The 54,075-nt window shown below is 68.4% G+C and carries 60 protein-coding genes (2 of these 60 only partly in view); 35 read left to right on the forward strand and 25 right to left on the reverse strand.

From position 1 onward, the window contains the following. Both gyrB and BM198_RS10660 read left to right on the forward strand, forming a co-directional pair. On the forward strand, positions 1-2,167 hold the 3' portion of the coding sequence (gene gyrB, locus BM198_RS10655) for a DNA topoisomerase (ATP-hydrolyzing) subunit B (protein ID WP_044410057.1). It extends 254 nt beyond the left edge of the window; the window shows 2,167 of its 2,421 coding nt (coding positions 255-2,421); its start codon lies beyond the left edge, outside the window; the stop codon is at positions 2,165-2,167. An 81-nt stretch (positions 2,168-2,248) separates the two neighbouring features. Beyond that, complete coding sequence (locus tag BM198_RS10660) at positions 2,249-2,446, forward strand: hypothetical protein (RefSeq protein WP_074969842.1); 198 nt, start codon at positions 2,249-2,251, stop codon at positions 2,444-2,446. A 131-nt stretch (positions 2,447-2,577) separates the two neighbouring features. Here the strand turns inward: BM198_RS10660 and BM198_RS10665 are convergent, their stop codons facing one another. The 4 genes from BM198_RS10665 to glyQ are packed head-to-tail and all read right to left on the reverse strand — an operon-like array spanning position 2,578 to position 6,948. After that, positions 2,578-3,351, reverse strand: coding sequence for a lysophospholipid acyltransferase family protein (locus tag BM198_RS10665; protein WP_044410063.1), 774 nt, complete (start codon positions 3,349-3,351; stop codon positions 2,578-2,580). A 15-nt stretch (positions 3,352-3,366) separates the two neighbouring features. Then, entirely contained in the window at positions 3,367-3,897 is a 531-nt protein-coding gene (gene gmhB / locus BM198_RS10670; protein WP_074969844.1) for a D-glycero-beta-D-manno-heptose 1,7-bisphosphate 7-phosphatase, read from the reverse strand. A gap of 52 nt (positions 3,898-3,949) precedes the next feature. Further along, entirely contained in the window at positions 3,950-6,004 is a 2,055-nt protein-coding gene (gene glyS, locus BM198_RS10675; protein WP_044410069.1) for a glycine--tRNA ligase subunit beta, read from the reverse strand. Next, the gene (glyQ, locus tag BM198_RS10680) at positions 6,001-6,948 is read right to left on the reverse strand and encodes a glycine--tRNA ligase subunit alpha (RefSeq protein WP_069561838.1); all 948 of its coding nucleotides are present in this window, start codon (positions 6,946-6,948) and stop codon (positions 6,001-6,003) included. Before glyQ ends, glyS begins: the two co-directional genes overlap by 4 nt. An 81-nt stretch (positions 6,949-7,029) precedes the next feature. Here glyQ and BM198_RS10685 point away from each other — a divergent pair, with 81 nt between their 5' ends. The 3 genes from BM198_RS10685 (at position 7,030) to BM198_RS10695 (ending at position 8,897) form a co-directional block, all read left to right on the forward strand. Then, positions 7,030-7,581: a DNA-3-methyladenine glycosylase I gene (locus BM198_RS10685; RefSeq protein WP_074969846.1), complete on the forward strand. Its 552-nt coding sequence runs from the start codon at positions 7,030-7,032 to the stop codon at positions 7,579-7,581. Positions 7,582-7,648: 67 nt separating this feature from the next. After that, positions 7,649-8,536, forward strand: a complete 888-nt coding sequence (locus tag BM198_RS10690; RefSeq protein ID WP_074969848.1) for a lysophospholipid acyltransferase — start codon at positions 7,649-7,651, stop codon at positions 8,534-8,536. A 94-nt stretch (positions 8,537-8,630) separates the two neighbouring features. Then, a complete protein-coding gene (locus BM198_RS10695; protein ID WP_044410086.1) occupies positions 8,631-8,897 on the forward strand; it encodes a PilZ domain-containing protein in 267 nt (88 codons plus the stop codon). A 29-nt stretch (positions 8,898-8,926) separates the two neighbouring features. Here BM198_RS10695 and BM198_RS10700 read toward each other — a convergent pair whose 3' ends face one another. The 7 genes from BM198_RS10700 to def form a co-directional block, all read right to left on the reverse strand. After that, positions 8,927-9,355, reverse strand: coding sequence for a hypothetical protein (locus BM198_RS10700; RefSeq protein WP_044410089.1), 429 nt, complete (start codon positions 9,353-9,355; stop codon positions 8,927-8,929). A 1-nt stretch (position 9,356) separates the two neighbouring features. Beyond that, complete coding sequence (locus BM198_RS10705; protein WP_074969850.1) at positions 9,357-9,677, reverse strand: tetratricopeptide repeat protein; 321 nt, start codon at positions 9,675-9,677, stop codon at positions 9,357-9,359. A gap of 67 nt (positions 9,678-9,744) precedes the next feature. Beyond that, on the reverse strand, positions 9,745-11,268 hold the full coding sequence (locus BM198_RS10710; protein WP_083422366.1) for a TrkH family potassium uptake protein: 1,524 nt from the start codon (positions 11,266-11,268) through the stop codon (positions 9,745-9,747). Positions 11,269-11,388: 120 nt separating this feature from the next. Then, a complete protein-coding gene (gene trkA, locus BM198_RS10715; protein WP_044410095.1) occupies positions 11,389-12,762 on the reverse strand; it encodes a Trk system potassium transporter TrkA in 1,374 nt (457 codons plus the stop codon). 11 nt (positions 12,763-12,773) lie between these two features. Beyond that, positions 12,774-14,087: a 16S rRNA (cytosine(967)-C(5))-methyltransferase RsmB gene (gene rsmB, locus BM198_RS10720; protein WP_074969852.1), complete on the reverse strand. Its 1,314-nt coding sequence runs from the start codon at positions 14,085-14,087 to the stop codon at positions 12,774-12,776. Next, on the reverse strand, positions 14,084-15,028 hold the full coding sequence (gene fmt / locus BM198_RS10725) for a methionyl-tRNA formyltransferase (RefSeq protein WP_074969854.1): 945 nt from the start codon (positions 15,026-15,028) through the stop codon (positions 14,084-14,086). The genes rsmB and fmt overlap by 4 nt, the downstream gene beginning before the upstream one ends. Before the next feature lie 61 nt (positions 15,029-15,089). Then, on the reverse strand, positions 15,090-15,596 hold the full coding sequence (def, locus tag BM198_RS10730; RefSeq protein ID WP_069561846.1) for a peptide deformylase: 507 nt from the start codon (positions 15,594-15,596) through the stop codon (positions 15,090-15,092). 141 nt (positions 15,597-15,737) lie between these two features. On the opposite strand from def, the gene BM198_RS10735 reads away from it, so the two are divergent. The 3 genes from BM198_RS10735 to BM198_RS10745 all read left to right on the forward strand — a co-directional run bounded on the left by BM198_RS10735 (position 15,738) and on the right by BM198_RS10745 (position 18,546). Continuing rightward, on the forward strand, positions 15,738-16,763 hold the full coding sequence (locus BM198_RS10735) for a LysM peptidoglycan-binding domain-containing protein (protein ID WP_044410106.1): 1,026 nt from the start codon (positions 15,738-15,740) through the stop codon (positions 16,761-16,763). An 84-nt stretch (positions 16,764-16,847) separates the two neighbouring features. Beyond that, the gene (dprA, locus tag BM198_RS10740) at positions 16,848-17,948 is read left to right on the forward strand and encodes a DNA-processing protein DprA (protein WP_074969856.1); all 1,101 of its coding nucleotides are present in this window, start codon (positions 16,848-16,850) and stop codon (positions 17,946-17,948) included. Between the two features lie 40 nt (positions 17,949-17,988). After that, positions 17,989-18,546, forward strand: a complete 558-nt coding sequence (locus tag BM198_RS10745) for an L-threonylcarbamoyladenylate synthase type 1 TsaC (protein WP_044410112.1) — start codon at positions 17,989-17,991, stop codon at positions 18,544-18,546. 57 nt (positions 18,547-18,603) lie between these two features. Here BM198_RS10745 and BM198_RS10750 read toward each other — a convergent pair whose 3' ends face one another. Continuing rightward, positions 18,604-19,581, reverse strand: coding sequence for an NADPH:quinone reductase (locus BM198_RS10750; RefSeq protein WP_074969858.1), 978 nt, complete (start codon positions 19,579-19,581; stop codon positions 18,604-18,606). Positions 19,582-19,738: 157 nt separating this feature from the next. Between BM198_RS10750 and hemF the strand changes: the two genes are divergently transcribed. Next, the gene (hemF, locus tag BM198_RS10755; protein ID WP_074969860.1) at positions 19,739-20,656 is read left to right on the forward strand and encodes an oxygen-dependent coproporphyrinogen oxidase; all 918 of its coding nucleotides are present in this window, start codon (positions 19,739-19,741) and stop codon (positions 20,654-20,656) included. Positions 20,657-20,812: 156 nt separating this feature from the next. Continuing rightward, a complete protein-coding gene (gene aroE, locus BM198_RS10760) occupies positions 20,813-21,637 on the forward strand; it encodes a shikimate dehydrogenase (protein ID WP_074969862.1) in 825 nt (274 codons plus the stop codon). Positions 21,638-21,660: 23 nt separating this feature from the next. Here the strand turns inward: aroE and BM198_RS10765 are convergent, their stop codons facing one another. The 3 genes from BM198_RS10765 to betC all read right to left on the reverse strand — a co-directional run bounded on the left by BM198_RS10765 (position 21,661) and on the right by betC (position 25,785). Then, on the reverse strand, positions 21,661-23,220 hold the full coding sequence (locus tag BM198_RS10765; protein ID WP_074969864.1) for a SulP family inorganic anion transporter: 1,560 nt from the start codon (positions 23,218-23,220) through the stop codon (positions 21,661-21,663). Positions 23,221-23,339: 119 nt separating this feature from the next. Beyond that, positions 23,340-24,266 (reverse strand): choline ABC transporter substrate-binding protein, encoded by a 927-nt coding sequence (gene choX, locus BM198_RS10770; protein WP_074969866.1) that lies wholly within the window; start codon positions 24,264-24,266, stop codon positions 23,340-23,342. A 10-nt stretch (positions 24,267-24,276) separates the two neighbouring features. Continuing rightward, positions 24,277-25,785, reverse strand: coding sequence for a choline-sulfatase (betC, locus tag BM198_RS10775; protein ID WP_074969868.1), 1,509 nt, complete (start codon positions 25,783-25,785; stop codon positions 24,277-24,279). 112 nt (positions 25,786-25,897) lie between these two features. On the opposite strand from betC, the gene BM198_RS10780 reads away from it, so the two are divergent. The 5 genes from BM198_RS10780 to BM198_RS10800 all read left to right on the forward strand — a co-directional run bounded on the left by BM198_RS10780 (position 25,898) and on the right by BM198_RS10800 (position 30,251). Further along, the gene (locus BM198_RS10780) at positions 25,898-26,848 is read left to right on the forward strand and encodes a choline sulfate utilization transcriptional regulator (RefSeq protein ID WP_044410131.1); all 951 of its coding nucleotides are present in this window, start codon (positions 25,898-25,900) and stop codon (positions 26,846-26,848) included. Positions 26,849-26,993: 145 nt separating this feature from the next. Continuing rightward, positions 26,994-27,980 carry a phospholipase C/P1 nuclease family protein gene (locus tag BM198_RS10785; RefSeq protein ID WP_074969870.1) on the forward strand — a complete coding sequence of 329 codons (987 nt, stop codon included), beginning with the start codon at positions 26,994-26,996 and terminating at the stop codon, positions 27,978-27,980. Beyond that, entirely contained in the window at positions 27,967-29,235 is a 1,269-nt protein-coding gene (locus BM198_RS10790) for a peptidylprolyl isomerase (RefSeq protein WP_208610358.1), read from the forward strand. The genes BM198_RS10785 and BM198_RS10790 overlap by 14 nt, the downstream gene beginning before the upstream one ends. Then, a complete protein-coding gene (locus BM198_RS10795; RefSeq protein WP_074969872.1) occupies positions 29,232-29,828 on the forward strand; it encodes a hypothetical protein in 597 nt (198 codons plus the stop codon). Before BM198_RS10790 ends, BM198_RS10795 begins: the two co-directional genes overlap by 4 nt. A gap of 54 nt (positions 29,829-29,882) precedes the next feature. Further along, positions 29,883-30,251, forward strand: coding sequence for a DOPA 4,5-dioxygenase family protein (locus tag BM198_RS10800; protein ID WP_074969875.1), 369 nt, complete (start codon positions 29,883-29,885; stop codon positions 30,249-30,251). Here BM198_RS10800 and BM198_RS10805 read toward each other — a convergent pair. Continuing rightward, positions 30,248-31,684 (reverse strand): flavin monoamine oxidase family protein, encoded by a 1,437-nt coding sequence (locus BM198_RS10805; protein WP_083422367.1) that lies wholly within the window; start codon positions 31,682-31,684, stop codon positions 30,248-30,250. The genes BM198_RS10800 and BM198_RS10805 overlap by 4 nt on opposite strands. A 71-nt stretch (positions 31,685-31,755) precedes the next feature. Then, positions 31,756-32,430, reverse strand: a complete 675-nt coding sequence (locus BM198_RS30640) for a FadR/GntR family transcriptional regulator (RefSeq protein WP_074969877.1) — start codon at positions 32,428-32,430, stop codon at positions 31,756-31,758. Positions 32,431-32,531: 101 nt separating this feature from the next. Between BM198_RS30640 and BM198_RS10815 the strand changes: the two genes are divergently transcribed. Further along, positions 32,532-33,398: a carboxylate/amino acid/amine transporter gene (locus BM198_RS10815; RefSeq protein WP_074969879.1), complete on the forward strand. Its 867-nt coding sequence runs from the start codon at positions 32,532-32,534 to the stop codon at positions 33,396-33,398. Between the two features lie 51 nt (positions 33,399-33,449). Here BM198_RS10815 and BM198_RS10820 read toward each other — a convergent pair whose 3' ends face one another. From BM198_RS10820 to trpB, 3 genes are all read right to left on the reverse strand, one after another. Then, positions 33,450-34,337, reverse strand: a complete 888-nt coding sequence (locus tag BM198_RS10820) for a M24 family metallopeptidase (RefSeq protein ID WP_139233604.1) — start codon at positions 34,335-34,337, stop codon at positions 33,450-33,452. A 219-nt stretch (positions 34,338-34,556) separates the two neighbouring features. Beyond that, a complete protein-coding gene (trpA, locus tag BM198_RS10825) occupies positions 34,557-35,366 on the reverse strand; it encodes a tryptophan synthase subunit alpha (protein WP_074969881.1) in 810 nt (269 codons plus the stop codon). Then, positions 35,366-36,589 (reverse strand): tryptophan synthase subunit beta, encoded by a 1,224-nt coding sequence (trpB, locus tag BM198_RS10830; protein WP_044410145.1) that lies wholly within the window; start codon positions 36,587-36,589, stop codon positions 35,366-35,368. The genes trpA and trpB overlap by 1 nt, the downstream gene beginning before the upstream one ends. A gap of 117 nt (positions 36,590-36,706) precedes the next feature. On the opposite strand from trpB, the gene BM198_RS10835 reads away from it, so the two are divergent. From BM198_RS10835 to BM198_RS10845, 3 genes are all read left to right on the forward strand, one after another. Continuing rightward, positions 36,707-37,378: a DUF3592 domain-containing protein gene (locus BM198_RS10835; RefSeq protein ID WP_074969883.1), complete on the forward strand. Its 672-nt coding sequence runs from the start codon at positions 36,707-36,709 to the stop codon at positions 37,376-37,378. Position 37,379: 1 nt separating this feature from the next. Beyond that, a complete protein-coding gene (locus tag BM198_RS10840) occupies positions 37,380-38,267 on the forward strand; it encodes a LysR family transcriptional regulator (RefSeq protein ID WP_074969886.1) in 888 nt (295 codons plus the stop codon). Positions 38,268-38,361: 94 nt separating this feature from the next. Further along, the gene (locus tag BM198_RS10845; RefSeq protein WP_044410154.1) at positions 38,362-38,865 is read left to right on the forward strand and encodes a DUF3060 domain-containing protein; all 504 of its coding nucleotides are present in this window, start codon (positions 38,362-38,364) and stop codon (positions 38,863-38,865) included. A gap of 4 nt (positions 38,866-38,869) precedes the next feature. Here the strand turns inward: BM198_RS10845 and BM198_RS10850 are convergent, their stop codons facing one another. Further along, on the reverse strand, positions 38,870-39,199 hold the full coding sequence (locus BM198_RS10850) for a hypothetical protein (RefSeq protein ID WP_074969888.1): 330 nt from the start codon (positions 39,197-39,199) through the stop codon (positions 38,870-38,872). Between the two features lie 135 nt (positions 39,200-39,334). Between BM198_RS10850 and BM198_RS10855 the strand changes: the two genes are divergently transcribed. The 3 genes from BM198_RS10855 (at position 39,335) to BM198_RS10865 (ending at position 41,148) form a co-directional block, all read left to right on the forward strand. After that, a complete protein-coding gene (locus tag BM198_RS10855) occupies positions 39,335-39,550 on the forward strand; it encodes a dodecin (RefSeq protein WP_044410160.1) in 216 nt (71 codons plus the stop codon). 139 nt (positions 39,551-39,689) lie between these two features. Next, positions 39,690-39,914 (forward strand): DUF1161 domain-containing protein, encoded by a 225-nt coding sequence (locus tag BM198_RS10860; protein WP_044410163.1) that lies wholly within the window; start codon positions 39,690-39,692, stop codon positions 39,912-39,914. A gap of 235 nt (positions 39,915-40,149) precedes the next feature. After that, positions 40,150-41,148, forward strand: coding sequence for an LLM class flavin-dependent oxidoreductase (locus BM198_RS10865; protein ID WP_074969890.1), 999 nt, complete (start codon positions 40,150-40,152; stop codon positions 41,146-41,148). A 3-nt stretch (positions 41,149-41,151) separates the two neighbouring features. Here the strand turns inward: BM198_RS10865 and BM198_RS10870 are convergent, their stop codons facing one another. Both BM198_RS10870 and BM198_RS10875 read right to left on the reverse strand, forming a co-directional pair. Next, positions 41,152-41,571: a PA0061/PA0062 family lipoprotein gene (locus BM198_RS10870; protein WP_044410169.1), complete on the reverse strand. Its 420-nt coding sequence runs from the start codon at positions 41,569-41,571 to the stop codon at positions 41,152-41,154. Between the two features lie 62 nt (positions 41,572-41,633). Beyond that, entirely contained in the window at positions 41,634-42,050 is a 417-nt protein-coding gene (locus BM198_RS10875) for a PA0061/PA0062 family lipoprotein (RefSeq protein ID WP_074969892.1), read from the reverse strand. Between the two features lie 48 nt (positions 42,051-42,098). On the opposite strand from BM198_RS10875, the gene BM198_RS10880 reads away from it, so the two are divergent. Continuing rightward, positions 42,099-43,196: an aminopeptidase gene (locus tag BM198_RS10880; protein WP_074969894.1), complete on the forward strand. Its 1,098-nt coding sequence runs from the start codon at positions 42,099-42,101 to the stop codon at positions 43,194-43,196. 31 nt (positions 43,197-43,227) lie between these two features. Continuing rightward, the gene (locus BM198_RS10885; RefSeq protein WP_074969896.1) at positions 43,228-43,461 is read left to right on the forward strand and encodes a DUF1161 domain-containing protein; all 234 of its coding nucleotides are present in this window, start codon (positions 43,228-43,230) and stop codon (positions 43,459-43,461) included. Positions 43,462-43,463: 2 nt separating this feature from the next. Here BM198_RS10885 and BM198_RS10890 read toward each other — a convergent pair whose 3' ends face one another. Together BM198_RS10890 and BM198_RS10895 are read right to left on the reverse strand one after the other, a co-directional pair. Beyond that, a complete protein-coding gene (locus BM198_RS10890) occupies positions 43,464-44,108 on the reverse strand; it encodes an HAD family hydrolase (protein ID WP_074969899.1) in 645 nt (214 codons plus the stop codon). A 28-nt stretch (positions 44,109-44,136) separates the two neighbouring features. Further along, positions 44,137-44,682 (reverse strand): gamma carbonic anhydrase family protein, encoded by a 546-nt coding sequence (locus tag BM198_RS10895; RefSeq protein ID WP_074969901.1) that lies wholly within the window; start codon positions 44,680-44,682, stop codon positions 44,137-44,139. 165 nt (positions 44,683-44,847) lie between these two features. Here BM198_RS10895 and BM198_RS10900 point away from each other — a divergent pair, with 165 nt between their 5' ends. From BM198_RS10900 to BM198_RS10950, 11 genes are all read left to right on the forward strand, one after another. Continuing rightward, positions 44,848-45,042, forward strand: coding sequence for a hypothetical protein (locus BM198_RS10900; protein WP_044410186.1), 195 nt, complete (start codon positions 44,848-44,850; stop codon positions 45,040-45,042). Positions 45,043-45,120: 78 nt separating this feature from the next. Further along, complete coding sequence (gene prlC / locus BM198_RS10905) at positions 45,121-47,169, forward strand: oligopeptidase A (RefSeq protein WP_074970002.1); 2,049 nt, start codon at positions 45,121-45,123, stop codon at positions 47,167-47,169. Next, positions 47,166-47,432 carry a YheV family putative zinc ribbon protein gene (locus BM198_RS10910; RefSeq protein ID WP_044410189.1) on the forward strand — a complete coding sequence of 89 codons (267 nt, stop codon included), beginning with the start codon at positions 47,166-47,168 and terminating at the stop codon, positions 47,430-47,432. The genes prlC and BM198_RS10910 overlap by 4 nt, the downstream gene beginning before the upstream one ends. Positions 47,433-47,454: 22 nt before the next feature. Next, on the forward strand, positions 47,455-48,237 hold the full coding sequence (locus BM198_RS10915; protein WP_074969903.1) for a DUF1835 domain-containing protein: 783 nt from the start codon (positions 47,455-47,457) through the stop codon (positions 48,235-48,237). 45 nt (positions 48,238-48,282) lie between these two features. After that, positions 48,283-48,924, forward strand: a complete 642-nt coding sequence (locus BM198_RS10920) for a Vat family streptogramin A O-acetyltransferase (RefSeq protein ID WP_074969905.1) — start codon at positions 48,283-48,285, stop codon at positions 48,922-48,924. A gap of 130 nt (positions 48,925-49,054) precedes the next feature. Beyond that, positions 49,055-49,879: a hypothetical protein gene (locus BM198_RS10925; RefSeq protein WP_074969907.1), complete on the forward strand. Its 825-nt coding sequence runs from the start codon at positions 49,055-49,057 to the stop codon at positions 49,877-49,879. Continuing rightward, entirely contained in the window at positions 49,876-50,388 is a 513-nt protein-coding gene (locus BM198_RS10930) for a hypothetical protein (RefSeq protein ID WP_074969909.1), read from the forward strand. Before BM198_RS10925 ends, BM198_RS10930 begins: the two co-directional genes overlap by 4 nt. An 82-nt stretch (positions 50,389-50,470) precedes the next feature. Continuing rightward, complete coding sequence (locus BM198_RS10935) at positions 50,471-51,529, forward strand: PA0069 family radical SAM protein (protein ID WP_044410199.1); 1,059 nt, start codon at positions 50,471-50,473, stop codon at positions 51,527-51,529. A gap of 147 nt (positions 51,530-51,676) precedes the next feature. Further along, on the forward strand, positions 51,677-52,381 hold the full coding sequence (locus BM198_RS10940; RefSeq protein ID WP_044410202.1) for a carbonic anhydrase: 705 nt from the start codon (positions 51,677-51,679) through the stop codon (positions 52,379-52,381). A 290-nt stretch (positions 52,382-52,671) separates the two neighbouring features. After that, positions 52,672-53,403 (forward strand): carbonic anhydrase, encoded by a 732-nt coding sequence (locus tag BM198_RS10945; protein ID WP_083422368.1) that lies wholly within the window; start codon positions 52,672-52,674, stop codon positions 53,401-53,403. 66 nt (positions 53,404-53,469) lie between these two features. Then, positions 53,470-54,075, forward strand: partial view of a SulP family inorganic anion transporter gene (locus BM198_RS10950; RefSeq protein ID WP_074969911.1) — the start only. Its footprint extends 924 nt past the window's final position; 606 of the gene's 1,530 nt are visible here — the first part of the coding sequence; its start codon is at positions 53,470-53,472; its stop codon lies off the right edge, out of view.

Consider the following 54,075-nt stretch of genomic DNA (forward strand, 5'->3'; position numbering starts at 1 on the left):
CAAGGAAGAAGGGGTCTCCGCTGCCGAGGTCATCATGACCGTGCTCCACGCCGGCGGTAAGTTCGACGACAACACCTACAAGGTGTCCGGTGGCCTCCACGGCGTGGGGGTTTCCGTGGTCAACGCCCTGTCCGAGGAGCTGCGCCTGACCATTCGCCGTGCAGGCCAGGTCTGGGAGCAGATCTATCGCCACGGCGTTCCCCAGTTCGCCCTGCGTGCCGTTGGCGAGACCGACGGAACCGGTACCGAGGTGCACTTCAAGGCCTCTGCCGAGACCTTCACCAATATCCATTTCAGCTGGGACATCCTCGCCAAGCGTCTGCGCGAACTGTCCTTCCTCAACTCCGGCGTGGGCATCCTCCTGCGTGACGAGCGCAGCGGGAAGGAAGAAATGTTCAAGTACGAGGGCGGCCTGAAAGCCTTCGTCGAATACCTGAACACCAACAAGACCATCGTCAATGAGGTCTTCCACTTCAACATCCAGCGCGAAGAAGACGGCGTGGGTGTCGAGGTGGCGCTGCAGTGGAACGACAGCTTCAACGAGAACATCCTCTGCTTCACCAACAACATTCCCCAGCGTGACGGCGGTACCCACCTGGCAGGCTTCCGCTCTGCCCTCACCCGTCACCTGAACAACTACATCGAGCAGGAAGGCCTGGCGAAGAAGTACAAGATCGCCACCACCGGTGACGATGCCCGCGAAGGCCTGACCGCCATCATCTCGGTCAAGGTGCCGGACCCCAAGTTCAGCTCGCAGACCAAGGACAAGCTGGTCTCCAGCGAGGTGAAGACCGCCGTTGAGCAGGAAATGGGCAAGTACTTCGCCGACTTCCTGCTGGAGAACCCCAACGAAGCCAAGGCCGTCGTCGGCAAGATGATCGACGCCGCCCGTGCCCGTGAGGCTGCGCGCAAGGCCCGCGAGATGACACGCCGCAAGGGCGCCCTGGACATCGCCGGCCTGCCCGGCAAGCTCGCCGACTGCCAGGAGAAGGACCCTGCCCTTTCCGAACTCTACATCGTGGAGGGTGACTCCGCGGGTGGCTCGGCCAAGCAAGGCCGCAACCGCAGGACCCAGGCCATCCTCCCGCTGAAGGGCAAGATCCTCAACGTGGAAAAGGCCCGTTTCGACAAGATGCTGTCCTCCCAGGAAGTCGGCACCCTGATCACCGCGCTGGGCTGCGGGATCGGGCGCGAGGAGTACAACATCGAGAAACTGCGCTACCACAACATCATCATCATGACCGACGCCGACGTGGACGGTTCGCACATCCGTACCCTGCTGCTGACGTTCTTCTTCCGTCAGATGCCGGAGCTGATCGAGCGCGGCTACGTCTACATCGCCCAGCCGCCCCTGTACAAGGTCAAGCGTGGCAAGCAGGAGCAGTACATCAAGGACGACGAGGCCATGGACGAGTACATGACCCAGTCGGCCCTGGAAGACGCCAGCCTGCACGTCAACGAGAACGCCCCGGGCCTGTCGGGCGAAGCCCTGGAGCGTCTGGTCAACGAATACCGCGCCGTCATGCGCACCCTCAAGCGTCTGTCCCGCCTGTACCCGCAGGAGCTCACCGAGCACATGGTCTACCTGCCCCGCGTCAGCGTGGAGCAGCTGTCCGACCAGGGCGCGATGGAGGGCTGGCTCAAGCAGTTCGAAGAGCGCCTGAAGGGCGCGGAGAAGTCCGGCCTGACCTATTCCATCAGCCTGCGTGAAGACCGCGAGCGCCACCTGTGGCTGCCCGAAGTCCAGCAGACCGCTCATGGCCTGTCGCACTACGTGACCTTCAACCGCGACTTCTTCGCCAGCAATGATTACCGCCAGGTCACTACCCTCGGCGAGCAGCTCAACAGCCTGCTGGAAGAGGGGGCCTACGTGCAGCGTGGCGAGCGTCGCAAGCCCGTCAGCAGCTTCAAGGACGCCCTGGCCTGGTTGATGACCGAAAGCACCAAGCGCCACACCATCCAGCGATACAAAGGCCTTGGCGAGATGAACCCGGAGCAGCTGTGGGAAACCACCATGGACCCGAACGTCCGCCGCATGCTCAAGGTGACCATCGAGGACGCGATCGCCGCGGACCAGATCTTCAACACCCTGATGGGCGATGCGGTGGAACCCCGCCGCGACTTCATCGAGAGCAACGCTCTGGCGGTGTCCAACCTCGACGTATAACCCACCCGAGTGCTTGGCTATGCTTCCAGCCCCGGCCCTGTGCCGGGGCTTTTTATTGGGAACAGGAAAGGAGTGCACCTCATGCAGGAAACCCAAGGCTCGCCGGAGGCGCCCGTCAGCGATGACGTGCTGATGGACTATCTCGAGCGACAGCTGCGCAGCGGCAGGGTAAAGGTCGGCGTGCTGATGGTGCAGTTCGAGAAGGCATTTCCCGGTGTGGAGCGGGATCGCCTGGTGCGCTGTTTCAATGCACTGGAATCGCGCTATCTGAAGCGCTGAATCCCGTCCGGGCAATCAGCTTATGCACCAATCGTCGGTTTTCCAGAGGAAAGCTGTGAGGCCCGACTGACGCGGGCCTCAGGCAGGAAACAATCAATTGCCGGGATTTTTATCCACAGCTTTTCAACAGATCAGGCAGGCGTGGAATCCGCCGCTTCCACAGGCTGGGGGGCGGCGCCTTCGATCCGCTGCTGGGCCTGCTCGACCCAGGCGTAGGCGCGGTCGTTCAGCTCGGCAATGGCACGAGGCCCCTCCCCTTCTGCGTACATCGCCGGGCCTATCTCCACCTGGATGGTGCCGGGGTACTTGGCCCAGCCCACCTTGGGCCAGAACAGCCCGGCGTTGTGCGCTACCGGCAACACCGGCAGCCCTGCGTTGACTGCCAGTGCAGTGCCGCCGCGGGAGAACTTGCCCATCTGCCCCACCGGAACCCGGGTTCCTTCCGGGAACACCAGCACCCAGGCCCCCTGGCGCAGGCGCTCGTCGCCCTGGCTGGCGAGCTGCTTGAGCGCAGCCTTGGGGTTGCTGCGGTCGATGGCGATGGGGCGCAGCAGGGCCATTGCCCAGCCGAAGAACGGCACGTAGAGCAGCTCGCGCTTCACCACCTGGCTGAGGGGTTCGAAGAAGCCGGAGAGGAAGAAGGTTTCCCAGGTGCTCTGGTGCTTGGAGAGGATCACGCAGGGCGTCTGCGGAATGTTCTCCATGCCCCCAACGCGGTAGTCGACACCCGCCACCACCTTGGCCAGCCAGACCGCGAAGCGGCACCAGCGCCAGATCACGAAGCGGTAGCGTGCGCGGAACGGCAGGAAGGGTGCGACCAGGAAGCTGATCGTGCCCCAGACGAAGGCACTGGACGACAGCAGCAGGTAGAAGAGGACGGTTCTGATGGCCTGCACTGTCGTCATGGTTCCTTGCCTTGGCTAACTGAGGAGATGGTTGGCGACGGCCGCCAGGTCGTCGAATACGAGGACGTCCCCGGGCACGCCTTTGGCCAGGGTTCGCTCGCCCTTGCCGGTTCTAACCAGCACAGGCTGACAATCGACGGCTCTGGCCGCCTCCAGGTCACCGCTGCTGTCGCCGACGAACCAGATGCCGCCCAACGGTACGCCGTAGTGCTCGGCAATCTGCAGCAGCATGCCCGGCTTGGGTTTGCGGCAATCGCAGCCGTCGTCGGGCCCGTGGGGGCAATGGACGATCAGGCCGACGTCGCCGCCCTGCTCCGCCACCCGCTCACGCAGCCGCGCATGCATGGCGTCGAGGGTTTCCAGGGGGTAGTAGCCACGCGCGATGCCCGACTGGTTGGTGGCCACGGCCACGGTCCAGCCCGCACGCGAGAGGCGCGCAATGGCCTCGATGGCGCCCGGGATCGGGATCCATTCATCGAGGCTTTTGATGTAGGCGTCGGAGTCATGGTTGATGACGCCGTCGCGGTCGAGGATGAGCAATTTCATGGTGCGTCCTGTCAGCCAACCGCAGGCGTGTCGCCTGCGGTTGGCTCAGCCTTTAGCCGAGAACGGAGATGTCGGCGGCGCCGAGGAACAGGCCGCGCAGCTTCGCCAGCAGGGCGTAGCGGTTCGCACGGACGGCCGCGTCATCGACGTTGACCATCACCGCCTCGAAGAACGCATCCACCGGCTCGCGCAGGCTCGCCAGGCGGCCCAGGGCTTCGCTGTAGCAACGGGCGGCTGCCATGGGGGCGACGGCACGCTCGGCCTCTGCCACGGCTGCGGCAAGGGCCTTCTCGGCGTCTTCCTGCAGCAGGGCGCTGTCGACCACGGCCGGTACTTCGCCTTCGGCCTTGCCCAGCAGGTTGGAGACGCGCTTGTTGGCGGCGGCCAGGGCTGCGGCTTCGGGCAGGGCGCGGAAGGCCTGCACGGCTTGCACGCGCTGGTCGAAGTCCAGGGCCGAGGTCGGCTTGAGGGCACGGACGGAGAGGTACACCGCCACGTCCACGCCTTCGTCTTCGTAGCGGGCGCGCAGGCGGTCGAAGATGAAGTCCAGCACCTGGGTGGCCAGGCCGTCCGCCTTCACCTTGTCGCCGTACTGGGCGATGGCGAAGCCGACGGCGTCGTCCAGGTCCAGGTCCAGCTTCTTCTCGATCAGGATGCGCAGTACGCCGAGGGCCTGGCGGCGCAGGGCGAAGGGGTCCTTGCTGCCGGTGGGCAGCATGCCGATGCCGAAGATACCCACCAGGGTGTCCAGCTTGTCGGCCACCGCCAGCGCAGCACCGGTCAGGGTCTGCGGCAGCTCGGCGCCGGCGCCACGCGGCATGTACTGCTCGTTCAGGGCGTGGGCGACGTCGTCCGCTTCACCGTCGTTCAGGGCGTAGTAGTAGCCGGCGATGCCCTGCATTTCCGGGAACTCGCCGACCATCTCGGTGGCCAGGTCGCACTTGGCGAGGATGCCGGCACGGGCGGCTTTCACCGGGTCGGCGCCGACGCGCTCGGCGATGTGGGCGGCCAGTGCGGAAACGCGCTCGGCCTTCTCGTACACGGTGCCGAGCTGGGCCTGGAACACCACGTTCTTCAGGCGCTCGTTGAAGGTTTCCAGCTTCTGCTTCTTGTCCTGCTTGAAGAAGAACTCGGCGTCGGTCAGGCGCGGACGCACGACCTTCTCGTTGCCCGAGATGATCTGCGCCGGGTCCTTGCTCTCGACGTTGGCCACGGTGATGAAGCGCGGCAGCAGCTTGCCGTTGGCATCCAGCAGGCAGAAGTACTTCTGGTTGTCCTGCATGGTGGTGATCAGGGCTTCCTGGGGCACTTCGAGGAAGCGCTCCTCGAACGAGCACACCAGCGGCACCGGCCACTCGACCAGTGCCGTCACCTCGTCCAGCAGGTCCGCCGGTACCACGGCGCTGCCCTTCTGCTCGGCAGCCAGTTGGTCGACGCGCTTGGCGATCAGCTCGCGGCGCTCGGCGAAGTCGGCCAGCACGTAGGCGGCGCGCAGGTCCTCCAGATAGCTGGAAGGCTTGCTGATGCGGATGTTCGCGGGGTTGTGGAAGCGGTGGCCACGGGACTCGCGGCCCGCCTTCTGGGCGAGGATCTCGCAGTCCACCACGTCATCGCCGAAGAGCATCACCAGCCACTGGGTCGGGCGCACGAACTCTTCGCGGCGAGCAGCCCAGCGCATGCGCTTGGGAATCGGCAGGGCGGCCAGGGAGGCCTCGACGATGCCGGCCAGCAGGCCCTTGGCGGGTTGGCCGGGGATGGTCTGGCTGAACTTCAGCTTCGGCCCGCTGGTGTCGATCTGTGCCAGGTCGACGCCGCACTTCTTGGCGAAGCCGAGGGCGGCCTGGGTCGGGTTGCCGGCGGCGTCGAAGGCGGCCTGCAGCGGCGGGCCGTCGAGGTTGACGCTGCGGTCGGGCTGCTGGGTGGCCAGTTGCTCGACCAGCACCGCCAGGCGGCGCGGCGCGGCGTAGACGCGGGCGGCGCCGTGGCTCAGGCCAGCCGTCTTGAGGCCACCGAGGATGCCGGCGAGGAAGGCGTCACCCAGGGACTTGAGGGCCTTGGGCGGCAGCTCTTCGGTGCCCAGTTCGACGAGGAAATCTTGTGCACTCATTCTGCCGCCTCCAGCTTGGCCAGTACTTCGTCACGCAGTTCGGGGGTCGCCATGGGGAAGCCCAGGCGCGCGCGCGCCTGCAGGTAGCTCTGGGCCACGGCGCGGGCCAGGGTGCGCACGCGCAGGATGTAGCGCTGGCGCTCGGTCACGGAGATGGCGCGGCGGGCATCCAGCAGATTGAAGGTGTGGGAGGCCTTGAGGACCATCTCGTAGGTCGGCAGCGGCAGCTGCAGCTCGATCAGGCGGTTGGCCTCGCTCTCGTAGAAGTCGAAGAGTTCGAACAGCTTCGGCACGTTGGCGTGCTCGAAGTTGAAGGTGGACTGCTCCACTTCGTTCTGGTGGAACACGTCGCCGTAGGTGACCACGCCGAAGGGGCCGTCGGTCCACACCAGGTCATAGACCGAGTCCACGCCCTGCAGGTACATGGCCAGGCGCTCCAGGCCATAGGTGATCTCGCCGGTCACCGGGTAGCACTCGATGCCGCCGACCTGCTGGAAGTAGGTGAACTGGGTGACTTCCATGCCGTTCAGCCAGATTTCCCAACCCAGGCCCCAGGCGCCGAGGGTGGGAGACTCCCAGTTGTCCTCGACGAAGCGGATGTCGTGCACCAGCGGGTCGATGCCGATGGCCTTCAGGGAGCCCAGGTACAGCTCCTGGAAGTTCTCCGGGTTGGGCTTCAGGACCACCTGGAACTGGTAGTAGTGCTGCAGGCGGTTGGGGTTCTCGCCGTAGCGGCCGTCAGTGGGGCGGCGCGAGGGCTGCACGTAGGCGGCGTTCCAGGTCTCCGGGCCGATGGCGCGGAGGAAGGTGGCGGTGTGGAAGGTACCGGCGCCCACTTCCATGTCGTAGGGCTGGAGCACCACGCAGCCCTGCTCGGCCCAGTACTGCTGCAGGGCGAGGATCAGGTCTTGGAAGGTGCGCACGGCGGGCGTAGTCTGGCTCACGAATTTCACCTGTGCTGGGTATTCGACTGAAAGGGCGCGAGTATACCCGATCCGACCCGCCGCAACCGCATGGAAAGCCTTATGCCACGCTGCTTCTGGTGCAACGAAGACCCCCTCTACATCGCCTACCACGACCAGGAATGGGGCGTGCCCCAACGGGATGCCGGGGCGCTGTTCGAGATGCTGTTGCTGGAGGGTTTCCAGGCCGGCCTGTCGTGGATCACGGTGCTGAAGAAGCGTGCCCGCTACCGCGAGGTGCTGTTCGGTTTCGACCCACAGCGCCTGGCGCAGATGACCGACGAGGAAATCGAGGTGCGCATGCAGGACCCGGGCATCATCCGCAACCGCGCCAAGCTGCGCGCGGCCCGGCAGAACGCCCAGGCCTGGCTGCGCCTGGAGGACCCCTCCGCCCTGCTTTGGTCCTTCGTCGGCGGCGCACCACGGATCAACCGCTTCGTCGACCGCAGCGAGGTGCCGGCGGTGACGGCCGAGGCCGAGGCGATGAGCAAGGCGCTGCGCAAGCTGGGCTTCACCTTTGTCGGGCCGACCATCTGCTACGCCTTCATGCAGGCCACCGGCATGGTCATGGACCACACCCTCGACTGCGATCGGCATCCTCACCTGGCGGGCTGACGGTCCGTCCCGCACCTGAGCGCGCGTCACGGTAGAATGCGCGCTTTTCCTTGCCCTGGAGTTGCCTGTGGACAAGCTCAAAGGCGCCCTCGTGGTCGGCTTCCTGCGCCTCTTCGCCCTGCTGCCCTGGCGGGCCGTACAAGCCGTGGGCGCGGCAATCGGCTGGCTGATGTGGAAGCTGCCCAACCGCTCCCGCGAGGTCACGCGGATCAACCTCGCCAAGTGCTTTCCGGAACTGTCCCCGACCGAGCTCGACCAGCGTGTCGGCCAGAGCCTGATGGACATCGGTCGCACCCTCACCGAAAGCGCCTGCGCCTGGATTTGGCCGGCGGAGAAGTCCATCGGCCTGGTGCGCGAAGTGGAAGGCCTGGAGGTGCTGCACGAGGCATTGGCCAGCGGCAAGGGCGTGGTGGGCATCACCAGTCACCTGGGCAACTGGGAGGTGCTGAACCACTTCTACTGTGCCCAGTGCAAACCGATCATCTTCTACCGCCCGCCGAAGCTGAAGGCCGTGGACGAACTGCTGCAGAAGCAGCGCGTGCAGCTCGGCAACCGCGTCGCGCCGTCCACCAAGGAAGGCATCCTCAGCGTCATCAAGGAAGTGCGTCGGGGCGGCGCGGTGGGCATTCCGGCCGACCCGGAACCGAGCCTGTCCGCCGGCGTGTTCGTGCCCTTCCTCGGCACCCTGGCGCTGACCAGCAAGTTCGTCCCCGGCATGCTCGCCGGCGGCAAGGCGCGCGGGGTGTTCCTGCATGCGTTGCGCCTGCCGGATGGCTCCGGCTTCAAGGTCATCCTCGAAGCTGCGCCGGAGGGGATGTACAGCGACAACGTGGAAGAAGGCGTGGCGGCGATGAGCGCCGTGGTGGAGCGCTACGTGCGCACCTACCCGACCCAGTACATGTGGAGCATGAAGCGCTTCAAGAAGCGCCCCGAGGGCGAAGCCCGCTGGTATTGAGAAAAGGCGCCTCGGCGCCTTTTTTGCGTCTTCTGCTGGGCGAGTCGGTGGTTTTAGGCTAAAAACCGCTCAGACCAATCCAAGGTGTGTCGCGATGTCCTCCAACCAGCGCCAGCATCCCCGTACGCCGATGAAGTGCCGGATCAAGATCAGTCACGAGAGCTTCGGGGATCTCTTCGCCCAGACCCGCGACCTGTCGGACGGCGGCGTGTACGTCCGCCACCCGGACCTGGTGGCCCTGCCGGTGGGCACCATCCTCACCGGCCAGGTGCAGGACCTGCCCTTCGAAGCGCCGATCCTGCAGATGGAGATCATGCGGGTGGACGCCGAGGGTGTCGGCCTGCGCTTCGTCGAGTCCTGATCCGCTACCAACCGCTCCCGGAAATCCCCCTAGCCTTCCTCGTCCGCCGTCAGCAGCACCAGTGGTTCGCACGCCTGACGACGGCAGCCCCAGCGATACTCCTCCCGGGTCGGCCCTTCACCGCGCCAGGTCGTTGCCGTGGCGCCGCCGTTGATGCGGAAGTTCCACACCTGGCCGCGGCCGTCATGCAGGCGCCCCTCGATGCTGCAGGGCACCCAGGAGAACGCGTGGTGCAGCACCACGCCGTCCAGCAACTCGGCCAGGGTGAAGAAGCGGCTGGCACCCCGCGCGTCCAGCTTCCAGGCGCGGCAGGCTTCGGTCAGGGCGGGTTCGGCCGAAGGCGGGGCTTCCAGTATCGGTGGCTTGATCGAATCGACCTGGTAGGGCGGCACCGGTTGGGCAGCGACGCCATCCAAGGCGAACGCCGCAATCCCCAGGGCGAGCACGGTGCGCACCATGTCACTGCCCTCCCTGGCGGCGGGCGAGGCGCTTGAGGAACACCCCCATCTCCTTCTCCGCCTGCTTGTCGCCCTTGGCCTGCGCGGCGCTCAGGCCCTGCTCCCAGGCCTGGCGAGCCCCCTCACTGTCACCGTTGCTCTCCAGTGCCTTGCCCAGCAGCTTCCAGGCGGCCGAGTAGGCTGGGTCCTGCTCGACGCAGCGTTGCAGGTGCAGCGCCGCCGCCGTCGCATCACCCTGGTCGAGGTAGCCCTTGCCCAGGCCGAAGCGCAGCAGCGCGTTGTCCACGCCCTTGGCGAGCATTTTCTCCAGTGAATCGATCATGGTCCTGTCCCCGGGCTGTCGAGGCGCTCACCCTACCCTGATCGACGCGAGCACCCAACCCCAAGGCTCAGAACCGCCAGAAGGCCGGGCTGAGCAGGATCAGCAGGGAGAACACCTCCAGCCGCCCCAGCACCATGGCCAGGCTCAATACCAGCTTGGCGCCATCGGGCAGGTTGCCGTAGTGCGCCGCCGCCTCGCCCAGGGCCGGGCCCAGGTTGTTCATGCAGGAGGCCAGGGTGGAGAAGGCGGTGAGCTGGTCCAGCCCCATGGCCATCAGCAGCAGGAGCAGCACCACGAAGGTCATCAGGTAGATGGAGCAAAAGGCCCAGACCGACTCCACCACCCGCTCTGGAATTTGACGGCGCCCCAGCTTGAGGGTGAACACCCCGTTGGGGTGCAGCAGCCGCTGGAACTCCCGCACCCCTTGGCGCAGCACCAGCAGGATGCGCATCACTTTCATGCCGCCGCCGGTGGAGCCGGCGCAGGCGCCGATGAAGGTGGTGTAGAGCAGCAGGTGCGGCAGCAGGGTCGGCCAGGTGCTGAAGTCGGCCAGGCCGAAGCCGGTGGTGGTGGCCACCGAGACCACCATGAACGCGGCATAGCGGATCGATTGCAGCGGCGCCTCGTAGTGCTGGTGGACGATGAGCGTGGTGGCGCAGATCACGAAGGTGCCCAGCAGCAGCAACAGGTACGCGCGGCATTCCGCGTCGCGCAGGTAGTGCCGCAGGCTGCGCTGTCGCCAGGCGAGAAAGTGCAGGCCGAAGTTCACCCCCGAGACCACCAGGAAGAACATGCACACCGCCTCCACCAGCGGACTGTCGAAGTAGCCGATGCTGGCGTCGTGGGTGGAGAAGCCGCCGATGGCGATGGTGGAGAAGCTGTGGCAGATGGCGTCGAACAGGCTCATCCCGGCGGCCCAGTACGCCAGCGCACAGGCCAGGGTCAGGCCGCAGTAGATCAGCCACAGGGTGCGCGCGGTTTCCGCGATGCGTGGCGAGAGCTTCTGCTCCTTCAGCGGGCCGGGCATCTCGGCGCGGTACAGCTGCATTCCGCCGATGCCGAGCATGGGCATGATCGCCACCGCGAGGACGATGATCCCCATCCCGCCGAACCACTGCAGCTGCTGGCGGTAGTAGAGGACCGCCTTGGGCAGCTGGTCGAGCCCGGTGAGTACGGTCGCCCCGGTGGTGCTGATGCCCGAGACGGACTCGAACAGCGCGTCCACCAGGCCCATGCGCGGCGTGTCGATGAGCAGGAAGGGAATGCAGCCGAAGGTGCCGAGCACGGTCCAGAACAGCGCGGTGATCAGGTAGCCGTCGCGGATCTTCAGGTCCCCGTTGGCACCGCGCACCGGTAGCCAGATGAGCAGGCCGATGCTCAGGGTGATCAGCAGCGCCATCAGAAAGCCCTGCCAGGCGCCTTCGCCGTAGTACAGGTCGATCAGCAAGGGCGGCAGTTGGGTGCTGCTGAACAGCATCAGCAGCACGCCGAGGATCCGGCGGATCACCGCATGGCGCTGGGCTCGTCCGGTCACGGCGTTAGGCAGGTAAGTGTTCTGGCGCAGCGGCAGGAGGGGTTCGAAGCGGGACATGGCGGGCCCTCGGAACGGGAGGGTCCGAACCCTACCGCCGGCTCGCAGGGAGGGGATGTAGGAAGTGGCTGAAAACCGGGCGGCCGGTATCTGGATACCGCGCGCGCCCGGTTGGCGGCGTCAGAAGAAGGTCAGGCCGACCTGGAACAGCCGCTCCACGTCGCGGATGTACTTCTTGTCCACGAGGAAGAGGATCACGTGGTCGCCGGACTCGATCACCGTGTCGTCGTGGGCGATCAGCACCTCGTCGTCACGGATCACCGCGCCGATGGTGGTGCCCGGCGGCAGGGCGATGTCCTCGATCATCTTGCCCACCACCTTGCTCGACTTGGCGTCGCCGTGGGCGATGGCCTCGATGGCTTCGGCCGCGCCCCGGCGCAGGGAGTGCACGCTGACGATGTCGCCCCGGCGCACGTGGGTGAGCAGGGTGCCGATGGTGGCGAGCTGGGGGCTGAGGGCAATGTCGATCTCGCCGCCCTGCACCAGGTCCACGTAGGCGGGGTTGTTGATGAGGGTCATCACCTTGCGCGCTCCGAGCCGCTTGGCCAGCAGCGAGGACATGATGTTGGCCTCGTCGTCGTTGGTCAGGGCCAGGAAGATGTCGGCGTCGTTGATGTTCTCTTCCACCAGCAGGTCGCGGTCCGAAGCGCTGCCCTGCAGCACCACGGTGCTGTCGAGGGTGTCCGACAGGTAGCGGCAGCGGGCCGGGTTCATCTCGATGATCTTCACCTGGTAACGGCTCTCGATGGCCTCGGCCAGGCGCTCGCCGATGTTGCCGCCGCCGGCGATGACCACGCGCTTGTAGCTGTCCTCCAGGCGGCGCAGCTCACTCATCACCGCGCGGATGTGGGCCTTGGCAGCGATGAAGAACACCTCGTCGTCCGCCTCGATCACGGTGTCGCCCTTGGGGATGATCGGCCGGTTGCGGCGGAAGATGGCCGCCACGCGCGTGTCGACGCTGGGCATGTGCTCGCGGATCTGGCGCAGCTCCTGGCCCACCAGCGGGCCGCCGTAGTAGGCACGGACGCCCACCAGCTGGGCCTTGCCCTCGGCGAAGTCGATCACCTGCAGGGCGCCGGGGTACTCGATCAGGCGCTTGATGTAGTTGGTGACCACCTGCTCGGGGCTGATCAGCACGTCGACCGGGATGGCCTCGTTGTCGAACAGCGCCTCGCGGGTCAGGTAGGCCGACTCGCGTACGCGGGCGATCTTGGTGGGGGTGTGGAACAGGGTGTAGGCCACCTGGCAGGCGACCATGTTCACCTCGTCGCTGTTGGTCACGGCCACCAGCATGTCGGCGTCGTCGGCACCGGCCTGGCGCAGCACGGTGGGGAACGAGCCCTTGCCCTGCACGGTGCGGATGTCCAGGCGATCGCCGAGGTCGCGCAGGCGGTCGCCGTCGGTGTCGACCACGGTGATGTCGTTGGCTTCGCCGGACAGGTGTTCCGCGAGGGTGCCGCCGACCTGGCCGGCCCCGAGAATGATGATCTTCACTGATTGCTCCGTTAGCCGCGGGGAGACGCGGCGATCTTCATCAGCTTGGCATAGTAGAAGCCGTCATGGCCGTCTTCCTGGGCCAGCAGCTGGCGGCCATGGGGTTGCTTGAGGCCGAACCCGCCGGCGATATCCAGCTCCCGCGCGCCGGGGGTGCGGGCGAGGAAGGCGGCGATGTTCTCGCTGTTTTCCGCCGGCAGCGCCGAGCAGGTGGCGTAGAGCAGGATGCCGCCCACTTCGAGCGTCGGCCAGAGGGCGTCCAGCAGCTCGCCTTGCAGGGTGGCCAGGGGCGCGATGTCCTCGGCCTTGCGGGTCAGCTTGATATCGGGGTGGCGACGGATCACGCCGGTGGCCGAGCACGGGGCATCGAGCAGGATGCGCTGGAAGGGCTTGCCGTCCCACCAGCTCGCGGTGTCGCGGCCGTCGGCGGCGATCAACTGGGCATCCAGGCCCAGGCGCGCCAGGTTTTCGCGCACGCGCACCAGGCGGCTTTCCTCCAGGTCCACGCCCACCACCTGGGCCAGGCCGGGTTCGGCTTCCATCAAATGGCAGGTCTTGCCGCCGGGGGCGCAGCAGGCATCCAGCACCCGCTGGCCGGGTGCCAGTTCCAGCAGGTCGGCGGCCAGTTGCGCGGCTTCGTCCTGGACGCTGACACGCCCTTCGGAAAAGCCCGGCAAGCCGGTGACGTCGCAGGCTTCGGCCAGGCGGATGCCGTCGCGGCTGAAGGGGCAGGGTTCGGCTTCGATCCCGGCCTGGCGCAGTTCGGCGAGGTAGGCATCGCGGTCGCCGTGACGGCGGTTGACCCGCAGGATCAGCGGCGGGTGGGCATTGTTGGCCGCGCAGACGGCTTCCCACTGTTCCGGCCAGGCAGCCTTCAGGGCCTTCTGCAGCCAGCGTGGGTGGGCGGTGCGTACGGCCGGGTCGCGTTCGAACTCGGCGAAGATCGCCTCGCCCTGGCGCTGGGCATTGCGCAGCACGGCGTTGAGCAGGCCCTTGGCCCAGGGCTTCTTCAGCTTGTCGGCACAGCCGACGGTTTCGCCGATGGCCGCGTGGGGCGGGATGCGGGTGTGGAACAGCTGGTAGAGGCCCACCAGCAACAGGGCTTCGACGTCACGGTCGGCCGCCTTGAAGGGCTTCTGCAGCAGGCGCTCGGCCAGGGCCGACAGGCGGGGTTGCCAGCGGGCGGCGCCGAAGGCGAGGTCCTGGGCGAGGCCGCGATCGCGCGGGTCCACCTTGTCCAGCTGGGCAGGCAGGCTGCCGCCGAGGGAGGCCTTGCCGTTGAGCACGGCCGCCAGGGCACGGGCGGCGGCGAGGCGCGGGCTCATGCGCCGAGCACCTGGCCGGGGGCGAACTGTTCGCGGCGGCTGTTGTAGAGGTCGGCGAAGGCCAGGGGCTTGCCGCCGGGCAGTTGCAGGCGGGTCAGGCGCAGGGCGCCTTCGCCACAAGCCACGGTGAGGCCGTCCTTGCTGGCGTCGAGGATCTGGCCGGGTTGGCCGCGGCCTTCGGCGGGCTCGGCAGCGAGCACCTTCAGCGGCTGGCCGTCAAGGGTGCTGTGGCAGATGGGCCAGGGGTTGAAGGCACGCACCAGGCGCTCCAGCTCGTCGGCCGGGCGGCTCCAGTCGATCCGCGCCTCGTCCTTGTTGAGCTTGTGGGCGTAGGTGGCCAGGGCGTCGTCCTGCACCTCGCCCTGCAGCGTGCCGGCAGCAAGACCGGCGATGGCCTGGACGACGGCCTGGGGGCCGAGCTGTGCAAGGCGGTCATGCAGGCTGCCGCCGGTGTCGCCGGCGGTGATCGGGGTGGTGACCTTGAGCAGCATGGGGCCGGTGTCGAGACCCGCCTCCATCTGCATCACGGTGACGCCGCTCTCGGCGTCGCCCGCCTGCACCGCCCGCTGGATCGGTGCGGCGCCGCGCCAGCGCGGCAGCAGCGAGGCATGGCTGTTGATGCAGCCGAGGCGCGGGATGTCCAGCACTACCTGCGGCAGGATCAGGCCGTAGGCGACCACCACCATCAGGTCCGGGGCAAGGGCGCGCAGTTCCTCCTGGGCGGCAGGGTCGCGCAGGGTCGGCGGCTGCAGGACCGGGAGGCCGTGCTGCAGGGCAAGCTGCTTGACCGGGCTGGGCATGAGCTTCTGGCCGCGGCCGGCGGGGCGGTCGGGCTGGGTGTACACGGCAACGATCTGGTGAGGGGTGTCGAGCAGGGCCTTGAGGTGTTCGGCGGCGAACTCCGGGGTGCCGGCGAAGACGAGGCGCAGGGCTTGGGTCATGCGGGGCTCACTCTACTAAAAAGAAAAAGGCTTGCCGGAGCAAGCCTTTGGGGTTCGGGGATCAAGCCTGCTGGCGGTGCTGCTTTTCCAGCTTCTTCTTGATCCGGTCGCGCTTGAGGCTGGAGAGGTAGTCGACGAAGAGCTTGCCGTTGAGGTGGTCGCATTCGTGCTGGATGCACACCGCCAGCAGGCCTTCGGCAATCATCTCGAATGGCTGGCCATCGCGGTCCAGGGCCTTGATCTTGACCTTCTGCGGGCGGTCGACGTTCTCGTAGAAGCCGGGCACCGAGAGGCAGCCTTCCTGGTACTGGTCCATCTGGTCGGTCAGGGACTCGAACTCGGGATTGATGAAGACCATCGGCTCGGACTTGTCCTCCGACAGGTCCATCACCACCACGCGCTTGTGCACATTCACCTGGGTCGCCGCCAGGCCGATGCCGGGGGCTTCGTACATGGTCTCGAACATGTCGTCGATCAACTGGCGCAGCGCGTCGTCCACCACCTCCACCGGTTTGGCGATGGTGCGCAGGCGCGGATCAGGGAATTCGAGGATGTTCAGGATCGCCATATGGGTTTGTGATGCACTTGTGGAATAAAGTCAAAATCCGCTGCTAAGATGATGAGCAGCATTGAAAAACGCCTGAAAAGCCCGGTTGGGGCGGCTTTCAGGCCGTTTCGCGTGAACGCACATAATAAAGGGATTCACCGCATGAGGAAATCACTACTCGCCCTGCTGCTCCTGGCTGCCAACGGGCTGGCACAGGCTGCGGTGGAGCTCAAGGACGGCCATCCGGAACGCTATACGGTGGTCCGTGGCGACACACTCTGGGACATCTCCGGCAAGTTCCTCAGCGAACCCTGGAAATGGCCGGAAATCTGGCATGCCAACCCGCAGATCCAGAACCCGCACCTCATCTACCCCGGTGACACCCTGAGCCTGGTGTATGTCGATGGCCAGCCGCGCCTGGTGCTGGATCGCGGCGCGTCCCGCGGCACCATCAAGCTGTCGCCTCGTGTTCGCAGCACACCGATGGCCGAGGCCATTCCGACCATTCCGCTGGAGGCGATCAACAGCTTCCTGTTGTCGAACCGCATCGTTGATACCCCTGAGCAGTTCGAGGGTATTCCGTACATCGTCGCGGGTAACGCCGAGCGTGTTGTCAGTGGCGCGGGTGACCGCGTCTATGCACGCGGCAAGATCGACCCCGCAGGTGCCTCCTACGGCATTTTCCGCCAGGGCAAGACCTACATCGACCCGGATACCGAGGAATTCCTGGGCATCAATGCCGATGACATCGGTGGCGCCAACGTGGTTGCCCAAGAGGGGGATGTCACCACCATGGCCCTGACACGCTCGACCCAGGAAGTTCGCCTGGGGGATCGTCTTTTCCCCACCGAAGAGCGCTCCATCACCTCGACCTTCATGCCGAGTGCGCCCGACCGCGAGGTCAAAGGGCTAATCCTCGATGTACCTCGAGGTGTGAGCCAGATCGGCCAGTTTGATGTGGTCACCCTGAACAAGGGCAAGCGCGATGGCCTGGCCGAAGGCAACGTACTGGCGGTCTACAAGACCGGCGAAACCGTCCGCGATCGGGTCACCGGTGAGATGGTGAAGATCCCCGACGAGCGTGCCGGCCTGCTGATGGTGTTCCGCACCTACGACAAGCTCAGCTATGGTCTGATTCTCGCGGCGAGTCGCCAGTTGCAGGTGATGGACAAGGTACAAAATCCGTAGTGCCAATCAGCCCCCGCCTAGCGGGGGCTTGTTGTATACAGGGCGGCCAGCCGCGCCATGCGGCACCGGTCAAGGACGAATCCCATGCCGCCCGCCCTCTCCCCCGCCGAGCTGGAAGCCCGGCTCCGCCTGCACAGCCTCCCCGAAGTCGGCCCTCGCCGTTTTCATACCCTGATCGAAGCCTTCGCCAGCGCCTCTGCCGCGCTCAGCGCCCCGGCTGCCGCCTGGCGCTCCCTCGGCCTGCCGGAAGCCTGTGCCGGCCCGCGCCGGGATGCCGCCATCCGCGAGCGGGCCGCCCATGCGCTGGCCTGGCTGGAAGGGCCGGACTGCCACCTGATCACCTGGGATGATCCGCGCTACCCCGCCCTGCTCGCCGAACTGCCGGACGCCCCGCCGCTGCTCTTCCTCCAGGGCGACCCCGGCCTGCTGGAGACCCCGCAACTGGCCATCGTCGGCAGCCGTCGCGCCTCCGCCGCCGGGCTCGACAACGCCCACGCCTTCGCCTGTGCCCTGGCTGGCGGAGGGTTCACCATCACCAGCGGCCTTGCCCTGGGCATCGACGGTGCCGCCCACCAGGGCGCGCTGGATGCCAGCGGCAAGACCATCGCCGTGCTCGGCACCGGCCTGCAGCGGCTCTACCCCCGGCGCCATGCCGGGCTGGCCCGGGACCTGCTGGCCAGGGGCGGCGCCCTGGTGTCCGAACTGCCCCTGGACTGCCCGCCCCAGGCCGCCAACTTCCCCCGTCGCAACCGCATCATCAGCGGGCTGTCCCTGGGCGTGCTGGTGGTGGAAGCCAGCCCCTCCAGCGGCTCGCTGATCACCGCCCGGCTGGCCGCCGAACAGGGCCGCGAGGTCTACGCCCTGCCCGGCTCCATCCACCACCCTGGCGCGCGGGGTTGCCACCAACTGATCCGCGAAGGCGCCGTGCTGGTGGAGACCACCGAGCACATCCTCGAAGCCCTGCGGGGCTGGCAGCAGGTGGCACCGCTCCCAGTTGCCAAGCCGATCGAAGCCCCCCACCAGCACCCGCTGTTGGACCTGCTGCGCGCCGCCCCCTACAGCAGCGAGGCCCTGGCCCATGCCAGCGGCTGGGACCTGCCCCGCGTACTGGCCAGCCTCACCGAACTGGAGCTCGACGGCTGTGTCGCCTGCGAGGCGGGGCGCTGGGTTCATCGCTGCGGGTGAGCCCTGTACACTCGCGCCATCGTTTTTCCGGGAGCAGGCGATGGTCAACAAATGGCAGGTTCAACGCGTGGCGCGGATCGTTCGAGAAGGCGGCGTGATCGCCTACCCCACCGAAGCGGTGTGGGGCCTGGGCTGTGATCCGTGGAATGCGGACGCGGTCTACCGCTTGCTGGCGCTCAAGGACCGGCCGGTGGAAAAGGGCCTGATCCTGGTGGCCGACGACATCCAGCAGTTCGACTTCCTCCTCGACGGCCTGCCCGACGCCTGGATCGACCAGCTCACCGCCAGTTGGCCGGGCCCCAACACCTGGCTGGTGCCCCACCAGGGCCTGCTGCCCGAATGGATCACCGGCCAGCACGACAGCGTCGCCCTGCGCGTCACCGACCACCCCCTGGTGCGCGCCCTGTGCGCTGAAGTCGGGCCGCTGGTCTCCACCTCCGCCAACCCCGGCGGGCGGCCCGCCGCCATGTCGCGCCTGCGGGTCCAGCAGTACTTCCCCGGCCAACTGGACGCCGTGCTCGGCGGCGCCCTGGGGGGCCGCCGCAAGCCCAGCACCATCCGTGACCTGGCCACCGGACGGGTGATCCGCCCCTCCTGAAGACCGCCTCCGGCCTACAGGCCGGAACAGCCCCGGCACTGGCCGGGGCTGATGCGTTCAGGGCAGCAGCACACTGGAGCCCTGGGTGCGTCGCCCCGCCAGGTCGGCATGGGCCCGCGACACCTCCGCCAGGGCATAGCGCTGGCCGATCTCCACCCGGATCGCCCCGCTGGCGATCATCCCGAACAGCTCGTCCGCCATCGCCTGCAGGCGTGCCGGCGTGTCCGCGTAGCCGCCCAGGGTCGGACGGGTGACGAACAGCGAGCCCTTCTGGGCCAGCACCCCCAGGTTGACCCCGGTGACTGGCCCCGACGCATTGCCGAAGCTCACCAGCAGCCCGCGCGGCGCCACGCACTCCAGCGAGGTCGCCCAGGTGTCCTTGCCCACCGAGTCGTACACCACCCGGCACTTCTGCCCATCGGTCAGCTCCAGCACCCGCTGCACCACGTCCTCGCGGCTGCTGTCGATGCACGCCCAGGCGCCCAGCGCCTTGGCCCGCGCGGCCTTATCCGCCGAGCCGGCGACGCCGATCAGCTTCGCCCCCGCGGCCTTCGCCCACTGGCAGGCGATGGAGCCGACCCCGCCGGCTGCCGCGTGGAACAGCACCATCTCGCCGGCCTCCAGCGCATGGGTCTGGCGCAGCAGGTACTGCACCGTCAGCCCCTTCAGCAGCACCGCCGCCGCCTGTTCGAAGCCGATGGCATCCGGCAGCGTCACCAGGTGCCCCTCGGGCAGCACGTGGAACTCCCCGTAGGCGCCCAGCGGGCCCGTGGCGTAGCCCACCCGGTCGCCCACCTTCACCCGTGCCACGCCCTCGCCCACCGCATCGACCACCCCCGCGCCCTCGCTGCCCAGCCCGGACGGAAAGCCCGGTGCCGGGTACAGGCCGCTGCGGTAGTAGGTCTCGATGAAGTTCAGGCCGATGGCGTGGTTGCGTACCCGCACCTCGCCCGGCCCGGGCTGTGGCAGCGCCACCTCCGCCAGTTCCAGCACCTCGGGACCGCCGTATCGGGAAAACTGGATGCGTCTGGGCATGGTTCAGGCTCCTGCATGGGAAAGGCCCTCATCCAAGCCTTCCGCTTGATCGCCGTCAAGCCACCGCCAGCCCCCGGCGGTGGTATGCTTGCGCCCTCTTTTTTCCCCGCAAGCCCCGTCCGGCGGCGCTCGCAAGCCGACTCAAGGTGTATCCGACGTGAGTGAACACATTGCGGCCGTGAAGGCCTACCTGCTCGATCTGCAAGACCGCATCTGCACCGCCCTCGCCGCCGAGGATGGCCAGGCCAGCTTCTTCGAGGACGCCTGGGACCGCCCCGCCGGCGGCGGTGGTCGCACCCGCGTGATCGAGAACGGCGCGCTGATCGAGAAGGGCGGGGTCAACTTCTCCCACGTGTTCGGCACCAGCCTGCCGCCCTCGGCCAGCGCCCATCGCCCGGAGCTTGCCGGCCGGGGCTTCCAGGCCATGGGCGTGTCCCTGGTGATCCACCCGGAAAACCCCCACGTACCCACCTCCCATGCCAACGTGCGCTTCTTCATCGCCGAGAAGGAAGGCGAGGCCCCGGTGTGGTGGTTCGGCGGCGGCTTCGACCTCACCCCCTACTACGGCCACGAGGAAGACTGCGTGCACTGGCACCAGGTGGCCCGCGACGCCTGCGCCCCCTTCGGCGAGGACGTCTACCCGCGCTACAAGGCCTGGTGCGACCGCTACTTCCACCTCAAGCACCGCAACGAGCCGCGCGGCATCGGTGGCCTGTTCTTCGACGACCTCAACGAGTGGGACTTCGACACCAGCTTCGCCTTCATGCGCGCCATCGGCGACGCCTACCTGGAGGCCTACATGCCGATCATCCGCCGTCGCCGCCACACCCCCTTCACCGAACAGCAGCGTGAATTCCAGGCCTACCGCCGCGGCCGCTACGTCGAATTCAACCTGGTGTTCGACCGCGGCACCCTGTTCGGCCTGCAATCCGGCGGGCGTACCGAGTCCATCCTCATGTCCCTGCCGCCCCACGTGCGCTGGGGCTACGACTGGAAGCCCGAGCCGGGCAGCGAAGAAGCGCGCCTGACCGAGTACTTCCTCCAGGACCGCGACTGGCTGGCCACCCAGCCCTGACGCCCCGCGCCCGGCCAGGCGCGCCGGCCCGGACCCGGCAAGCGCATCCACCGATGTAGACTCCGCCGCTGATCCGGGCCCGCCCTGCCGGGCCTTCCAACGTGACGCGCCGAAGCGGACTTCCGAACCGCCCCGGCCCTGCCCCAAGGACTTCCCATGGACCGCTACTGCGTCTTCGGCAACCCCATCGGCCACAGCAAGTCGCCGCTCATCCACCGCCTCTACGCCGAGCAGACCGGCCAGGTGCTGAGCTACGAAGCGGTCCTCGCCCCGCTTGACGACTTCACCGGCTGCGCCCGCGCCTTCTTCGCCACCGGCCTGGGCGGCAACGTCACCGTGCCCTTCAAGGAGCAGGCCTTCGAACTGGCTGACCAGCTCAGCGCCCGCGCCCAGCGCGCCGGTGCGGTGAACACCCTGAAGAAGCTCGACGACGGCCGCCTGCTCGGGGACAACACCGACGGCGCCGGGCTGGTCCGCGACCTCACCCGCAACGCCAGGCTGTCCCTGGCCGGCAAGCGCATCCTCCTGCTGGGCGCCGGAGGGGCCGCGCGCGGGGTGATCGAACCGCTGCTGGCGGAAAAGCCGGCGTCCCTGGTGATCGCCAACCGCACCGTGGAAAAGGCCGAAGCCCTCGCCCGCCTGTTCGCCGACCTCGGCCCGGTGTCCGCCAGCGGCTTCGACTGGCTGGAAGAACCGGTGGACCTGATCATCAACGGCACCTCCGCCAGCCTGGCCGGCGACCTGCCCCCCATCGCCCCCAGCCTCATCCAGCCGCGCCACACCGCCTGCTACGACATGATGTATGGCAAGGAACCGACCGCCTTCAACCGCTGGGCCGCCAGCCACGGTGCCGCGCGCACCCTCGACGGCCTCGGCATGCTGGTGGAGCAGGCCGCCGAAGCCTTCCTGCTGTGGCGTGGCGTGCTGCCCGACAGCGCCCCGGTACTGGCCGAACTGCGTCGCCAGCTCGCCGAGGGCTGAGCGACCCCCGGCCTGACGCCGGGCTACGGCTCGATCAGCAGGCCGCTGCCCTCGCCCTCCAGCTTGCGCAGCTCCCGCTCCACCTGCGGGCGGGCCCGGCGCAGCACCAGGCAGCGGCCCTCCCCGCCCAGGCGACGGGCCTCGTCGTGGAGCAGGCTGACCCCCGCGTAGTCGATGAAATTGACGTGGTGGGCATCCAGCACCAGGCGCCCGGCCTGGCTCTTCTGGATCAGCCGCTGCAGGTACGGGCAGGCCCCGAAGAAGATCGACCCCTCGATGCGCAGCACCTCCTCCTCACCCTGCCGGGCCTGCAGCACCCGCGGCTGCGAGGTGCGCTTGAGGTAGAAGAACAGCGACGCCAGCACCCCGGCATAGATGGCCGTCTGCAATTCCAGCAGCAGGGTCGCCGCCAGGGTCAGCGCCATCACCGCGAACTCCGCCCGGCTCACCCGCCACAGCTGGCGCACCCCGCGCCCGTCCAGCAGGCCCCAGCAGATCATCAGGATGCCGGCGGCCATCGCCGGCAGCGGGATGTGGCCGATCAGGTCCGCGCCGCCCCACGCGAACAGCGCCACCCACAGCGCCGAGAACACCCCCGCCAGGGGCGAGCCGGCGCCCGCCTGCAGGTTGAGCCCCGACCGGGTGAAGGAGCCCGCCGACAGGTAGCCGGAAAACCAGGCGCCGACCAGGTTGGACAGCCCCTGGCCACGGGTTTCCTGGTTCACGTCCAGCACCTGCCCCGAGCGGCTGGCCAGGGCGCGGGCGATGGACAGGCTGGTGACCAGGCCCAACAGCCCGCACGCCACCGCCGACGGCAGCAGGCGCAGCATGTCCTCGGCATCGAAGCGCAGCGTCGCCAGTGGCGGCAGGCTGCCCTGGAAGGCCGCCACCCGCGCCACCGCGCCGAACGGGCCGGGCAGCGCCATCACCAGCAGGCTGCCCGCGAGCAGGCCCAGCAGCAGGGCCGGCAGGCGCGGCGCCAGCACCCTCGCCAGAATCGACACGCCGAGGCTCACCCCCGCCACGGTGAGCGACGGCCCGCGTGCCTCGCCCAGGTGGGCGGCCAGTGCCAGCGCGCTCTGCCAGGCTGTGGCGCGACCCTCCGGCGGCGCCAGGCCGAGCAGGTTGGGCACCTGCCCCAGGGCGATCACCAACGCCGCACCCAGGGTGAAACCGAGCACCACCGACTGCGAGACGAAGTTCGCCAGGGCGCCGAAGCGCAGCAGCCCCATGAGGAACTGGAAGGCCCCCGCGAGAAAGGTCAGCAGCAGCACCAGGCCGATGTAGTCCTGGCTGCCCGGCAAGGCCAGGGGGCTGACGCTGGCCATCAGCACCACCGAGATGGCCGCCGTGGGCCCGCCGATCAGGTGCCGCGACGAGCCCCACAGGCAGGCGACGATCACCGGCACCACGGCGGCATACAGCCCATAGGTCGCCGGCAGCCCGGCGATCAGCGCATAGGCGATGGACTGGGGCAGCGCCAGCACCGCCCCGGTCAGCCCCACCAGGGCGTCCCGGCCGACGGCCCGGGGGCGCAGGCCGGGTAGCCAGTGGAGGAAGGGGAAGAGACGGGATGGGCGCATGGGGCGTCGCTGTGGCTCGGTTGCGGGAGCGCGGTCATTCGGGAAGGGCAACGCTGCCAGCCCGCCCGGTGGGCGCGGTTTCGACCGTGAAAGCGCCCCGGGCCTGTGAGCGGTCGGGCTCAGAGCTTCGCCTTCACCGCCGCCAGCCCATCGCCGCCCTCGCGGGTGGTCACGCCGTTCAACCAGGCCTCCAGGGCTGCCGGGTTGGCCTTGATCCAGGCCTTCACCGCCGCCTCGTTGCTGGCCTTGCCGCTCAGCACCTGGTCCATCACGCTGTTTTCCATCACCTGGGTGAACTGCAGGTTGGCCAGCAGCCGGCCCACGTTCGGGCACTGCTGGGCGTAGCCCTTGCGGGCCAGGGTGTTCACGCTGCCGCTCTCGCCGAAGTAGCGCTCGCCACCCTTCAGGTAGACCAGGTCGTACTGCACGTTCATCGGGTGCGGCGTCCAGCCGAGGAACACCACGAACTCGTTGCGCTTCACCGCCCGGCCCACCTGCACCAGCATCGCCTGCTCGCTGGACTCCACCAGCTTCCAGTCGCCCAGGCCGAACTCGTTTGACCGGATCATCTCCTGGATGGAAACGTTGGCCGGCGAGCCGGCGGCGATGCCGTACAGGGTGTGCTTGAACCGCTCGGCATGGCTGTCCAGGTCGGCGAAGGTCTTCACCCCGGCCTCGTAGGCGTAGCGCGGCACCGCCAGGGTGTACTCGGTGCCCGTGAGGTTCTCGGCCAGCTTGTCCACCTCGCCGCTGGCGACGAACCGGTCGTAGTTGCTCTGCTGGGCCGGCATCCAGTTGCCGAGGAAGGCGTCCACCTGGCCCTTCTGCAACCCGGCGAAGATGATCGGCACCGCCAGGGTCTGGGTCTCGGCGCGGTAGCCCAGCCCGTCCAGCAGCAGGCGTGCCACGCCGTTGGTCACGGCAATGTCGCTCCAGCCCGGGTCGGCCAGTTTCACCGTGGCGCAGCGGGCGTCCTCGGCCTGCGCCGCCAGGGCCAGGGTGGTGCTCAGCAGGCCGGCGGCCACGGCAGGGATCAGCGTCTTCATGGGGCGGTCCTCAGGGTTGGGGGAAGCGCGCGCGGCGCTCCAGGTCGTCCAGGTCGATGTGGTTGCGCATGTACTGCTGGCTGGCGTCGACGAAGGGCTGGTGGTCCCAGCTGGTCAGCGTGCCCTGGGCCAGGGCCTCGGCGACGAAGCGGCGGCGGCGCTGGCTGGCGAGGGTCGCCTCGGCGATGGCCGCGACGTTCCAGCGCGCCCGCGCCTCGTCGAGGAAGGTCGCCAGCAGCGCCTGGTGTTCGGCGGAGCCGGCCAGGTTCTCCAGCTCCAGCGGGTCGTTGGCCAGGTCGAACAGCAGGCACGGGTCCTGCTCCGAGTAGATGAACTTCCACTGCCGGCGACGGATCATCATCAGCGGGCTGGTGGTGCCTTCGGCCATGTATTCGCCCAGCACCTCGTCGTGGCCTTCGCGGCCTTCCAGGTGCGGCAGCAGGGAGCGACCGTCCAGCGGCAGGTTCGCCTCCAGGTGGCCGCCGGCCAGTTCCACCAGGGTCGGCAGCAGGTCCACGGTGGACACCGAGGCCGCCACCCGGCGGGCCGCGAAGCGCGCCGGGGCGTGCACCAGCAGCGGCACCCGGGCGGCCATCTCGAACCAGTGCATCTTGTACCAGAGGCCCCGCTCCCCAAGCATGTCGCCGTGGTCGCCGGAGAACACCACGAGGGTGTCCTCGGCCAGGCCGCACTCGGCCAGGGTCTTCAGCAGCGCGCCGACCTGGTCGTCGACGTAGCTGCAGGCGCCGAAGTAGGCCCGGCGGGCATCGCGGATCTTCGCCTCCGGCAGCGGCTTGCCCCACAGGTCGATGACCTTCAGCAGGCGCTGGCTGTGGGGGTCCTGCTCGTGGTCGGCGAAGCGCACCCGGGGCATGGGGATCGCCGCTTCGTCGTGGCGGGCCCAGTAGTCGGCCGGGATGGTGTAGGGGTCGTGGGGGTGGGTCATCGACACCGTCAGGCAGAAGGGCTGGTCCGCCCGCTGGCGCACGTGGTCGTAGAGGTACTGGCGGGCCTTGAACACCACCTCCTCGTCGAAATCCAGCTGGTTGGTGCGCACGCTCGGCCCGGCCTGCAGCACCGAGGACATGTTGTGGTACCAGCTCGGGCGCACGTCCGGTTCGTCCCAGTTCACCGCCCAGCCGTAGTCGGCGGGGTAGATGTCGCTGGTCAGGCGCTCCTCGTAGCCGTGCAACTGGTCCGGGCCGCAGAAGTGCATCTTGCCCGACAGCGCCGTGCGGTAGCCGAGGCGGCGCAGGTAGTGGGCGTAGGTGGGGATGTCGGCGGGGAACTCGGCGGCGTTGTCATAGGCGCCGATCTTCGACGGCAGCTGCCCGCTCACCAGGGTGAAGCGCGAGGGGGCGCACAGCGGGCTGTTGCAATAGGCCGAGTCGAACACCACGCCCTCGGCGGCCAGGCGTGCCAGGTGCGGCACCTTCAGCGGGGAGGACGGGGTGTAGAAGGGCAGCAGCGGCGCGGCCATCTGGTCGGCCATGATGAAGAGGATGTTGGGGCGTTTCATCGTGCGCTTATCCATACCGATGAATTATGCGAGAGTGCTGGCGCTGATGATTGCGTCAGCCCTTCGTCCCGGTAAACCGCACGGGGAGACATGACTCGGATAAGCAAGACTTATGGCAGATTTCCCTGACATCGCCCTCGACCTGCTGCGCGTGTTCGAGGCCGCCGCCCGCCACCTCAGCTTCACCGCCGCTGCCGTGGAGCTGGGCACCACCCAGCCGGCGGTGAGCCAGCAGATCCAGCGGCTTGAGAAACAGCTGGCGACCCGGCTGTTCGACCGCGTCTACCGCGGCATCGAGCTCACCGATGCCGGGCGCGTGCTGTTCCTCCACGTGCAGGAAGGCCTGCAGGCGATCCAGGCCGGCCTGGAGGCCGTGGGCGCCCGCAGCCAGCACGAGGTGCTGCAGGTGGCCACGGATTTCGCCTTCGCCGCCTACTGGTTGATGCCGCGCCTGCACCGCTTCCATGAAGCCAACCCGGACATCGATGTCAGCCTCGTCACCAGCGACCGCACCATGAACATGCTGCGCTCGGAGGTGGACATCGCCATCGCCTTCGGCGACGGCCGCTTCAAGCACGGCGATGCCCTGCTGCTGTTCCGCGAGGAGGTCTTCCCCATCGCCAGCCCGCGCCTGCTGGCCGGGCGCGCCACGCCGCTGCCGGCCGCCGCGCTGGCCGAGCTGCCGCTGCTGCACCTGAAGCCGGAGGTGCGCACCCGCTGGTTCGACTGGAGCAGCCTGTTCCGCGAGCTGGGCATCAGCCAGAGCCCGCCCTCCGGCGCACTGCGCTTCGACAACTACACCCTGCTGATCCAGGCCGCCATCGCCGGCCAGGGCGTCGCCATCGGCTGGCGCTACCTGGTGGACGACCTGCTGGAGCAGGGCCTGCTCGCCCCGCTGCTGGAAGGCCGGGTGTGCTCGGACCTCGGCTACTACCTGGTCCAGCCCGAGCGCAAACGCCGCGCCCGGCTGATGAAATGCTTCGTCGACTGGCTGCAGCAGGAGCTGGGCGATGCTGCTCGACAGGCACATCTGATCCGCAATCGCGAGGGCATCGCAATCTGAGCGCGAAACGTCTGCAGACCCGAACCATCGTTTGGGCGCCGCTATTATGTGATGCCCGTCACGGGGCGCCGGCCTGAGCGTCATGCAAAGGCCACAACCTTCGCCCATTACTGACACACCACCACTCCAAAGAGCGCTGCCCCCAATGAGACCGACCTCCCGCCTGGTCGCCAGCCTTGTGCTGTGCGCCCTCGCCGGCCAGGCCCACGCCTGGTCGCAGCCCACCCACAAGAACATCGTCAAGGATGCCCTGGCGTACATGAACTCCGCCTACGCCACCGAGGAGATGCGCCAGGCCTATGCCTTCTACGTCGGCGCTGCCGGCAGCGAGGCCAAGGCCGGCGAGATCCTCGGCCAGGCCGCCTATGACGTGGACGACTTCCGCGACACGCGCCTGGGTGGCTGGTGGGTCGGCTACGAATACGCCCCGGTGTGGAATGCCGCCGCCAAGCTGGTGAACTACACCTCCTACTGGCACTTCCTCAACATGGGCCGCCAGGGCGATGCCCACGGCAACCCCCACGGCGGCTACGACTACCGCTACCACAAGGTGGACGGCACCATCGCCGACGTGGACTGGTACGCCAAGGTCTACCTGTACAACCGCGAGCTGAAACGCGAGGACTTCGACACCACCGAGGCCCACTACCGGCGCGGCAGCCGGTCCAACTGGCAGGAGCACTACGGCGACTTCCAGACCGCCGCCTTCCAGCCCATCGATAACCTCGCCGGCTACTGGTTCGACCAGTTCCGCGCCGCCCCCTCGCTGCAGACCATCGGCTATGCCCTGCACGCCACCGGCGACGTGGCCCAGCCCCACCACGTGTGGATCACCTCGGCCAACGGCCACGTCAGCTGGGAAGGCTGGGTCGACGACCACTACGCCAGCGAGAAACTCAACGACCCCACCGCCGTGGCCAACCTCATCAGCCGCTACGACCCGGCCCGCAGCATCCGCGAGCTGCTGACCCAGACCGGCCAGGTCGCCTACGCCCATCCCGAGCCGCTCTACGACACCAGCTACGCCACCCGGCTGCGGGTCGCCCGCGAGCTGATCCCCGAGTCCATCGCCCTGACCGTCACCGTGCTGACCAAGGGCGCACGCAGCTTCAATGCCCGTGAAAGCCTCTGATCGCCCCTGGCGCCGGCGGGGCCTGGCGCTGCTGCTCGGCGCCTGGCTCGGCGGCGCGCAGGCCATGCCCAGCGCCCCGGACCTGCGCATCGACGGCCAGTGCCTGCCCGGGCGCAGCATCGCCCTGCTGGAACAGGTGCTCACCCGGGTCAAGTTCAACACCGACCCGCGGCAGCTGCGTCGCGGCCTGGTGGAGAACCACCTGCTGGCGCGGGAACTGGAGCCGCAGCTGAACGAGCAGAACCGCCGCGACCTCGACGCCAGTGTCGAGATCGAGGCCGGCAACCTGCTGGAGCAGTACTTCGGCCGCCGCGCCGAGGAAGACCTCAGCCCCTACCTGCGCCAGCCCCGGCCGCTCAGCGCGGAGCGCCTGCGCCAGGTGCTGGCCCCCGCCTCCCGGGTGCTGGTGGTGGACAGCCTGCAGTTGGACCCGACCCAGACCCGCGAAGCAGCAGCCACCGAGCTGATCCGCTGGCAGTTCCCCGGCGAAGCCGAACAGCGCCTCGACCTGCTCGACCTCTACCAGGGCGACAACGTCCAGGGCCGCGTGGAGCTGCAGCAGGGCAACCTCGGCTACCTGGCGCGCCAGGTCCAGGCCCGGATTCAGCGGGACCGCCTCTGGTACCGCCTCGGCCAGGAGGGCTTCAGCGCCGAAGAGCGCCAGGGCCTGCGCACCCTGGTGCGGGATCGCCTGGTGCGCCAGCGCTACCTGCACCAGGTCGGCCTCTACAGCGACTTCCACCATGAGTCCGACAACCTGCGGGCACGGGCCGCCCGGGTCAGCGACGCCGACGCCGAGGCCTACTACCAGCGCAACCTGGCGAACTACCGCAACGTCGCCCAGGTCCAGGCCGCGCACCTGCGCGTGGGGGACCAGGCCAGCGCCGACCGCCTCTACGCCGAACTGCAGCAGGGCCTGGATTTCGACGAGGCCGTGCGCCGCCATTCCCTGGCGGACGACAAGGCCCGCACCCCGCCGGGGGACCTCGGGCTGATCCGCGCCGACGACCCGAAGCTGGACCTGCTGCACAAGACCGCGCTGATCCAGAAGGCCAACACCCTGTCGCAGCCGATGCTGATCGACGGTGCCTTCGAGATCCTCCGCGTGCGCAGCCGCGAGGACCGCCAACTGCCCCTGGCGGACCCGAGCGTGCGCTACGAGGTGAACCAGGCCGTGGCCCGTGAGCAGCTGGCCGCCGAGTTCGAGGCGCGCATCCGCCAGTTGCTGGCCGATGCCCGCGTGGAGGGCTTGTGAAGGGCTGGCTGGGGCTGGCCCTGGCCAGCGTGCTGGTCAGCGCCGGCGTGGGTGCGGCCTGGAGCTGGCGCGAAGCCCCGGTGGCCGTGGCGTCGCCTGCCCGGGCGCCGTCCGTGCCGGCCAGCCTTCCGCCCGTGCCCGTTTCGGCGGCCTCGCAGCCGCCGGCCTCCCCCGCACCGGCGGCCCCCGTGGCCGCCAAGGCCGTGGACGAGGCCCCGCCATCCCCGGCGCCCCTGGATCTCCAGCAGGCCCAGCAGCTCATGCAGTGGACGGCGGAACACGGCGACCCGCGCAGCCCGGCCCTGGGCGGGCTCAAGCCACGCCAGGCCGCCAGCGAGGCCGAACGGGCCGATCCACAGGCCTACACCGCCCTGGAGGAGCGCCAGACCCGCGAGCTGGTGCAGGCCTATGCCGCCGGCGTGCAGCAGATCCCCGAGATCCGCGCACGCATAGAGGCCGCCGCCCAGAGCGGCGAACGCAGCCCCGCCGAGCTGGACGAGGCCCGCGCCGCGCTGGAACAACTGGAGGCCATGCAGGCGCACCTGGAGCGTGAAGCGCCGGAGCTGCTGCCCGGCAGCACCCGCGCCGACTGAGCAGCCCCGGGCGCAAGCGGCTACCATGGCAGCCTCCGTTTTTGGGAGACCGCCATGTCGGCCTTTGCCACCCCCCACATCAAGGGCTTCCACGCCCACGTCTACTTCGACGCCGAGACCCTGCCCCAGGCCCGTGCGCTGTGCGAGGAGGCGGCCCGCCGCTTCCCGCTGAAGATGGGCCGCGTCCACGAAAAGCGGGTCGGCCCGCACCCGGACTGGAGCTGCCAGCTGGCCTTCAAGCCCGAACTGTTCGGCGACGTGGTGCCCTGGCTGGCGCTCAACCGCGGCGGCCTCAACGTGCTGGTGCACCCCATCACCGGCAGCGACCTGAAGGACCACCGCGACTTTCCGCTGTGGATGGGCGAGGTCCGTCCGCTGGACCTGGCTGATCTGCAGGATGGGGCCATCGAGTACGACCTTTAGGCCCGCCCCAGCGCCACCAGCACCTCCTGCGCGACCCGTTCGCCGGCGCGCACCGCCCCTTCCAGGTAACCGCACCAGATCGGCGAGGCTTCGCTCCCGGCCCAGTGCAGCCGGCCCAGGGGCGCCCGCAGCCAGTGGCCGTTGCGTGCCAGCACACCGGGCGGCAGGGGCGACACGCAGCCGGCGCTCCAGCGCTCCTGGGACCAGTCCTGCTCCACATAGGCCAGCGGCCGCGCGGCTTCATCACCCAGCAGACGGCTCAGCTCGCGCAGCACCCGCTTGCGCCGCCGGGCCGGGTCGCCACCCGCGCGGGCCGGATCGAGGAAGGCCAGCAGCACGCCGTCCCCCTGGCCTTCCGGTGTGCTGTCGACCGTCATCTGCACCAGCCCGTCGGTGACCAGTCCGGCCCCCGAGAGACCGGCCGCGCGCCAGAACGGTGTCGGGTAGCGCAGGTGCACCTTGATCCCGCCGCTGGCGGCCCAGTTGCGCTGCAGGGCCTCGCGACCCGGCGGCAGGGCGGGGCTGAAGCCGATGCGGCTGACATCGGCCGGCATCATCGCCACCACCACCTGTTCGGCGCTGATCACCGCCCGTTCGCTGTGGACCCGCAGCGGGCCCTCCAGCCAGCCGTCGATCCGGCTCACCGGGCTGCCGGTGAGCAGGCTGTCGCCCAGCGGCTCGGCCAGCAACAGGGACAGGCGCTGCGCCCCGCCCCGCAAACGGTATTGCTGGGCCTGATCGTCCAGGGCGGTGAAGCCGCCCGCTGAACGCAGGTAGAACAGGAACCACAGCAGCGAGACCCGACCCGGCTCGCTGGCCAGGGTGGTGGAAAGGGTGGTCGCCACCGCTTCGACGGCTTCCTCGTCCGCGCGCTGGGCCTTCAGCCAGGCCGCCACGCTCATGGCGTCCCAGGCTTCTGCGCGAGGTGCCTTCCAGGGCGCCTCCGGCGGCACCCGCGCCGCCATGGCTTCGAGCCGGTCCATCAACGCCCGCGCCTTGGGGCCGGGGCCTTCGGGCGGGAAGGTGTAGCGCTGGCCCTGGATCAGGGCCGCCATCTCGCCCTGGGTGTACTGCGGCACCAGCGGCACGCCCAGTTCACCGGCCAGGCGCATCACCGCCTGCTGGCTGCCGCCGACCCACTGGCCACCGCCGTCCACCTCGATGCCTTCGCCCAGGGGCTGGTTGAGGGTGCGCCCGCCGACCCGCTCGCGGGCCTCCAGCACCTGCACGCGGCACCCTGCGGCCACCAGGCGTCTAGCCGCCACCAGGCCGGAGAGGCCCGCACCCACCACCACCACGTCCACCTGCCGGTCCGGCGGCCCGCCGGGCGAGGCCTGTCCACCCCGGGCCAGCCCGGTCAGCAGCGCCGCGCCGCTCAGGCGCAGCAGGGAGCGGCGGGAAACACCCAGGGCATCGAGCAATCGCGTGTACATCCTGTACCTCCACTTGGTTACCAAGTTGATCGGGTCGAAAAAAAGCCACCCAATCCGGGGTGGCGACGGGTTCAGGCGGCCGGTGTACGCACCGAGGCCAGGTAGAACGGGATCGGGTCCTGCCGGGCGTGCAACTGGCGCGCCAGGGTCAGGTAGAACCAGCGCAGCTCTGCCGGGTCACCCGCCGAAGGCGGCTCCTCGCCCAGCCAGCGCTGCCACAGGGCCATTTCCATCTGCAGCACACGGTTGCGGCCGAAGGCGGTGAGCCGCTGCCACACGCGTCGCTCCAGGGCCTGCAACTGCTCCGGGGTCGGTGTGGCGGGGCAGCCTTCCACCTCCGCCAGCAGTTCGGCCCGCTCATCGTCCGTGGCGTGGCGCGCCGCCGCCTCCAGCAGGCCGATGGCATAGAGCTGCTGGTACTCGTCCAGGTCGTGCAGCAGACGGCGGGCAGCGTCCGAGCGCAGGCGGGCGCCGTAGCGCAGCAGCAGCTCGAACACCCGCGCATCGGCGCGGGCCGGGTCCAGCACCCGGCTCGCGCCGCCCTGGCGCACTTCCACCAGGCCGGCGTCCTTCAGCTTGTGCACCGCCTGGCGCACGGTGATGCGCGAGACGCCGTAGCGTTCGGCCAGCAGCCGTTCCGCAGGCAATGCCTCGCCGGGGGCCAGGTGGCCGTCGAAAATTTCGACGAACAGCCCTTCCAGGGCGTCGTCAGCGGCATGCCGCGTGGGGGGATTCGCTGTGCTCATGGGGCGCCACTGTACTTGGTTACCAAGTACAGTCAAGCACCCGCGATGACGAACGACGAGGCAGCGCCTATTATCGCGGCCCGCGTTTCCGGAGGCCGTCCATGCCCTTCCTGCTCATCGTCACCCTGCTCTGGGCCTTCTCCTTCAGTTTGATCGGCGAGTACCTGGCCGGTCGGGTGGACAGTGACTTCGCGGTGCTGGCGCGGGTGCTGATCGCGGCGCTGGTGTTCCTGCCCTTCACCCGCTGGCGTGGCCTGCCGACCCGCCTGCTGGCCGGCTTCTGGCTGGCCGGTGCGCTGCAGTTCGGCATCACCTACCTGTGCCTGTACCGCAGCTTCGCGGTGCTCACGGTGCCGGAGGTGCTGCTGTTCACCGTGCTCACGCCGATCTACGTGACCCTGCTGGACGATGCGCTGGCGCGGCGCTTCAGCCCCTGGGCGCTGCTGGCCGCACTGGTGGCGGTGGGCGGCGGGGTGATCATCCGTTTCGACCGGCTGGAGGGGGAATACCTGCTGGGCTTCATCCTCTTGCAGGTGGCCAACGCCACCTTCGCCGCCGGCCAGGTGCTGTGCCGCCGGCTGCTGGTGCGCTACCCGGTGGAGCAGCCGCTGCACCGCTTCTTCGGCCACTTCTTCCTCGGCGCGCTGGTGCTGGCGCTGCCTTCCTTCCTGCTCTTCGGCAACCCCGAGCGCCTGCCGCAGACGACTGTGCAATGGGGCGTGCTGCTGTGGATGGGGCTGTTCGCCACGGCACTGGGGATGTTCTGGTGGGTCAAGGGCAGCACCCGTGTCAGCGCCGGCACCCTGGCGGTGATGAACGAACTCCACGTACCCGCCGGGCTGCTGGTCAACCTGCTGATCTGGAACCGCGACGCCGACCTCCCCCGCCTCGCCCTGGGCGGCGCGGTGATCCTCGCGTCCCTGTGGATAAGTCGCCTGGGCCGGAAGCCGGCCATGCAGCAGCCCTAGGACTGGGCGCTGCCCTCACCTATCGCGCTCGGCCTATCGGGAGGCGCTGGGTCAATCGACGAACTCGGTCAACAATCTGTGCCCGGTTTCAGTGACCTCAACCATGACGGACAACACAACAGCATCCCCTCTGTCTCCGGTGTAGTACTGGAAACCCTCTTCTCCCCTGACGCGTGTACGAACTTGCGCTCTTTGAGCCAGCACCTGGATGTTCAATACCTGGCCAGCCTCCATACAGGTCCCACGGGAAGGTATACCGCGGAGGCCATAGCCCAGGATCTGCGGCTCTTCGACACGTTGCGCACCCATCGTGTACCCGCATAGCTCGCGGATCGGGAAAAGGTCGTTTTCATCGAGCACCTTGGAGATCGCATCGCCGATGGTGTCGATCCTGGCCCCATGGCGTACCGGCTCGATGCCCTTGCGCAGTGCCAGCCGCGCTTTGTCGAGCATGAACAGTTGCAGCGGTGTGGCGTTCCGGCCAGCAAAGGTCCAGGTCTGCGCCAAGTGCGAAACGGGAGTGCCTGCGATCAGCTCGACCTTGACCAGTGCCGACTCCGGGATCGGCTTGTCGGTCGGGATAACACCTCCGACGCCATAGTTGACCGAGACGGGGACCGCCGCCGGATAGCCGTGGTAACCCACCAGCATCGGGCGCCAACCCCGTTCCAGATAAGCGTTCAGCAGGTGCTCCTGGATCTCTAGTCCATTGGCCCCTTGGATGATCAATGGCGCCAGCGAACGCAACAGGCGGCTCGCCTCGGGGGCTTGTTCCCGCTGGTCCTTGAGGCGCTCGGCAGCTGATCGTCGGGCGATGCTTTTCGCCAATCGCTGATTACCGGCGGCGTATCGATCCCATAGCGGGCCTTTTGAGGGGAGTCGGGGGCGTCCTGTCAGGGCGTGAAGTGCGTTGAACAGGCGCTTCATGGTGGGGAGCATGAATTACATCCGTGGGACTGGAGCGGAGAACGGAGATTATCGGAGAGTACGCCGCCTGAGACGGGATCTTGATCGCAGGGCTACGTCATTCGATGGCGGAATGATCGGGTGCGATGATGCTGGCTGCTCTCGATGTGGGGCCTCGCTCGCACGTGCTTCAACATGAAAAGCCGCTGCTCCCAACTGGGGGCAGCGGCTTCTATTGCGGCTGTATCGTGATCAGGCGCGAGCGCTGCGCACGCCGTCGGCCAGGGCCTTGCAGAGGGTGAGGACGCCGTCGACGGCCTGTTCGGCGGTTTCGGCCTTGGCGATCTGGTCCACCAGGGCGGAGCCCACCACCACGCCGTCGGCGAGGCGGGCGATGCTGGCGGCGTGTTCGGCGGTGCGGATGCCGAAGCCGATGGCCACCGGCAGGTCGGTGTGGCGGCGCAGGCGGGTCACGGCGGCCTGCACGTGCTCCAGGGTGGCGGAGCCGGCGCCGGTGACGCCGGCCACCGAGACGTAGTAGACGAAGCCGGAGCTGCCGGCGAGCACCGTCGGCAGGCGGGCGTCGTCGGTGGTCGGGGTGGTCAGGCGAACGAAGTCGATGCCGGCGTTCTGGGCCGGCAGGCACAGGTCGTCGTTATGTTCGGCCGGCAGGTCGACGACGATCAGGCCGTCCACGCCCGCAGCCTTGGCGTCGTTGACGAAGCGCTCGACGCCGTAGTGGTGGATGGGGTTGAAGTAGCCCATCAGCACCAGCGGGGTGCTCTGGTTGCCCTCGCGGAATTCCCGGACCATCTGCAGGGTCTTGGCCAGGTTCTGCTTGCCGGCCAGGGCGCGGATGTTGGCCAGCTGGATCGAGGGGCCGTCGGCCATCGGGTCGGTGAAGGGCATGCCCAGTTCGATCACGTCGGCACCGGCCTCCGGCAGGCCCTTGAGGATCGCCAGGGAGGCGTCGTAGTTCGGGTCGCCGGCGGTGACGAAGGTCACCAGGGCTGCGCGGTTCTGCTGCTTCAGCTCGGCGAAGCGGGTCTGCAGGCGGCTCATCAGTGCTTCTCCTGGTTCTGTTGCATGTGGTGCATCACGGTCTGCATGTCCTTGTCGCCGCGGCCGGAGAGGTTGACCACCATGATGTGGTCCTTGGGCAGCGTGGGCGCGCGCTTGAACACTTCGGCCAGGGCGTGGGAGCTCTCCAGGGCCGGGATGATGCCTTCGAGGCGGCAGCACTGGTGGAAGGCTTCCAGGGCTTCGTGGTCGGTGATCGAGGTGTACTCGACGCGGCCGATGTCGTGCAGCCAGGCGTGTTCCGGGCCGATGCCGGGGTAGTCCAGGCCGGCGGAGATGGAGTGGGCGTCGATGATCTGGCCGTCGTCGTCCTGCAGCAGGAAGGTGCGGTTGCCGTGCAGCACGCCCGGTACGCCGCCGTTGAGGCTGGCGGCATGCTTGCCGGTCTCGATGCCGTGGCCGGCGGCCTCCACGCCGACGATCTGCACCGAGGCGTCGTCGAGGAAGGGGTGGAACAGGCCCATGGCGTTGGAGCCGCCGCCGATGCAGGCGACCAGGGAGTCGGGCAGGCGGCCTTCCTTCTCGGCCAGCTGCTCGCGGGTTTCCTTGCCGATCACGGCCTGGAAGTCACGGACCATGGCCGGGTACGGGTGCGGGCCGGCGACGGTGCCGATCAGGTAGAAGGTGGTGTCGACGTTGGTCACCCAGTCGCGCAGGGCTTCGTTCATGGCGTCCTTGAGGGTGCCGGTGCCGGCGGTGACCGGGATCACGGTGGCGCCCAGGAGCTTCATGCGGAACACGTTGGCCTGCTGGCGGTCGATGTCGGTGGTGCCCATGTACACCACGCATTCCATGCCGAAGCGGGCGGCCACGGTGGCGGTGGCCACGCCGTGCATGCCGGCGCCGGTCTCGGCGATGATGCGTTTCTTGCCCATGCGGCGGGCCAGGAGGATCTGGCCGATGCAGTTGTTGATCTTGTGCGCGCCGGTGTGATTCAGCTCTTCGCGCTTGAGGTAGATCTTGGCGCCGCCGCAGTGCTCGGTCAGGCGCTCGGCGAAGTACAGCGGGCTTGGGCGGCCGACGTAGTCACGCTGGAAGTAGGCCAGCTCTTCGATGAAGGCCGGGTCTTCCTTGGCCTTCTCGTATTCGCGGGCCAGGTCGTGGATCAGCGGCATCAGGGTCTCGGCGACGTACTGGCCGCCGAAGGCGCCGAACAGGCCCTTGGCGTCCGGGCCGTTGCGATAGGAATTCTGTGAACCAGGCATGGCGGTCATCCGTTGGGTGGCTGGGACAATGGTGGCCAGTCTACGACTGGACGGGGCGGTAGAAAAACCGATAATTCCGCCTCGACGTGTGATTTTTACTCACAGGAAGATCGACACATGAAACTGGGATGGTTGTGGGTGTTTCCCGCCCTGGGCGGTCTGATGATCGCGGGTGCGGTGGCGGTGCAGGTGGCGCGGCTGAGCGACCAGGCACGCATGACGCTGGCCTCGGCGGAGGTGATCGATATCAGCGGCGGCTGCCCGACGGTGGCCTTCCGCACGGCGGCGGGTGAGGCGGTGGAGCACACCAGCAGCGGCTGCAGCAGCCCGCCGGCCTTCGAGCTGGGCGAGTCGGCGAGGGTCTACTACGACCCGGCGAACCCCCGCGATGCGCACCTGGACAGCTTCGTCGACAACTGGGTCGGCTCCCTGGTGCTCGGCGGCATCGGTGCGGTGTTCGCCCTGATCGGCTCGTGCTTCGTGGTGCCGCCGCTGCTGGCCCGGCGCCGCGCCGCGCAACTGGCGGTGAGCGGCCAGGCGGTGATGGCCGAGGTGGTCGACGTACGGCTCAACGGCTCGCTGAGCGTCAACGGCCAGCACCCCTGGCGCATCGTCGCCCAGTGGAAGAACCCGGCCACCGGCAAGCTTCATGTGTTCAACAGCGAGAACCTCTGGTTCGACCCGTCCCGCTTCCTGCCCGACGATGGCTGGGTGCGGGTGCTGATCGACCCGGCCAACCCGCGCCGCTATGCCATGGACACGGCCTTCCTGCCGGAACTGGCGGACTGAGATGAGCCAGGACCTACCCTCCCTCAACGCCCTGCGCGCCTTCGAGGCCGCGGCGCGGCTGCAGAGCATGAGCCGCGCCGCCGATGAACTGCACGTCACCCACGGGGCGGTGAGCCGCCAGGTGCGGCAGCTGGAGGAGTCCCTCGGCGTGGCGCTGTTCAGCAAGGACGGGCGCGGCGTAAAACTCACGGATGCCGGCCAGCGCCTGCGGGACGCCACGGCGGAGGCCTTCGAACGCTTGCGCGGGGTCTGTGCCGACCTCGCACGGCGCAGCGACGAGGCGCCTTTCGTCCTCGCCTGCCCCGGCAGCCTGCTGGCGCGCTGGTTCATTCCGCGCCTGGACCGCCTCAACCGAGAGCTGCCGGACCTGCGCCTGCAGCTGTCCGCCAGCGAGGGCGAGCTGGATCCACGGCGACCGGGGGTGGACGCCACCCTGTGCTTCGCCGCGCCGCCCTGGCCGGCGGACCTGCGGGTGGTGGAACTGGCGGCGGAATCCATCGGCCCGGTGCTGAGCCCGCGCTACGCGCGGCATGACCGGCTGGCCGGTGCGCCCCCCGTGGCCCTGCTGGACGAGGCGCTGCTGCACACCACTTCGCGGCCCCAGGCCTGGCCGCAATGGGCCGGAGCCCAGGGCCTGGCGGTGGAACGGCTGCGCCTCGGCCAGGGCTTCGAACACCTCTACTACCTGCTGGAGGCGGCGGTGGCCGGCCTGGGCGTGGCCATCGCCCCGCAGCAGCTGGTGGCGGACGAGCTGGCCTCGGGCCGCCTGGTGGCGCCCTGGGGCTTCGTCGAGACGCCCGCGCGCCTGGCGCTGTGGATCAACGGCCGGCAGGCCGATCGCCGCGCCGATGCCCTGGCGGACTGGTTGCGCCAGGAGCTGGGGCGCTGACGTCTACGGCGTCACGCTTCTGCCCAGGGCGTGCAACTTTCCCGGGCCACGGCCGGTCACAGCGGGGCATGCCCAATGGAAGAAGGACGCGTCCATGCCCAAGTTTCCCCTCGCCGGCGCCCTGCTGGCCCTGACCCTTGCCCCCCTCGCCCAGGCCGAACCCGTGAGCATCGACGGCGTCGGCTTGACCCGTGACGTGCCCTGCCAGGGGCAGGACGTGGAGATCACCGGCTCCGCCAATCACATCCGCCTCACCGGCACCTGCGGTGCCGTCACCGTGTACGGCTCGGACCACCAGGTGAGCCTGGAACAGGGTGGGGCGCTGAGCGTTTCGGGTATTCAGAACCAGGTCACCGCCGGGCGCGTCGAGCGCCTGGAGGTGGACACCGCGAAGAACCGCGTCCAGGCGGCCCTCGAAGGCCGCGCCCCGAATCACGCGCTGTTGGAGGTCAGCGGCGCCGACCACAACCTGGAGCTGGTCTTCAGGGGGCCGGTCGTGGCGACCCTGTCGGGGGCTGACAACCTGCTGCGCTGGAGCGGTTCGGAGCCGCGGATCAGGGTTCAGGGCGTGGACAACCGTATCGAGCACCAGCCCTGATCACTCAGCGCCGCTGGGCGCGCGCCTGCAGCAGGCAGGCCAGGGCCACGGCGCCTGCCGCACCCACGGCCAGGCCCGTCGCGGCCAGCGGGTGCCGGCGACCATAGGCGAGCGCGCCGCGCCCGGCCGTCCAGGCGCTGCGGGTCACCCATTCGCGCCCGTGGTCCAGGGCGCGGGCCATCTGTCCCGTTTCCGCCTTCAGCGTGGCCACTGCCTGCCCGGTGGCGGCCTCGGTGCGCCCGCGGATGTGGTCGATGCGGCCGCGCAGGTGGTCGATCTCCCGCTGGATGTCGTCGAGGGCGCGCTGTTTGCGCCGGTTCATGAAGAACGCCATGGGGTGTCTCCTCTGTCGTGGGGTGTACGTTTTGCGACCACGGCAGCGCGAGTGAGTGCAGCTAATCTGAACTTATCGCCCGAGGCACGTGCCAGAACTGGCAGGCGAATCATCGTTAAGGCAAGGAGAACGGCTATGTCGGATCACCACACCTACAAGAAGATCGAGATCGTGGGCTCGTCCCGCACCAGCATCGAGGACGCCATCGGCAACGCGCTGGAGCAGGCGGCCAAGACCATCAAGCTGCTGGAGTGGTTCGAGGTGGTGGAAACCCGCGGCCACATCGAGAACGGCAAGGTGGGCCATTACCAGGTGACGCTGAAAGTAGGCTTCCGACTCAGCGATAGCTAACTGTCTGACAGAAATCCCCGGCACCTTGAGCTAGGCTGTTCGCGTTCGGCCGGGCCTGGGTGCCCGGCCAACCCCGGAGACGGGTCGTCTCCATGGCTCGCACGAGCCGTTTCTTTTCTGCAACGAGGGAGCGTTACCGATGAAAAAACTGCTGTTGGCTGCTGGTTTGTTCGCGCTCGCCGGTTCGGCCATGGCCGCTGGCAAGCCCTGTGAAGAGCTGAAGTCCGAGATCGACGCGAAGATCAAGGCCAAGGGTGCGACGTCCTACACCCTGGAGATCGTCGACAAGGGCAGCGTCACCGACAAGAAGGTGGTGGGCAGCTGCGAGGCGGGCACCAAGGAAATCGTCTACCAGCGCAAGTGATTCACCGTATCTGGGAAGAAGCCGGCTCGATGCCGGCTTTTTTCTGCGCGTTACCTTCAACTTGCAGGCATTCCTTCTTTGCCGGAACGACCCGTCCGCAGCGGTGAGGGGCTTACCAGAAGGTGCCTGAGGCACGGAAAAGTGCCTTCTGGTCCGATCGAAAGGGGCAACTTAGAGTAGGCGCATCCTGTCCTACGGAAGGTCTTCCGCCTTCCCCTCGCAAGGCCCGATCACCATGACTGCGCTTTCCTCGCTTCCCCTTTCCGTCCTCGACCTGGCGCCGATCCGCGACCACGGCGGCCCCGCTCAGGCCCTGCACAACTCCCTGGCCCTGGCGCAGCACGTCGAGCGGCTGGGCTTCTCGCGCTTCTGGGTGGCCGAGCACCACAACATGGACGGCATCGCCAGCTCGGCGACCGCCGTGCTGCTGGGCTACCTCGCCGCCAACACCTCGACCCTGCGCCTTGGCTCCGGTGGGGTGATGCTGCCCAACCACGCGCCGCTGGTGGTGGCCGAGCAGTTTGGCACCCTGGCCACCCTCTACCCGGGCCGCATCGAGCTGGGCCTGGGGCGCGCGCCAGGGGCGGACCACTTCACCGCCCAGGCGCTGCGGCGCGACCGTCTGGGCAGCGCCGACGACTTCCCCCGTGACGTCGAGGAGCTGGAACAGCTGCTGGGCCCGCGCCAGGAGGGTCAGAAGGTGATCGCCATGCCCGGCATGGACACCCGCGTGCCGATCTGGCTGCTCGGCTCCAGCCTGTTCAGCGCCCAGCTGGCGGGCATGAAGGGCCTGCCCTACGCCTTCGCCTCGCACTTCGCCCCGCGCTACCTGCACGAGGCGATCCGCGTGTACCGCAACCATTTCCGCCCGTCCGAGGTGCTCGATGCACCCTATGTGATGCTCGGCGTGCCGCTGGTGGCGGCGCCCACCGACGAGGAGGCGGAGTTCCTCGCCACCACCGTCTACCAGCGGGTGCTGGCGCTGATGCGCGGCGAGAGCCTGGTGCTGCGCCCGCCGGTGGAAAGCATGGCCGGGCGCTGGCTGCCTCACGAGAAGGAGGCGGTGGGCAGCTTCCTGGGCCTGGCGATGGTCGGCGGGCCGGAGAAGATCCGCAGCAAGCTGGAGGTGCTGCTGGAGCAGACCGGGGCGGACGAGCTGATCTTCACCTGCGACGTCTACCAGCACGAGCACCGCCTGCGAGCCTTCGACATCCTCGCCGGGTTGCGCGGCTGAGCCTCAGAGCGGGCCGCAGCCGAGCACGTCGCCCCGCGCCACCACCTGGCCCTGGGCGTCGCGCAGCAGCGCCTGGGCGCTCATCACCACCGGTCGGGCTTCCAGGCGATAGCGCTGGCCGGCGGCAAAGCCGTCGTAGCGGAAGCGGATGTGGCAGGTGAGCTGGGTCGGGCCGCTGCTGGTGTTGAAGCCGCCCCCGCCGGGGATGTCGAACTGGAAGCGGGTTTCCAGTTCATGGGCGCCGGGGCTGAGCTGGTAGAAGCGCCCGTCCCGGGTGCGCTCGCCATCCTGCCGGTTGGCCATCAGCGTGGTGCCCGGATCACTGCGCAGCTCCACCCAGGCCTGGTTCGGGTCGGGCGTCGGCAACGGGCTGGCGCAGGCGCCGAGGCTGGCGAGCAGGAGCAGCAGGGCGGGCTTGTGCATGGCGATCACCTCGTGGGGCGGGCTCTCAGGATAAACCCGCCGGTGCGTGACGGCAGCCCCGTTCAGACATCACCGCAGCGGCCTTCACGGGCGCGGGCCACTTCTCGCTGGCGCTCGTCGTAGAGCCGCACCCAGGGGCGGAAACCGATCTCCCCGGCGCGCATCTCATAGCGCTGGCCGGCGGCGAAGTCGGCATAGTCCAGCGTCAGCAGGCAGGTGCGGGCAAGGCTCGGCTGGGCGGTGCCGATGGTGCTGCCGTCCACGTCGAAGCGGTAGCGCACCTCCAGGGCGTGGCGCCCGGGCTGGACCTGGAAGTAGCGGTCGTCCTCCAGCGGGCGTTCGTCCACCCGTGCGGCCTCCAGTACGGCCCGCTGCTGCGGGGCGAAGGCGATCCAGGCCTGGTCCGGGTCGGGGCTGGGCATGATCAGGCCGCATCCGGCCAGGTTCAGGGGCAGGGCAAGGACGAGCAGGCGACGCATGGGCAACTCCTTCTGGCGTGGTCGGGGGCGTTGCGCTAGCTTCGGCGCATGCCGCCCTCCTCTTTTCTCGCCTTTCTCGACCGCTGCCGCACCCTCGCGGTTCCCTGTCTGCTCGCCCTGGTGCTGGGCGGTTGCTCGACGCTGGACTACTACGGGCAACTGGCCGCCGGGCAGTGGCAGTTGCTGCGCGCCCGCGAGCCGGTGGCGCGCATCGTCGCCGACCCGGCCCGTGACCCGGCGTTGCGCCAGCGCCTGGCCCTGGCGCAGGAAGCGCGGGACTACGCCAGCCAGCAGCTGGCCCTGCCGGACAACGGCAGCTACCGGGTCTATGCGGATATCCACAGGCCCTTCGTGGTGTGGAACCTGTTCGCCACGCCGGAGTTCTCCCTGGCGCCGGTCACCCACTGCTTCCCCATCGCCGGCTGCGTGGCCTACCGCGGCTACTACCAGCAGGGCCGGGCCCGGGGCGCGGCGGCGCTGATGCGCGAGGACGGCTTCGACGCCTGGGTCGGCGGCGTGGAGGCCTATTCCACCCTCGGCTGGTTCGATGACCCGATCCTCAGCAGCATGCTCGGTTGGGGCGAGGATCGGCTGGTGGCGGTGATCTTCCACGAACTGGCCCACCAGCGGCTGTACGTGACCGACGACAGCGCCTTCAACGAGTCCTACGCCAGCTTCGTGGAGCGCGAGGGGCTGCGCCAATGGCGCGCCGCGCGGGGCCTGGCGACCGGGGAGGACCCGTCCCTGCGCCAGCGCGAGCAGTTCACCGCGCTGGTGCTGGCCAGCCGCGAGCGGCTCCAGGCGCTCTATGCCAGTGGTCGCCCGGACGCCGAGCTGCGCGAGGCCAAGGCCGCCGAGTTCGAGCGCTTGCGGCGCGACTACCGTGCCCTGCGCGATGGCCCCTGGGGCGGCGTGGGGCGCTATGACGGCTGGATGGCGGGGCCGATGAACAACGCCAAGCTGTTGCCTTTCGGCCTCTACGACCGCTGGGTGCCGGCCTTCGCTGCGCTCTATAGCCAGGCGGACGGCTGGGGCGACTTCCACGCCCGGGTGGCGGCACTGGCAGCCCTGCCGGTGGCGGCACGGGAGGCGCGTCTGGCCGAGCTGCAGGCGGCGAACTCCGCCCCGGCGGCTCCGGTCGAATGACAGCGGATTCGAGACAAGGGAGAGACGCACGATGAAGCGGTGGATGCTGGTGATGCTGTGTGGCCTGGCCTCGGGCGCGGCGATGGCCGCGCCCAAGCCGTGCGAGGAGCTGAAGGCCGAGATCGAGGTGAAGATCCAGGCCGCCGGGGTGACGGCCTACACCCTGGAGATCGTGCCCGCCGGCGAGGTGGAGGACCCCAACATGGTGGTCGGCTCCTGCGAGAACGGCACCCGCAAGATCCTCTACCAGCGCAACGGCAACTGACTTCAGCCGAAGGCGCGGTCCAGTTCGCCGAGGGTGGCGAAGTAGTAGGTCGGCGCCTCGGCCATCAGTTCCTCGCGGCTGCCGAAGCCATAGCCGACGCCGGCGGCGTGCAGCCCGTTCTGGCTGGCGCCGATGAGGTCGTGCTTGCGGTCGCCGATCATCAGCGTGTCCGCCGGGTCCAGCCCCTCTTCCGCCAGCAGGTGGGCGATCAGCTCCACCTTGTGGGTGCGGGTGCCGTCCAGCTCGCTGCCGTAGATGTGCCGGAAGTGCCGGTCGAAGCCGAAGTGCCGGGCGATCTCCCGGGCGAACACGGTGGGCTTGCTGGTGGCGATGTACAGGGTGCGGCCCTGCTGGGCGAGGCGCGCGAGCAAGGGGTCGACGCCGTCGAACACGCGGTTCTCGTAGAGGCCGGTGACCTTGAAGCGGTCGCGGTAGTGGTTCACCGCGTCCCAGGCGCGTGCCTCGCTGAGGTCGTAGGTCTGCATGAAGCACTGCAGCAGCGGCGGGCCGATGAAGTGCTCCAGCTGCGCCAGGTCCGGCTCGTGGATGTCGAGCTGGGCCAGGGCGTACTGCACGGAGCGGGTGATGCCCTCGCGCGGGTCGGTGAGGGTGCCGTCGAGGTCGAAGAGGATGTTCTGGTAGCGCATGCGGTCCTGCTGTCTGGAAGGGGGCGGCTCAGGCGCCGGGGTGTTCGGCGAGGTGGTGGTCCTTCAGCTTCACGTAGTTGGCGGCGCTGTAGGTGAAGAAGGCCTTTTCCTTGTCGGTCAGCGGGCGCGCCTGGCGCACCGGGCTGCCGACGTAGAGGTAGCCGGTGACCAGGCGCTTGCCCGGCGGCACCAGGCTGCCGGCGCCGAGCACCACGCCGTCCTCGATCACCGCGCCGTCCATCACGATGCAGCCCATGCCGATCAGCACCCGGCTGCCGATCCGGCACCCGTGGAGCAGGGCCTTGTGGCCGATGGTCACGTCGTCGCCGATCTCCAGCGGGAAGCCGTCGGGGTTGAACGGGCCGGCGTGGGTGATGTGCAGCACGCTGCCGTCCTGCACGCTGGTGCGGGCGCCGATGCGGATGCGGTGCATGTCGCCGCGGATGACCGCCAGCGGCCACACCGAGCTGTCCTCGCCCAGGTGCACGTCGCCGATCACCACGGCGGACGGATCGACGAAGACCCGCTCGCCCAGCTGGGGCGACAGGCCGCGGTAGGCTCTAATCGGGCTCATAGAAAGTCCTGTGGCTGTGGTGGAAGGCGATTGTAATTAAGATGCGGCCCACACGGTTCGGAGAACCCCTCTGGCACGTCGGTTTCCGGCTGTCGGAACACTATTTCTGCAAAGCTGTCAAGAATCTGGCATACTGGCTGGCCGCCTTTGGATAAGGAGAGTGTCATGTCCACCCTGCGTATCAGAGCTTCCGCACGTAAGGCTGAAGCCGAAGTGGCCCTGGAAACCCGTGCAACCCTCGATGATCAGGTCGCAGCATTCCTGCGCCAGGGAGGGGAGATCCAGAAGGTCGCCAAGGGGGTCAGCGGTTTACCACAGAACGGCGCCTGGTCCATGTCGCGGACCAGCAAGAAAAAGTGATTCGTCGAGGGGGCCTTGCGCCCCCTTCTTGTTTTTCCGAGCCTAGAACCCTTTTCCAAGACGCTACAGGTGAATGCCGTGAGTTCCAGCAATCCCCTCCTGCAAGATTTCGACCTGCCCCCCTATTCCGCCATCAAGCCCGAGCACGTCGAGCCCGCCGTCGACCAGATCCTGGCCGACAACCGCGCCGCCCTCGCTGCGCTGCTGGCCGGGCAGGACGGCACCCCCAGCTGGAAGGGCCTGGTGCTGGCGCTGGACGAACTGGGTGAGCGCCTGGGGCGTGCCTGGAGCCCGGTGAGCCACCTCAACGCCGTCTGCAACAGCGCCGAACTGCGCAATGCCTACGAGGCCTGCCTGCCCAAGCTGTCCGAATACTGGACCGAAATGGGCCAGAACCGCGCCCTGTTCCAGGCCTACGAGGCCCTGGCCGCCAGCCCCGAGGCCGCCGGCTTCGACGTGGCGCAGAAGACCATCCTCGAACACGCCCTGCGTGACTTCCGCCTCTCTGGCATCGACCTGCCCGCCGACAAGCAGCAGCGCTACGGCGAGATCCAGATGAAGCTCTCCGAGCTGGGCAGCCGCTTCTCCAACCAGCTATTGGACGCCACCCAGGCCTGGACCAAGCACGTCACCGACGAAGCCGCCCTCGCCGGCCTCACCGACTCGGCCAAGGCGCAGATGAAGCAGGCCGCCGAAGCCAAGGGCCTGGACGGCTGGCTGATCACCCTGGAATTCCCCAGCTACTACGCGGTGATGACCTACGCCGACGACCGTGCCCTGCGCGAAGAGGTCTACACCGCCTACGCCACCCGTGCCTCCGACCAGGGCCCCAATGCCGGCCAGAACGACAACGGCCCGGTGATGGCCGAGATCCTCGACCTGCGCCAGGAGCTGGCCCGCCTGCTGGGCTTCGCCCACTTCGCCGACCTGTCCCTGGCCACCAAGATGGCCGAGACCACCCCCCAGGTGCTCGGCTTCCTGCGGGACCTGGCCCAGCGCAGCAAGCCCTTCGCCGCCCGCGACCTGGACGAGCTCAAGGCTTTCGCCGCCGAGCGTGGCGTTGCCGACCTGAAGAGCTGGGACGTCGGCTACTTCAGCGAGAAGCTGCGCGAGCAGCGCTACAGCATTTCCCAGGAAACGCTGCGCGCCTACTTCCCCATCGACAAGGTGCTCACCGGCCTGTTCGCCATCGTGCAGAAGCTCTACGGCATCGAGATCCGCGAGCTCAGCGGCTTCGACACCTGGCACCCGGACGTGCGCCTGTTCGAGATCCGCGAGAACGGCGAGCACGTCGGCCGCTTCTTCTTCGACCTCTACGCCCGTGCCAACAAGCGCGGCGGCGCCTGGATGGACGGCGCCCGCGACAAGCGCCGCAACGCCCGTGGCGAACTGGTCGCCCCCGTGGCCAACCTGGTGTGCAACTTCACCCCGGCCGTCGGCGACAAGCCCGCGCTGCTGACCCACGACGAAGTCACCACCCTGTTCCACGAGTTCGGCCACGGCCTGCACCACCTGCTCACCCGCGTCGAGCACGCCGGCGCCTCCGGCATCAACGGCGTGGCCTGGGACGCCGTCGAGCTGCCCAGCCAGTTCATGGAGAACTGGTGCTGGGAGCCGGAAGGCCTGGCGCTGATCTCCGGCCACTACCAGAGCGGCGAACCCCTGCCCCAGGACCTGCTGGACAAGATGCTGGCGGCGAAGAACTTCCAGTCCGGCCTGATGATGGTTCGCCAGCTGGAGTTCTCCCTGTTCGACTTCGAACTGCATGCCACCCACGGCGACGGCCGCAGCGTGCTGGATGTGCTGGAAGCGGTGCGTGACGAAGTGGCAGTGATGCACCCACCGGCGTTCAACCGCTTCGCCAACAGCTTCGCGCACATCTTCGCCGGGGGTTACGCCGCCGGTTACTACAGCTACAAGTGGGCTGAAGTGCTCTCCGCCGATGCCTTCTCCAAGTTCGAGGAAGAAGGCGTGCTCAACCCGGCCACCGGCCGCGCCTTCCGCGACGCCATCCTCGCCCGGGGCGGTTCCCAGGCGCCCATGGTGCTGTTCGTCGACTTCCGTGGTCGCGAGCCCTCCATCGACGCCCTGCTGCGTCACAGCGGCCTCACGGAGGACGCGGCATGACCGCCACGCCGAAGCGCTTCATCGCCGGGGCCGTGTGCCCCGCCTGCAGCGAGATGGACAAGATCCAGATGTGGGACGAAGACGGCGTGCCGCACCGCCAGTGCGTCGGCTGCGGCTACGCCGACACCCTCAACGCCCAGGGCCAGTCGGTGCCCAAGGAGCTTGGCACCCGGGTCAACCAGGCCAAGCCCAAGCCGGCCGACCCCAAGGTGCAGAGCGTGCAGTTCTTCCCCAATCCCAAACTGAAGAAATCCAGCGAGTAGCGAAAAGGCCAAGGAGGGCGTCATGTGGCACCTGGTATGCGGTGACAGCGCGGCCGAAGGCGTCGGCATCGTCCTCGGCGATTCCGTGGCCCATGAGTGGCTGCGGGTGCTGCGTGACGACCTCGCCGTCGGCCCGCTGAAGGACATCGAGCAGCCGCCCTGCGCCCGCCGCGCCGCCTTCTGGCGGGCGGTCTGGCCGGAGGGTGTGCACCCGATGCCGGACTTCGAGCGTGACCTGGGAGCGGATGCACAGTGGCTCGCCGGGTTGGCCGATCAGGACCATGGGGTGACCGTCTGGCACGGCGACAGCGCCTCCGAGCAGTTGCTGCTGGCCCGCGTTGCAGCGGTGCTGGAGCACAGCGGCCTGCCGTTCTGGGAAGTGCCCTGCGGCAGCGGCGACAGCAGCGTCACCCACCGCCGCGCGGTGGCCATGCACACGCCGACCGACCTGGCCGAGCGCTACCTGCCGAGGCAGGTGGGGCCCGAGCGTCGCCATTACCTGGCGACCCAATGGCGCAGCGTGCTGGCCGAAGGTGCCGGCATCCGCCGTTGGCGGCAGGAGGTCTTCCATGGCGAGGACTTCAGCTTCATCGATGCCGATCTGCTGCAGCACTGCAGTTCCGACTGGCAGCCGCTGGCGCGGGTGATGGCCGACGTCATGGCCAGCTGCGATGGTTTCTTCGCCACCGACTTCTTCCTCTTCTGGCGGGCGCGGGAACTGGCCGCCCAGGGCCGGGTCGAGATCGGTGGTGAGCCGGCCGCCAACGGCTACGGCAACCTTCGGGTGCGTCGCCTGCCGGGCTGATTCCTGCGGCGCTCCTTCCCCCCTTCGCAGCGCACAGGAGGTGCCATGTACGGCCCCGACCCTCGCAACCCGCACCCCATGGCGGGCTTCCCCCAGGTCTGTTTCATCCGCAACACGGTGAGCAACCCGCAGATCGAGATCGGCGAATACACCTACTACGACGACCCGGAGGATTCGGAGCACTTCGAGCGCAACGTGCTCTACCTCTTCCCCTTCATCGGGGACCGCCTGGTGATCGGGCGCTTCTGCGCCATCGCGCGCGGGGTGAAGTTCATCATGAACGGCGCCAACCACAAGCTCTCCGGCTTCTCCACCTACCCCTTCCAGATCTTCGGCGGTGGCTGGGAACACCACATGCCCGACCTGTCGGAGTTCCCCAACAAGGGCGACACCCTGATCGGCAACGACGTGTGGATCGGCTACGAAGCGCTGATCATGCCCGGGGTGAAGATCGGCGACGGCGCCATCATCTCTTCGCGCTCGGTGGTGACCCGCGACGTGCCGCCCTACACCGTGGTCGGCGGCAACCCGGCCGAGCCGCTGAAGCAGCGCTTCCCCGACGCGGTGGTGGAGCGCCTGCTGGCCATCGCCTGGTGGGACTGGCCGGTGGAGAAGGTCAGCCGGCACCTGGCGGCGATCATGGCGGCCGACCTCGATGCCCTGGAGCGCTGCGCCTGCGAGGCGTGAGGCGAACTGCGTCACTTCCGCCGTGCTGTCGCCTTGCCCGGACGCGGGGCCGGGAGTAGTTTTCCCGGCTGTGCCGCCGCGCACAGGGAGCTGCAGCACGACGCAGCGACAGCGCAAGGAGATTCCCCCAGTGCCCACCTTCACCCGAAACAACAAGCCGGTCGTCGGCACCCTCGACCTCGTGGTTGGTAACACGTTGCGACTGAAGCTCAACGGCCTGGGGCCGGGCAAGAAGCACTACCGCATCAAGAGCGCCAACGCCTGTCTGGAAATCACCCAGAACGCTAACGACCGTCAGGCCGAGCAGACCCTTGCCATCAAGGCGCTGCGTGCATGCGAAGGGGTTCGGGTCGAGGCCTTTTCCGCCGTCGACGACCTGCCGTCCGGCATCCATGTGGTCATCAACGTTCTGGAAGCGCTCCAACTGCCCGATGGCAAGACCGACGAGGGCTGTCTCGCCCGCCTGCTGCTGGCCGAATCGGTGGTGCCGCCGAATGCCGCTGGCCTGGAGGAAGCGCTCTACTCCATGCAGCTGATGCGCCAGGTCATCGAGAACCGCATGGCATTTTCCGAGCCGAAGCACTTCGGCAAACCCGCCGGCAAGACCATGACGGCGTTCATCACCGCCAAGGACCCGCTGCAGTTCGAAGGGTTCGGCAACTACCCCGCCATCGGCTCCAAGCAGGTCAAGGTCGACGGCTACGTGAAACTGGCCAACGACGGCTCCGACCTGCGCTTCGCCTTCCTGCGGCAGCATGTGCAGAACGCTCTGGACGTTGCAGCGGGCAGAAGCGTGGCCAAACCCTACAAGCCAGCGCTCTACGCCTGGATGACGGCTGGCAACGATCCAGGCGGCTACTTCGTCAAGGCTCTCGATAAGGGCGGGCAAGTGTTCTTCAGCCTCCAGCAGGCTTTCATCGACAACCCCAACAACCCGGGTAAACCGAAGAAATGAACAGTTCACGCCTGGCGGGATGGCTTTCCAGCACACTGCTTTTCGTTGCGCTCGGCGCCTGCGCGGCTGGCGCCTTCGGGCCGTCGATCTATACCGACCAGGTGGCCCGCTTCGACATCAACGCGGACAAGGCCTTCGCCAACCCCGAGCAGGACATGCGCTACCTGCTGGTGCAGGCCCAGCGCAACGACCGGCCCAATCACTTCTGCGTGGTCGGCTACCAGTGGGCGGACGGCTCGCGCAGGGCGGCGGTGCACTGGCAGGAGGGCGAACGCATCGTCCTCTGGGGTGGCAAGTCCGGCTGGGGCGATGAGTTCAAGTACGCCGACTCCATGGCCATGGCCAATTCGGTGGACCTCAAGAACGGCTTGGTGGACACCGACGAGCAGCGCTTCGGCAGCAGCTTCCTGCAGCTGCGCGCCTCCGCCGAAGGCACGCTGGCCGACTGCAAGGCCCATGGCCGGCAGTACCTGATCGAGCCGTTCACGCCGCCGAGCGAGGACGAGTAGGGCTTTCCGACGAAAACCGTCTGGCGCATGGCGCTGTCTGAATATACTGTTCATGCATACAGTATTTTCGGAGCGCCCCGCCATGTCCGTCACCCTCCCGCCCCGTGGTCGGGGAACCGGCAGCAACCCCTACAACCGCTTCGCCCCGACCCTTTCGGTGGCCGAGGACGACGGCTGGTACCAGGAAGTACCGCCGACCCGCGCCACCGAGGTGCGCATCGAGACGGCCAAGAGCATCATCGCCCGCAACCAGTCGCCGGACCTGCCCTTCGACCGCTCCATCAACCCCTACCGTGGCTGCGAGCACGGCTGCATCTACTGTTACGCGCGGCCCAGCCACGCCTATTGGGACCTGTCGCCGGGCATCGACTTCGAGACCCGGCTGATCGCCAAGACCAACGCCGCCGCCCTGCTGGAGCAGCAGCTGAGCAAGCCCGGCTACCAGTGCGCGCCCATCGCCCTGGGGGCCAACACCGACCCCTACCAGCCCATCGAGCGCGAGCACCGCATCACCCGCCAGGTGCTGGAGGTGCTGCTGCGCTACCGCCATCCCCTGACCATCGTCACCAAGGGCTCGCTGCTGCTGCGCGACCTCGACCTGCTGACCCAGCTGGCCGAGCAGCGCCTGGTGAAGGTGATGATCAGCCTCACCACCCTCGACGACGAACTCAAGCGCATCCTCGAACCGCGCGCAGCGGCGCCCTCCGCGCGGCTGCGGGCGATTCGCGTGCTGCGCGAGAACCGCGTGCCGGTGGGCGTGCTGTGCTCGCCGATGATCCCGATGATCAACGACAGCGAACTGGAGAGCCTGCTGGAGGCGGCCCGCGATGCCGGCGCACGCAGCGCCTCCTACATGCTGGTGCGCCTGCCCCGGGAGGTGGCGCCGCTGTTCGAGGAATGGCTCCAGGCCCACTACCCGCAACGCGCGGCCCACGTGATGAGCATCATCCGCCAGTGCCGGGGCGGCGAGGTGTACGACAGCCGCTTCGGCAAGCGCTTCACCGGCGAAGGCGCCTTTGCCGCGCTGCTGGCCCAGCGCTTCGCCGTGGCCATGCGTCGCCTGGGGCTGGAGAAGCGCGGTGACGTGGCGCTGGACTGCTCGCGCTTCTGCCCGCCCGGCGGGCAGATGGCCCTGCTGTGAGCGATGGGATGAACGGCACGGGTTTTACGCGCCCGGTGTGTGACCGCAACGCGCCGAACGGTGTCCTGTAGGGGGTCGGATAAATCCGACCGTATCGGTAAAGTAATCCCACTTACCCCTACAGAGTCCAAGGCGAACGAGGTCGGCATGAGCGACGAGCACGATACCCCGCAACCCCAGGAAAGCGCCGAAGAAGCGCTGCGCAACATCGTCGAAGGTTTCCAGCGTTTCCGCGACCAGGTCTATCCGGAGCAGGAAGAGCTGTTCAAGCGCCTGGCCCATGAGCAGAAACCCCGCGCCATGTTCATCACCTGCGCCGACTCGCGCATCGTCCCGGAGCTGATCACCCAGAGCTCGCCGGGCGACCTGTTCGTCACCCGCAACGTCGGCAACGTGGTGCCGCCCTACGGCCAGATGAACGGCGGCGTCTCCACCGCCATCGAGTTCGCCGTCATGGCCCTCGGCGTGCACCACATCATCATCTGCGGCCACTCCGACTGCGGCGCGATGAAGGCGGTGCTCAACCCCGAGCAGCTGGAGCGCATGCCCACCGTCAAGGCCTGGCTACGCCACGCCGAAGTGGCCCGCACCGTGGTCGCCGAGAACTGCGGCTGCGCCAACCACGAGACCCTGGGCGTGCTGACCGAGGAGAACGTGGTGGCCCAGCTGGACCACCTGCGCACCCACCCCTCGGTGGCCGCACGCCTGGCCAGCGGGCAGCTGTTCATCCACGGCTGGGTCTACGACATCGAGACCGCCGCCATCCGCGCCTACGACGCCGAGAGCGGCCGTTTCCGCACCATCGGCGACGGCCCGCTGCCGATGGCCACGCCCCGCGCCCGCTACCTGTAAGCCCCCGGCGCCCCGGCTGCGGCCGGGGCCCTGCGGGTCTCCTCCCTCTTCCCGTCCCCGCTGTTCCCCCTCCGTTTCGCACCCTTCCCGGCGCGTTGCGCCCTTGGCCGACGCTGGCGGCGTGCCATCGTCCGCTCGTCTGTAAGCCGCGTGCCAGAGCGGTTTATTCAGGTTGAGTTAAGGCTCGTGCTTAAGGTCTGTAGGGGCTTCGACCGCCTAGTTGAAGCGCCATCCGCCAACCCGTGCGGAGCCCATCGGGCATGACGCCCATCCGACCTTCAGGAGGACCCATGAAACAGGACATTCACCGCATACGACCCGGGCAGTCTGCCGGCCTCGGCGGCCACCCCGCCGAGGCCACCTTCGCCGCGCTGGTGGACGGCTGCCGGCGCTTCCGCGAGCAGGTATTCCCCGAGCAGCGGGCGCTGTTCCAGCGCCTGGCCCGCAGCCAGGCACCGCGCACCCTGTTCATCACCTGCGCCGACTCCCGCGTCGCCCCCGAGCTGATCACCCAGAGCGCCCCCGGCGACCTGTTCGTCACCCGCAACGTCGGCAACCTGGTGCCGGCCTACGGGCAGATGAATGGCGGCGTCTCCACCGCCATCGAATACGCCGTGCTTGCCCTTGGCGTGCAGCACATCATCGTCTGCGGCCATTCGGACTGCGGCGCCATGAAGGCGGTGCTGGCCCCCGAGACCCTCGGCCCCATGCCCACCGTGCGCGCCTGGCTGCGCCATGCCGAGGTGGCCCGCAGCCTGGTGGAGCGCAACTGCACCTGCGCTGCCCACGACACCCTCGGTGTGCTCACCGAGGAGAACGTGGTGGCCCAACTGGACCACCTGCGCACCCACCCCGCCGTCGCCGCCCGCCTGGCGGCCGGCCAGCTGTTCATCCATGGCTGGGTCTACGACATCGAGACCGCAGCCATCCGCGCCTACGACGCCGAGACGGGCGGCTTCCGCCCGCTGGAGGAGGCCAGCGCGAGCATGGCCACCCCGCGTCCCCGCTACCTGGCGTCCTGACGCCCGCCCCTTGCCACGGCACCCGCTCGGCTGCCGTGCCCCTTGCTGCGCTCAGGAGAACTCGCCATGCGCCTTGCTGAACTCAAGAACACGTTGCCACGGGAGGCGCTCGCCTCGGTGGTGGTCTTCCTCGTCGCCCTGCCGCTGTGCATGGGCATCGCCATCGCCTCCGGCATGCCGCCGGCCAAGGGCCTGGTCACCGGCATCATCGGCGGCCTGGTGGTGGGCTGGCTGGCCGGCTCGCCGCTGCAGGTCAGCGGCCCGGCGGCCGGGCTCGCCGTGCTGGTCTTCGAACTGGTGCGCGAGCACGGCGTGGCCATGCTCGGGCCGATCCTGGTGTTGGCCGGCGCCCTGCAACTGCTGGCCGGCCGCTTGCGCCTGGGCTGCTGGTTCCGCGTCACCGCCCCGGCGGTGGTGCAGGGGATGCTGGCCGGCATCGGCATCCTCATCGTGTTGTCCCAGATCCACGTGATGTTCGACGCCAGCCCCCAGGCCTCCGGCCTGGACAACCTGCTGGCCTTCCCCGCCACGCTGCTGGAGGCGGCCCGCCAGTTCGGCCCCGGCGGCGACCTCGATGCCGCCCTGCTGGGGCTCGGCACCATCCTGGTGATGCTGGCCTGGGAACGCTGGCGGCCGGGCGCGCTGCGCTTCCTGCCCGGCGCGCTGGTCGGC

It is taken from the genome of Metapseudomonas otitidis, assembly GCF_900111835.1.
Taxonomy (GTDB): domain Bacteria; phylum Pseudomonadota; class Gammaproteobacteria; order Pseudomonadales; family Pseudomonadaceae; genus Metapseudomonas; species Metapseudomonas otitidis.

Excerpts from the sequence above, each read along its gene's own strand:
- BM198_RS10660 (WP_074969842.1), top strand. The coding sequence starts at position 2,249 with ATGCAGGAAACCCAAGGCTCGCCGGAGGCGCCCGTCAGCGATGACGTG.
- BM198_RS10665 (WP_044410063.1), bottom strand. The coding sequence starts at position 3,351 with ATGACGACAGTGCAGGCCATCAGAACCGTCCTCTTCTACCTGCTGCTG.
- gmhB (WP_074969844.1), bottom strand. The coding sequence starts at position 3,897 with ATGAAATTGCTCATCCTCGACCGCGACGGCGTCATCAACCATGACTCC.
- glyS (WP_044410069.1), bottom strand. The coding sequence starts at position 6,004 with ATGAGTGCACAAGATTTCCTCGTCGAACTGGGCACCGAAGAGCTGCCG.
- BM198_RS10685 (WP_074969846.1), top strand. The coding sequence starts at position 7,030 with ATGCCACGCTGCTTCTGGTGCAACGAAGACCCCCTCTACATCGCCTAC.
- BM198_RS10695 (WP_044410086.1), top strand. The coding sequence starts at position 8,631 with ATGTCCTCCAACCAGCGCCAGCATCCCCGTACGCCGATGAAGTGCCGG.
- BM198_RS10700 (WP_044410089.1), bottom strand. The coding sequence starts at position 9,355 with ATGGTGCGCACCGTGCTCGCCCTGGGGATTGCGGCGTTCGCCTTGGAT.
- BM198_RS10705 (WP_074969850.1), bottom strand. The coding sequence starts at position 9,677 with ATGATCGATTCACTGGAGAAAATGCTCGCCAAGGGCGTGGACAACGCG.
- BM198_RS10710 (WP_083422366.1), bottom strand. The coding sequence starts at position 11,268 with ATGTCCCGCTTCGAACCCCTCCTGCCGCTGCGCCAGAACACTTACCTG.
- rsmB (WP_074969852.1), bottom strand. The coding sequence starts at position 14,087 with ATGAGCCCGCGCCTCGCCGCCGCCCGTGCCCTGGCGGCCGTGCTCAAC.
- fmt (WP_074969854.1), bottom strand. The coding sequence starts at position 15,028 with ATGACCCAAGCCCTGCGCCTCGTCTTCGCCGGCACCCCGGAGTTCGCC.
- def (WP_069561846.1), bottom strand. The coding sequence starts at position 15,596 with ATGGCGATCCTGAACATCCTCGAATTCCCTGATCCGCGCCTGCGCACC.
- BM198_RS10735 (WP_044410106.1), top strand. The coding sequence starts at position 15,738 with ATGAGGAAATCACTACTCGCCCTGCTGCTCCTGGCTGCCAACGGGCTG.
- dprA (WP_074969856.1), top strand. The coding sequence starts at position 16,848 with ATGCCGCCCGCCCTCTCCCCCGCCGAGCTGGAAGCCCGGCTCCGCCTG.
- BM198_RS10745 (WP_044410112.1), top strand. The coding sequence starts at position 17,989 with ATGGTCAACAAATGGCAGGTTCAACGCGTGGCGCGGATCGTTCGAGAA.
- BM198_RS10750 (WP_074969858.1), bottom strand. The coding sequence starts at position 19,581 with ATGCCCAGACGCATCCAGTTTTCCCGATACGGCGGTCCCGAGGTGCTG.
- aroE (WP_074969862.1), top strand. The coding sequence starts at position 20,813 with ATGGACCGCTACTGCGTCTTCGGCAACCCCATCGGCCACAGCAAGTCG.
- BM198_RS10765 (WP_074969864.1), bottom strand. The coding sequence starts at position 23,220 with ATGCGCCCATCCCGTCTCTTCCCCTTCCTCCACTGGCTACCCGGCCTG.
- choX (WP_074969866.1), bottom strand. The coding sequence starts at position 24,266 with ATGAAGACGCTGATCCCTGCCGTGGCCGCCGGCCTGCTGAGCACCACC.
- betC (WP_074969868.1), bottom strand. The coding sequence starts at position 25,785 with ATGAAACGCCCCAACATCCTCTTCATCATGGCCGACCAGATGGCCGCG.
- BM198_RS10780 (WP_044410131.1), top strand. The coding sequence starts at position 25,898 with ATGGCAGATTTCCCTGACATCGCCCTCGACCTGCTGCGCGTGTTCGAG.
- BM198_RS10785 (WP_074969870.1), top strand. The coding sequence starts at position 26,994 with ATGAGACCGACCTCCCGCCTGGTCGCCAGCCTTGTGCTGTGCGCCCTC.
- BM198_RS10800 (WP_074969875.1), top strand. The coding sequence starts at position 29,883 with ATGTCGGCCTTTGCCACCCCCCACATCAAGGGCTTCCACGCCCACGTC.
- BM198_RS10805 (WP_083422367.1), bottom strand. The coding sequence starts at position 31,684 with ATGTACACGCGATTGCTCGATGCCCTGGGTGTTTCCCGCCGCTCCCTG.
- BM198_RS30640 (WP_074969877.1), bottom strand. The coding sequence starts at position 32,430 with ATGAGCACAGCGAATCCCCCCACGCGGCATGCCGCTGACGACGCCCTG.
- BM198_RS10815 (WP_074969879.1), top strand. The coding sequence starts at position 32,532 with ATGCCCTTCCTGCTCATCGTCACCCTGCTCTGGGCCTTCTCCTTCAGT.
- BM198_RS10820 (WP_139233604.1), bottom strand. The coding sequence starts at position 34,337 with ATGCTCCCCACCATGAAGCGCCTGTTCAACGCACTTCACGCCCTGACA.
- trpA (WP_074969881.1), bottom strand. The coding sequence starts at position 35,366 with ATGAGCCGCCTGCAGACCCGCTTCGCCGAGCTGAAGCAGCAGAACCGC.
- trpB (WP_044410145.1), bottom strand. The coding sequence starts at position 36,589 with ATGCCTGGTTCACAGAATTCCTATCGCAACGGCCCGGACGCCAAGGGC.
- BM198_RS10835 (WP_074969883.1), top strand. The coding sequence starts at position 36,707 with ATGAAACTGGGATGGTTGTGGGTGTTTCCCGCCCTGGGCGGTCTGATG.
- BM198_RS10840 (WP_074969886.1), top strand. The coding sequence starts at position 37,380 with ATGAGCCAGGACCTACCCTCCCTCAACGCCCTGCGCGCCTTCGAGGCC.
- BM198_RS10845 (WP_044410154.1), top strand. The coding sequence starts at position 38,362 with ATGCCCAAGTTTCCCCTCGCCGGCGCCCTGCTGGCCCTGACCCTTGCC.
- BM198_RS10850 (WP_074969888.1), bottom strand. The coding sequence starts at position 39,199 with ATGGCGTTCTTCATGAACCGGCGCAAACAGCGCGCCCTCGACGACATC.
- BM198_RS10855 (WP_044410160.1), top strand. The coding sequence starts at position 39,335 with ATGTCGGATCACCACACCTACAAGAAGATCGAGATCGTGGGCTCGTCC.
- BM198_RS10860 (WP_044410163.1), top strand. The coding sequence starts at position 39,690 with ATGAAAAAACTGCTGTTGGCTGCTGGTTTGTTCGCGCTCGCCGGTTCG.
- BM198_RS10865 (WP_074969890.1), top strand. The coding sequence starts at position 40,150 with ATGACTGCGCTTTCCTCGCTTCCCCTTTCCGTCCTCGACCTGGCGCCG.
- BM198_RS10870 (WP_044410169.1), bottom strand. The coding sequence starts at position 41,571 with ATGCACAAGCCCGCCCTGCTGCTCCTGCTCGCCAGCCTCGGCGCCTGC.
- BM198_RS10875 (WP_074969892.1), bottom strand. The coding sequence starts at position 42,050 with ATGCGTCGCCTGCTCGTCCTTGCCCTGCCCCTGAACCTGGCCGGATGC.
- BM198_RS10880 (WP_074969894.1), top strand. The coding sequence starts at position 42,099 with ATGCCGCCCTCCTCTTTTCTCGCCTTTCTCGACCGCTGCCGCACCCTC.
- BM198_RS10885 (WP_074969896.1), top strand. The coding sequence starts at position 43,228 with ATGAAGCGGTGGATGCTGGTGATGCTGTGTGGCCTGGCCTCGGGCGCG.
- BM198_RS10890 (WP_074969899.1), bottom strand. The coding sequence starts at position 44,108 with ATGCGCTACCAGAACATCCTCTTCGACCTCGACGGCACCCTCACCGAC.
- BM198_RS10895 (WP_074969901.1), bottom strand. The coding sequence starts at position 44,682 with ATGAGCCCGATTAGAGCCTACCGCGGCCTGTCGCCCCAGCTGGGCGAG.
- BM198_RS10900 (WP_044410186.1), top strand. The coding sequence starts at position 44,848 with ATGTCCACCCTGCGTATCAGAGCTTCCGCACGTAAGGCTGAAGCCGAA.
- BM198_RS10910 (WP_044410189.1), top strand. The coding sequence starts at position 47,166 with ATGACCGCCACGCCGAAGCGCTTCATCGCCGGGGCCGTGTGCCCCGCC.
- BM198_RS10915 (WP_074969903.1), top strand. The coding sequence starts at position 47,455 with ATGTGGCACCTGGTATGCGGTGACAGCGCGGCCGAAGGCGTCGGCATC.
- BM198_RS10920 (WP_074969905.1), top strand. The coding sequence starts at position 48,283 with ATGTACGGCCCCGACCCTCGCAACCCGCACCCCATGGCGGGCTTCCCC.
- BM198_RS10930 (WP_074969909.1), top strand. The coding sequence starts at position 49,876 with ATGAACAGTTCACGCCTGGCGGGATGGCTTTCCAGCACACTGCTTTTC.
- BM198_RS10935 (WP_044410199.1), top strand. The coding sequence starts at position 50,471 with ATGTCCGTCACCCTCCCGCCCCGTGGTCGGGGAACCGGCAGCAACCCC.
- BM198_RS10940 (WP_044410202.1), top strand. The coding sequence starts at position 51,677 with ATGAGCGACGAGCACGATACCCCGCAACCCCAGGAAAGCGCCGAAGAA.
- BM198_RS10945 (WP_083422368.1), top strand. The coding sequence starts at position 52,672 with ATGAAACAGGACATTCACCGCATACGACCCGGGCAGTCTGCCGGCCTC.